Annotated in this window: 50 protein-coding genes and 1 riboswitch (2 of these 51 cut by a window edge); of the genes, 16 read left to right on the top strand and 34 right to left on the bottom strand. The window is 72.4% G+C overall.

The genetic code is table 11. The features are described from left to right. On the bottom strand, window positions 1-1011 hold the start of the coding sequence (locus ACLQ14_RS00270) for a GH92 family glycosyl hydrolase (RefSeq protein WP_425808675.1). Its footprint begins 2235 nt before the window's first position; 1011 of the gene's 3246 nt are visible here — the first part of the coding sequence; it begins with the start codon at window positions 1009-1011; its stop codon lies off the left edge, out of view. Between the two features lie 117 nt (window positions 1012-1128). On the opposite strand from ACLQ14_RS00270, the gene ACLQ14_RS00275 reads away from it, so the two are divergent. The 4 genes from ACLQ14_RS00275 to ACLQ14_RS00290 all read left to right on the top strand — a co-directional run bounded on the left by ACLQ14_RS00275 (window position 1129) and on the right by ACLQ14_RS00290 (window position 6001). Further along, window positions 1129-2163: a LacI family DNA-binding transcriptional regulator gene (locus ACLQ14_RS00275; RefSeq protein ID WP_425808677.1), complete on the top strand. Its 1035-nt coding sequence runs from the start codon at window positions 1129-1131 to the stop codon at window positions 2161-2163. Between the two features lie 92 nt (window positions 2164-2255). Continuing rightward, the gene (locus ACLQ14_RS00280) at window positions 2256-3068 is read left to right on the top strand and encodes a polysaccharide deacetylase family protein (protein WP_425808679.1); all 813 of its coding nucleotides are present in this window, start codon (window positions 2256-2258) and stop codon (window positions 3066-3068) included. Window positions 3069-3205: 137 nt separating this feature from the next. Next, complete coding sequence (locus ACLQ14_RS00285; RefSeq protein WP_425808681.1) at window positions 3206-4456, top strand: DUF1254 domain-containing protein; 1251 nt, start codon at window positions 3206-3208, stop codon at window positions 4454-4456. Window positions 4457-4564: 108 nt separating this feature from the next. Beyond that, complete coding sequence (locus ACLQ14_RS00290) at window positions 4565-6001, top strand: amidohydrolase family protein (RefSeq protein ID WP_425808683.1); 1437 nt, start codon at window positions 4565-4567, stop codon at window positions 5999-6001. 66 nt (window positions 6002-6067) lie between these two features. On the opposite strand, the gene ACLQ14_RS00295 is transcribed toward ACLQ14_RS00290, so the two are convergent. From ACLQ14_RS00295 to ACLQ14_RS00305, 3 genes are all read right to left on the bottom strand, one after another. Next, window positions 6068-6598, bottom strand: a complete 531-nt coding sequence (locus tag ACLQ14_RS00295; RefSeq protein ID WP_425808685.1) for a hypothetical protein — start codon at window positions 6596-6598, stop codon at window positions 6068-6070. A gap of 94 nt (window positions 6599-6692) precedes the next feature. Beyond that, window positions 6693-7214: a hypothetical protein gene (locus tag ACLQ14_RS00300; protein ID WP_425808687.1), complete on the bottom strand. Its 522-nt coding sequence runs from the start codon at window positions 7212-7214 to the stop codon at window positions 6693-6695. 159 nt (window positions 7215-7373) lie between these two features. Further along, window positions 7374-8309: a hypothetical protein gene (locus ACLQ14_RS00305; RefSeq protein WP_425808689.1), complete on the bottom strand. Its 936-nt coding sequence runs from the start codon at window positions 8307-8309 to the stop codon at window positions 7374-7376. Between the two features lie 534 nt (window positions 8310-8843). Between ACLQ14_RS00305 and ACLQ14_RS00310 the strand changes: the two genes are divergently transcribed. Next, window positions 8844-9845, top strand: coding sequence for an AvrD family protein (locus ACLQ14_RS00310; RefSeq protein ID WP_425808691.1), 1002 nt, complete (start codon window positions 8844-8846; stop codon window positions 9843-9845). On the opposite strand, the gene ACLQ14_RS00315 is transcribed toward ACLQ14_RS00310, so the two are convergent. Next, window positions 9824-10513, bottom strand: coding sequence for a ScbR family autoregulator-binding transcription factor (locus ACLQ14_RS00315; protein ID WP_425808693.1), 690 nt, complete (start codon window positions 10511-10513; stop codon window positions 9824-9826). The two genes, ACLQ14_RS00310 and ACLQ14_RS00315, sit on opposite strands and share 22 nt — an antisense overlap. 23 nt (window positions 10514-10536) lie before the next feature. Between ACLQ14_RS00315 and ACLQ14_RS00320 the strand changes: the two genes are divergently transcribed. The 3 genes from ACLQ14_RS00320 to ACLQ14_RS00330 all read left to right on the top strand — a co-directional run bounded on the left by ACLQ14_RS00320 (window position 10537) and on the right by ACLQ14_RS00330 (window position 15204). Next, the gene (locus tag ACLQ14_RS00320; RefSeq protein WP_425808695.1) at window positions 10537-11559 is read left to right on the top strand and encodes an NAD-dependent epimerase/dehydratase family protein; all 1023 of its coding nucleotides are present in this window, start codon (window positions 10537-10539) and stop codon (window positions 11557-11559) included. Between the two features lie 160 nt (window positions 11560-11719). Then, entirely contained in the window at window positions 11720-13114 is a 1395-nt protein-coding gene (locus ACLQ14_RS00325) for a hypothetical protein (RefSeq protein ID WP_425808697.1), read from the top strand. Next, a complete protein-coding gene (locus ACLQ14_RS00330) occupies window positions 13111-15204 on the top strand; it encodes a hypothetical protein (RefSeq protein WP_425808699.1) in 2094 nt (697 codons plus the stop codon). The genes ACLQ14_RS00325 and ACLQ14_RS00330 overlap by 4 nt, the downstream gene beginning before the upstream one ends. Before the next feature lie 29 nt (window positions 15205-15233). Here the strand turns inward: ACLQ14_RS00330 and ACLQ14_RS00335 are convergent, their stop codons facing one another. The 11 genes from ACLQ14_RS00335 to ACLQ14_RS00385 form a co-directional block, all read right to left on the bottom strand. Continuing rightward, window positions 15234-15356 (bottom strand): hypothetical protein, encoded by a 123-nt coding sequence (locus ACLQ14_RS00335; protein ID WP_425808701.1) that lies wholly within the window; start codon window positions 15354-15356, stop codon window positions 15234-15236. 88 nt (window positions 15357-15444) lie between these two features. Then, window positions 15445-17028 (bottom strand): hypothetical protein, encoded by a 1584-nt coding sequence (locus ACLQ14_RS00340; protein WP_425808703.1) that lies wholly within the window; start codon window positions 17026-17028, stop codon window positions 15445-15447. A gap of 37 nt (window positions 17029-17065) precedes the next feature. Further along, window positions 17066-17692, bottom strand: coding sequence for an SGNH/GDSL hydrolase family protein (locus ACLQ14_RS00345; RefSeq protein WP_425808705.1), 627 nt, complete (start codon window positions 17690-17692; stop codon window positions 17066-17068). Then, window positions 17689-18642, bottom strand: a complete 954-nt coding sequence (locus tag ACLQ14_RS00350) for a glycoside hydrolase family 130 protein (protein WP_425808707.1) — start codon at window positions 18640-18642, stop codon at window positions 17689-17691. Before ACLQ14_RS00350 ends, ACLQ14_RS00345 begins: the two co-directional genes overlap by 4 nt. Then, on the bottom strand, window positions 18639-19955 hold the full coding sequence (locus tag ACLQ14_RS00355; RefSeq protein WP_425808709.1) for an ABC transporter substrate-binding protein: 1317 nt from the start codon (window positions 19953-19955) through the stop codon (window positions 18639-18641). The genes ACLQ14_RS00350 and ACLQ14_RS00355 overlap by 4 nt, the downstream gene beginning before the upstream one ends. 50 nt (window positions 19956-20005) lie before the next feature. Continuing rightward, window positions 20006-20923: a carbohydrate ABC transporter permease gene (locus ACLQ14_RS00360; RefSeq protein ID WP_425808710.1), complete on the bottom strand. Its 918-nt coding sequence runs from the start codon at window positions 20921-20923 to the stop codon at window positions 20006-20008. Continuing rightward, window positions 20920-21900, bottom strand: coding sequence for a carbohydrate ABC transporter permease (locus tag ACLQ14_RS00365; RefSeq protein ID WP_425808712.1), 981 nt, complete (start codon window positions 21898-21900; stop codon window positions 20920-20922). Before ACLQ14_RS00365 ends, ACLQ14_RS00360 begins: the two co-directional genes overlap by 4 nt. Next, the gene (locus ACLQ14_RS00370; protein ID WP_425808714.1) at window positions 21897-24983 is read right to left on the bottom strand and encodes an alpha-mannosidase; all 3087 of its coding nucleotides are present in this window, start codon (window positions 24981-24983) and stop codon (window positions 21897-21899) included. The genes ACLQ14_RS00365 and ACLQ14_RS00370 overlap by 4 nt, the downstream gene beginning before the upstream one ends. A 3-nt stretch (window positions 24984-24986) precedes the next feature. After that, window positions 24987-26219 (bottom strand): DUF4185 domain-containing protein, encoded by a 1233-nt coding sequence (locus ACLQ14_RS00375; RefSeq protein ID WP_425808715.1) that lies wholly within the window; start codon window positions 26217-26219, stop codon window positions 24987-24989. A 204-nt stretch (window positions 26220-26423) separates the two neighbouring features. Continuing rightward, window positions 26424-29366: a helix-turn-helix transcriptional regulator gene (locus tag ACLQ14_RS00380; RefSeq protein WP_425808716.1), complete on the bottom strand. Its 2943-nt coding sequence runs from the start codon at window positions 29364-29366 to the stop codon at window positions 26424-26426. 68 nt (window positions 29367-29434) lie between these two features. Further along, entirely contained in the window at window positions 29435-29587 is a 153-nt protein-coding gene (locus ACLQ14_RS00385) for a hypothetical protein (RefSeq protein WP_425808717.1), read from the bottom strand. Between the two features lie 259 nt (window positions 29588-29846). On the opposite strand from ACLQ14_RS00385, the gene ACLQ14_RS00390 reads away from it, so the two are divergent. Further along, window positions 29847-31706, top strand: a complete 1860-nt coding sequence (locus tag ACLQ14_RS00390; protein WP_425808719.1) for an AMP-dependent synthetase/ligase — start codon at window positions 29847-29849, stop codon at window positions 31704-31706. Here the strand turns inward: ACLQ14_RS00390 and ACLQ14_RS00395 are convergent. Beyond that, entirely contained in the window at window positions 31697-32800 is a 1104-nt protein-coding gene (locus ACLQ14_RS00395; RefSeq protein WP_425808721.1) for a hypothetical protein, read from the bottom strand. The two genes, ACLQ14_RS00390 and ACLQ14_RS00395, sit on opposite strands and share 10 nt — an antisense overlap. A 343-nt stretch (window positions 32801-33143) precedes the next feature. On the opposite strand from ACLQ14_RS00395, the gene ACLQ14_RS00400 reads away from it, so the two are divergent. Beyond that, window positions 33144-33833, top strand: coding sequence for a DNA-3-methyladenine glycosylase I (locus tag ACLQ14_RS00400; RefSeq protein WP_425808723.1), 690 nt, complete (start codon window positions 33144-33146; stop codon window positions 33831-33833). A gap of 148 nt (window positions 33834-33981) precedes the next feature. Here ACLQ14_RS00400 and ACLQ14_RS00405 read toward each other — a convergent pair whose 3' ends face one another. From ACLQ14_RS00405 to ACLQ14_RS00440, 8 genes are all read right to left on the bottom strand, one after another. Further along, a complete protein-coding gene (locus ACLQ14_RS00405; RefSeq protein ID WP_425808725.1) occupies window positions 33982-34188 on the bottom strand; it encodes a hypothetical protein in 207 nt (68 codons plus the stop codon). Next, a complete protein-coding gene (locus tag ACLQ14_RS00410; protein ID WP_425808727.1) occupies window positions 34181-35044 on the bottom strand; it encodes a hypothetical protein in 864 nt (287 codons plus the stop codon). Before ACLQ14_RS00410 ends, ACLQ14_RS00405 begins: the two co-directional genes overlap by 8 nt. A 175-nt stretch (window positions 35045-35219) precedes the next feature. Continuing rightward, entirely contained in the window at window positions 35220-35996 is a 777-nt protein-coding gene (locus ACLQ14_RS00415) for an anti-sigma factor family protein (protein WP_425808728.1), read from the bottom strand. Then, window positions 35993-36520 (bottom strand): sigma-70 family RNA polymerase sigma factor, encoded by a 528-nt coding sequence (locus ACLQ14_RS00420; protein ID WP_425808730.1) that lies wholly within the window; start codon window positions 36518-36520, stop codon window positions 35993-35995. The genes ACLQ14_RS00415 and ACLQ14_RS00420 overlap by 4 nt, the downstream gene beginning before the upstream one ends. Further along, window positions 36517-37215 carry a YceI family protein gene (locus ACLQ14_RS00425; protein WP_425808732.1) on the bottom strand — a complete coding sequence of 233 codons (699 nt, stop codon included), beginning with the start codon at window positions 37213-37215 and terminating at the stop codon, window positions 36517-36519. Before ACLQ14_RS00425 ends, ACLQ14_RS00420 begins: the two co-directional genes overlap by 4 nt. 87 nt (window positions 37216-37302) lie before the next feature. Then, window positions 37303-38436, bottom strand: coding sequence for an App1 family protein (locus tag ACLQ14_RS00430; RefSeq protein WP_425808734.1), 1134 nt, complete (start codon window positions 38434-38436; stop codon window positions 37303-37305). A gap of 181 nt (window positions 38437-38617) precedes the next feature. Then, a complete protein-coding gene (locus ACLQ14_RS00435) occupies window positions 38618-39142 on the bottom strand; it encodes a gamma carbonic anhydrase family protein (RefSeq protein ID WP_425808736.1) in 525 nt (174 codons plus the stop codon). Then, entirely contained in the window at window positions 39142-39795 is a 654-nt protein-coding gene (locus ACLQ14_RS00440; RefSeq protein ID WP_425808739.1) for a lysophospholipid acyltransferase family protein, read from the bottom strand. The genes ACLQ14_RS00435 and ACLQ14_RS00440 overlap by 1 nt, the downstream gene beginning before the upstream one ends. Before the next feature lie 172 nt (window positions 39796-39967). Here ACLQ14_RS00440 and ACLQ14_RS00445 point away from each other — a divergent pair, with 172 nt between their 5' ends. Continuing rightward, complete coding sequence (locus tag ACLQ14_RS00445) at window positions 39968-40768, top strand: MBL fold metallo-hydrolase (protein ID WP_425808741.1); 801 nt, start codon at window positions 39968-39970, stop codon at window positions 40766-40768. A 3-nt stretch (window positions 40769-40771) separates the two neighbouring features. Here the strand turns inward: ACLQ14_RS00445 and ACLQ14_RS00450 are convergent, their stop codons facing one another. From ACLQ14_RS00450 to ACLQ14_RS00480, 7 genes are read right to left on the bottom strand one after another with little or no spacing between them, the layout of a single operon-like run. Then, a complete protein-coding gene (locus ACLQ14_RS00450; RefSeq protein WP_425808743.1) occupies window positions 40772-42220 on the bottom strand; it encodes a glycoside hydrolase family 28 protein in 1449 nt (482 codons plus the stop codon). 35 nt (window positions 42221-42255) lie between these two features. Continuing rightward, window positions 42256-44679, bottom strand: coding sequence for a glycoside hydrolase family 28 protein (locus ACLQ14_RS00455; RefSeq protein ID WP_425808745.1), 2424 nt, complete (start codon window positions 44677-44679; stop codon window positions 42256-42258). Between the two features lie 45 nt (window positions 44680-44724). Then, window positions 44725-46320, bottom strand: coding sequence for a family 43 glycosylhydrolase (locus ACLQ14_RS00460; RefSeq protein ID WP_425808747.1), 1596 nt, complete (start codon window positions 46318-46320; stop codon window positions 44725-44727). Window positions 46321-46376: 56 nt separating this feature from the next. After that, a complete protein-coding gene (locus ACLQ14_RS00465) occupies window positions 46377-47696 on the bottom strand; it encodes an ABC transporter substrate-binding protein (RefSeq protein WP_425808749.1) in 1320 nt (439 codons plus the stop codon). 23 nt (window positions 47697-47719) lie between these two features. After that, entirely contained in the window at window positions 47720-48343 is a 624-nt protein-coding gene (locus ACLQ14_RS00470) for a hypothetical protein (RefSeq protein ID WP_425808750.1), read from the bottom strand. Continuing rightward, on the bottom strand, window positions 48340-49239 hold the full coding sequence (locus ACLQ14_RS00475; protein ID WP_425808752.1) for a carbohydrate ABC transporter permease: 900 nt from the start codon (window positions 49237-49239) through the stop codon (window positions 48340-48342). Before ACLQ14_RS00475 ends, ACLQ14_RS00470 begins: the two co-directional genes overlap by 4 nt. Further along, a complete protein-coding gene (locus tag ACLQ14_RS00480) occupies window positions 49239-50201 on the bottom strand; it encodes a carbohydrate ABC transporter permease (RefSeq protein ID WP_425808754.1) in 963 nt (320 codons plus the stop codon). The genes ACLQ14_RS00475 and ACLQ14_RS00480 overlap by 1 nt, the downstream gene beginning before the upstream one ends. A 275-nt stretch (window positions 50202-50476) precedes the next feature. On the opposite strand from ACLQ14_RS00480, the gene ACLQ14_RS00485 reads away from it, so the two are divergent. Further along, window positions 50477-51475, top strand: coding sequence for a LacI family DNA-binding transcriptional regulator (locus ACLQ14_RS00485; RefSeq protein ID WP_425808757.1), 999 nt, complete (start codon window positions 50477-50479; stop codon window positions 51473-51475). Continuing rightward, window positions 51472-52452 carry a LacI family DNA-binding transcriptional regulator gene (locus ACLQ14_RS00490; RefSeq protein ID WP_425808759.1) on the top strand — a complete coding sequence of 327 codons (981 nt, stop codon included), beginning with the start codon at window positions 51472-51474 and terminating at the stop codon, window positions 52450-52452. Before ACLQ14_RS00485 ends, ACLQ14_RS00490 begins: the two co-directional genes overlap by 4 nt. A gap of 147 nt (window positions 52453-52599) precedes the next feature. Here ACLQ14_RS00490 and ACLQ14_RS00495 read toward each other — a convergent pair whose 3' ends face one another. Together ACLQ14_RS00495 and ACLQ14_RS00500 are read right to left on the bottom strand one after the other, a co-directional pair. Then, entirely contained in the window at window positions 52600-53184 is a 585-nt protein-coding gene (locus ACLQ14_RS00495) for an NUDIX hydrolase (RefSeq protein WP_425808760.1), read from the bottom strand. Between the two features lie 9 nt (window positions 53185-53193). Next, entirely contained in the window at window positions 53194-54048 is an 855-nt protein-coding gene (locus ACLQ14_RS00500) for a PHP domain-containing protein (protein WP_425808761.1), read from the bottom strand. Between the two features lie 68 nt (window positions 54049-54116). Between ACLQ14_RS00500 and ACLQ14_RS00505 the strand changes: the two genes are divergently transcribed. The 3 genes from ACLQ14_RS00505 to metE form a co-directional block, all read left to right on the top strand. Beyond that, window positions 54117-54887 carry a MerR family transcriptional regulator gene (locus ACLQ14_RS00505; protein WP_425808762.1) on the top strand — a complete coding sequence of 257 codons (771 nt, stop codon included), beginning with the start codon at window positions 54117-54119 and terminating at the stop codon, window positions 54885-54887. A gap of 60 nt (window positions 54888-54947) precedes the next feature. Further along, window positions 54948-55051: riboswitch (SAM riboswitch) on the top strand. A gap of 39 nt (window positions 55052-55090) precedes the next feature. Next, window positions 55091-56080, top strand: coding sequence for a methylenetetrahydrofolate reductase (locus tag ACLQ14_RS00510; RefSeq protein WP_425808763.1), 990 nt, complete (start codon window positions 55091-55093; stop codon window positions 56078-56080). Then, window positions 56077-57002, top strand: partial view of a 5-methyltetrahydropteroyltriglutamate--homocysteine S-methyltransferase gene (gene metE / locus ACLQ14_RS00515; RefSeq protein ID WP_425808765.1) — the beginning only. 1426 nt of this gene lie beyond the right edge of the window; only the first 926 of its 2352 coding nucleotides appear in the window; its start codon is at window positions 56077-56079; the stop codon falls past the right edge of the window. Before ACLQ14_RS00510 ends, metE begins: the two co-directional genes overlap by 4 nt.

The raw sequence follows: 57002 nt of genomic DNA on the forward strand, positions 1-57002 counted from the left end.
GCCGCGGTCGTCCGGCTGGTCGAGCACCACGCCGCCGCCGTCGGGCACGGTGAAGCGCGCGACCATGACGTGCGCCGTCGCCGTCGCCTCCGCCACGACGCCGCCCGCGAGCGCGACGCGATACCGGTGCGGTCCGGCCAGCTCGTCGTCGTGGCGGAAGGTCAGCTCGCGCGCGGCCCGGTCGACGTCGGGCGCGGACGCGTCGACGAGCGGCATGACCTGCATGACGGACCGGTCGCCGATCCACGGGCTCGGCGCGTGCGACACGGCGATGGCCTGGAGCGGGGTCGACCCGTCGGCGCGGTTGTCCGCGTGGTACCGGTACGGCCAGGTGTAGCTCGACGCGTCCGTGACGGGGATCGCGAAGTTGAAGCCCTGCGGCAGAGCGACGGCGGGGATGGTGTTGCCGCGCGAGTACTCGCCCGACGAGTGCGTCCCGCGCCGGGTGTCGACGAGGTCGACGAGCCGCTCGGGGCCGTCGGGCCCGGGCGCGCGGGGGCCGACGCGGACGTCGCTCAGCCACCCGTGCGGGACGCGGCGACGCAGCCCGTGGCGCGGCCCGACCTCGTCGACCCCGACCGCCCGCAGGTAGGTCGCGACCGCGCGGCGGCCCGCGAGCGCCGACAGGTCGACGGTCCTGAGGTTCCACTGGTCGACGACGAGCGCCTTCGAGCGGTACTGGGCGTCGGCGTCGGCCGGGTAGCCGGCCTGGTCGCGCACGGGCCGGGCGGAGGCCCAGGTGCCGTCGTCGAGCAGGAGGTCGACGGCGACGGCGGTCGCCTCGAACCCCTGCCCGCGCCCCGGCGGCCCGGACCAGGCAGGGAACACGGCGTAGGAGAGCTCGCTCGTCGGGCCGAGCTCGACGTCGCAGCGCTCCAGGAGCGCGTCCTCCACCTGGCCGGGCCGCGCGTCGACGACCCGGTAGAGCCGGCTCGTCGGTTCGGTCAGCCCGACCGACGGCCGGGAGGACGGGGGACGGCGCGGCCCTGCGTCGTCCGTGACTTCCAGCATGGATACTTCCCCTCGTCGGTGGTGCGCCCGCTAGCATGACAACGTTGACCCTGGCGGTCAAGAGACCCGCCGCGCGCCGCAGCGTGCGGACCGACCTGTGAAAGTAGGGTGAGCCCCGTGACCGATCGCGCGGCGGTGGAGCGACCGGCCGAGGTGCCACGGCGACCCCGCCTGCGGGACATCGCGGCCTCGACCGGTCTGAGCATCAAGACCGTCTCGCGCGCCGTCCGCGGGGAACGCGGCGTGGGCGACGAGACCCGGGCGCTCGTGCTCGCCGAGGCGGAGCGGCTCGGGTTCCAGCCCGACGACGTCGCCGCGGGGCTGCGGCGCAAGAACCAGACGACGAACACCGTCGGCGTGACCCTCGGCGACGTGACCAACCCGTTCTTCGCTCCCATGATCCGCGGCATCCACGGCGTGGCGGCCGAGCACCAGCACCTCGTGCTGTCCGCCGACGCCGAGAACGACGCCGACCTGGAGCGGCGCGTCATCCGGTCGCTGCTCGGGCACCGCGTGGCCGGGCTGATCATCGCGCCGATCGGTCAGGACCTGCGGTACCTCGAGCAGGAGGCGTCGTTCGGGACCCCCATCGTCTTCGTGGACTCGCCGCCGCCCGGCCTCGAGGGGCAGATGGACGCCGTCGTCACGACCAACACCGACAGCACCCGCGAGGGCGTGGCCATGCTGCTCGCCCGCGGCCACCGCCGGATCGGCTACCTCGGCCACCCGCGGTCGGGCAGCGGCGCGCTCGAGCGGTGGCGTGGGTACGAGCAGGCGCTCGAGGGCGCCGGCCTCACGGTGGACCCGGCGCTCGTCCGGACCGGGCTCGTCACCGAGGACGACGCCACGCTCGCCGCGCGCGACCTGCTCGCCCAGCCCGACCCGCCGACCGCGGTCTTCACGGACAACAACCGCCTGTGCGTCGGGCTGCTCCTCGTCGAGCGGGTGGCGCAGAGCGACCTGGACATCCTCAGCTTCGACGACGTCCCGCTGGCCGCGCTGTTCGGCGTGAGCGTGATCGACAGCGACCCCCACGAGGTCGGCCGCGTCGGGGCGACGCTGCTGTTCGAGCGCCTGGTCGACCGGGAGCGGCCCGCGCAGCGCGTCGTCGTCCCCGCCCGGCTGCGCGTCCGCGAGCGCGTCCGCCTCTGAGCCTGGGAGCCCGCCGCTCGTCCCCGCCCGGCGGGAGCCACGCCTACGTCGGACGGCGTTCGTCGCGAGGCGGGCGCCCCTAGGATCGCGGGATGACCCCAGCCGCCGGACCCGCCGACCCGACCGGGCGCGCCGCGCGGCAGCCGGTGGTCGTCGTGGGCCGCAAGGCCCTGGACGGCCACGAAGCCGACGCCCCGAGGCTCGGCGGGCGCGCCTGGTGGCGCGCCCGCCGCCCGCGGGCGGTCGCGGCGCTGGGCGCCCACGGCGTCGACGCCACCGAGCGGGTCGTCGCGATCACCTACGACGACGGCCCGCACCCCGAGCACACACCGCGGATCCTCGATGTGCTCGCGCGCCGCGGTGTCCGCGCCACGTTCTTCACGATCGGCGCGTTCGTCCGGGAGCGCCCCGAGCTCGTCCGCCGGATCGTCGCGGAGGGTCACGCGCTCGGCCTGCACGGAGCGGACCACCGGTCGCTCGCCGGCCGCGACCCGCGCGAGGTGGTCGCCACGACGCTCCGCGCGAAGGCCCATCTCGAGGACGTCGCCCAGGTGCCGGTCACGATGTTCCGGCCCCCGTACGGCGTCATGCCGAAGCGTCAGGGCCTCGCGCTCTGGCGTGCTGGGCTCGAGCCGGTGATGTGGTCCGGCGACGCGGCCGACTGGACCGATCGCCCCGTCGACGACGTCGTCGACGACGCTCGCCGGTCCGTGTTCCCCGGCGCGATGCTCCTGCTGCACGACAACAGGGCCGACCCCGAGACACTCGGCCCTGGGGAACGGCTGCCGGCCTTCGACAAGGGCGCCGTGCTCGATCGGCTCCTCGACCTGCTCGAGCGCGACCACTACCGGACGCGGACCGTACCCGAGCTCCTCGCCTCCTACCCCCGGGTCGTCGTCCTCTGACCCGGGCACGATGGTCGAGGAGCCGATCGTGGGAGGCGAGCCGGCCGCGGGAACTTCGTGCGCCCGCCGAGCCGTGCCCGTCCTGAGGTGCTGGGATGGGGACGACCCGTCCGACGAGCACTGGAGCGAGAGCGCACATGACCATCAGTGACGACCTGGCCCGCGACGCCTACCTGTACGGCTACTCGATCGACGAGGCGTACAAGTTCCTCTACGAGACCACGATCGAGCCGGGCCGGCCGACGAACGAGTTCCAGCTCCTGCGTGACCTCGCCGACGACACCTACACCGACCACCCCACGATCAACAACGACACCCTCCACCTGCAGGGCTGGTTCGACGTCGCCGCCGAGCCGGTCGTCGTCACGATCCCCGACCACGACGAGGGCCGGTACTGGATCCTGCACACGATGGACCTGGGGCACTACACCACGGCGATGATCGGGTCGCGGACCCGCGGCACGCACGGCGGCCGGTTCCTGTTCGCCGGCAAGGCGTGGGACGGCGTCGTGCCTGACGGCATCGACGACGTCGTGCGCTCGGACTCGAACCTCATCAAGGTCATGGGCCGGATCATGACGATCGGCGGGGACGACCTCGAGGCCGCCCGCGCCCTCCAGGACCGGTGGACGCTCGAGACCCTGTCGGCGCACCTCGGCGTCCCCGGACCCGACCCCGTCGTCCGGCAGTACCCGGACCCGGCGTCGACGAGCTGGCTGGAGCGCGTGAACGTCGTCCTCGCGGACGGCACCATGGCGCAGACCGACGCCGCGTGGCTCGAGCCGCTCCGCCCGGTCGGCCTCGAGGCCGGGAAGACGACGTTCACCGACGAGCAGCTCGAGGCCGCCGAGCGGGGCGAGCGGTTCGGGATCGCCCGCATCCGCGAGCTGGCGCCCTCCATGACGAACGGCGCAGACCTCCTCGGCACGCGAGCGGACCTTCAGGACGAGCCACGCGAGCTGTTCGCGGAGGGCACGTTCATCGGACAGTGGGGCCTGCCCCCGGTGGAGTCCGTCTACGTCAAGGTGGAAAACGGCTCGGACGGGCTCCCCCTGAACGGGTCCGACGGCAAGCGGTACCGGGCGCGTTTCCTCCCGCCGGACGTGAGCGAGTTCTGGTCCTTCACGGCCTACGCGCTGGACAACCGGCTCATGGCGCACAACGCGCTCAACCGGCACAGCCGCGGGGACCGGACCCTCACGCCCGACGCAGAGGGCTTCTACACGGTCGAGCTCGGCTCCGACGCCGAGGCGAACGCCGACAACCCGAGCTTCCTGCCGATCCCCGCCGAGGACACCTACCTCATCCTGCGCCTGTACGGGCCGAGCCAGGCCGTCCAGGACGGCGACTACGCCGTGCCGACGTTCGACGTCGTCGACGGACCCTGACCGCTGATCGAGAGCGTCACCGTCGAGGCCATCGGAACACGTCGACGTCTAGCGTCGACCGACAGCGACGGGCGACCGGCAACGTCGCCAAGCGAAGAGGGGTATCACGTGTCGCAACAGATCACTCGCAGGGCGCTCCTGGGTGGTGCCGTAGCCGCCGCAGCCGGCGGAGTCCTCCAGGCGAACGCGGAGCACGCGGAACCTGGTACGCATTCCGTTCCCCCGCGTCACAGCGAGTTTGTGCTGCGTGGTGGCTACGTGCTCTCGGTCGATCCGACGATTGGTGATCTGTCGACCGGCGACGTGCACGTGCGCAACGGGGTGATCGTCGCGGTCGGCCCGAACCTCCAGGCGGGGGGCAGTGCCGAGATCGACGCGAAAGACATGATCGTCATGCCGGGCCTGGTCGATACGCACTGGCACCTGTGGAACAGTGCGATGCGGCCCTTCATCCTCGATGGCGACGACCAACGCGGGTACTTCAACGTCACGAACGTCCTCGGACCCTACTTCACACCCGCAGACACCTATCGGGCGACCCGCCTTGGGCTGGTCGAGGGTGTGGCATCGGGGATCACGACCGTTCACGACTGGTCTCACAACGTCCGCTCCCGAGACTTCGCCGACGCCTCGATACGGGCTCTGCTGGATGCGGGGGTCCGTGGCAGGTTCTCCTACGGCTACGCGCAGGGCGGCGCGCTGGACGTCCCGATGGACGTCGCGGGGATCGCGGCGGTGCAACAGCACTGGTTCTCAAAGGCGTCCGCGACGAGAGGCCTGCTTCACCTGGGCGTCGCCTCGCGCAACATCGTCCCCGGCCAGAGCCCCCGCGGGTCGATCAGCATCGAGCTTGCGCACCAGGACTGGGACGCGGCTCGAGAGCTCGGGCTGCCGATCACCCTGCACGCCTCGCCGGTAGGCCTTGTCTCGCTGCTCCACACCGAGGGGCTACTGGGTCCCGACGTGCAACTCGTGCACCCGACACAGACCACGGGGGTCGAGAACGAGATCGCCGCCGATCAGGGCGTCGCCTGGAGCACCGCGCCGCTCGGCGAGACAGGGCGCGAGCCGGCTGAACAGACTCGGTACTTCGAGCTGGAGCAGTCGGGCGCCCGGCTCGGAATCTCGGTCGACAGCTCGGCTGTCGACAGCGCCGACCTCTTCAATGCCATGCGGGTCCTGTACAAGACGACGGTGCACCGGCTGGGCTCGGGCATCGGTCTGACACAGCGCCGCATGGTCGAGCTCGCCACGATCGAGGGCGCGCGCAGCCTCGGGCTCGGGGATGTGGTGGGATCGCTCACCCCGGGAAAACGGGCCGACATCGTCCTGGTCAACCGGCTCTCGCCCAACCTCGCGCCGCCGGGAGACCCCGTCACCCAGCTTGTTTCGCTCGCGCAGCCGTCCAACGTCGACTCGGTCATCGTCGACGGGCGATTCCTGCTCTGGCACGGGAGCCACGTCGGCGTGGAGGTCTCGCACGTGCTGCGAGAAGCGGGAACGTCCGCCGCGCAGGTCGCCGCGCGGGCGGGATGGCCCACATAACCGTGAACCGCTTCCACACGGGCCTGCCCCCCCGACATGTGGCTGGAGCCGGAAGACGCCGTTCCCCTAGAGGATCTGCAAGGCGGCGACGAAGTCGATGTGGGTCACCCCGACCGCAGACAGGCAGTCCAGCACTCCAAGCGTCGGGCCGATGTTCGTCTCGATCACTGAGCTCCCGGCAAACCTGCCCGCCGTGATGGTCCCAGTGAAGGTGGCAACGGTCTGGGACAGGACCCGGGTGGCGGACCGGGTGTACTCGAACCGGCTCGTCGTCCCGTCGTTCCAGTGATAGGTCCTGACTCCCGTACTCGAGCCGAGCAGGGTGTCGCAGCCCACCGTATCGACGAACGAGGACGACGCCGTCGCGGCCGTCACCCCGTCCTCTCCTGTCACGCACGTTGGGTAGTTCTGAAGGGCCGTGACCGTCACGAGCTGGGGAGTCAGCCTGACCCCTGGGCCGTAGTCGACGGACGCAGTGCCCACGCACGTCGCCAAGCTCGGCTCGGCCGATGCGGTGGACGAGGTGGCCGCAATCAAGGCGATCGCGGCGCACAGCGACGCTGCCGCAGCAACCGCTGCACGAATGATCGAACGCATGAAATCCTCCTTGTGGTTGCCGTCTGACGAAGACCGAGAGGCCGCGCTGCCCCGGGAGACCAGGACGCGGTACCGGCCGCCTACGGTCTCTGCGTCAGCTGATCTCCAGCACGGTTGTGTAGGCGACATGGGTGACGCCGCCCGGCGTGAGGCAGTCGAGCAAGCCGATAGACACGCCGACGTTGGTCTCGAGCGCTGAGTCGCCCGCGAACTTCCCGGCGGTGATCGCGCCGGTGAACGTCAGGACGGTCTGAGAGAGCACCCGGGCGCCGGTGCGGGTGTACTCGAATCTGCTCGTGGTCCCGTCGTTCCAGTGATAGACCTTCACGCCGGTCGTGGTGGTCAGCAGCGAGTTGCAGTCGAGGGTGTCGATCACGGAACCCGATGCCGTTGCTGAGGTGATTCCGGCCTGGCCGGTCAGGCAGGCGGTGTAGCTGCTCGTGGCCGTCGCGGTCACCGTCTGGGGCGTCAGGGTGAGGCCAGGGGTGTAGTCGACCGCTACCGACCCGGTGCACGTGGCATCGAGGGGGTTGGCGGACGCGGCGGGCGCGGTACCGGCGACGCCCGCGGTGAGAAGTCCCAGGGCGGTTGCGACGCCGAGGACGAGCTTGCGCATGATGCTTCCCGTTTCGACATGGTGCCGGTCGCGGGCCTGCGGCCGGCGGTGGTGGCGCAGCGAGGGACGAGCGACGATCGCCCGGGCGGCGTCGGGCTGCGACCGGGGAGCCCGGTCCGACGCCCGGTCATGAGCGTCGGACCGGGACTCACGGCGGTGTCAGAGCTCCGTCGCGGGGCAGGAGATGATCAGGCTCGTCAGGGTGGTGCAGGTGATCGACGAGGTGTTGTTCGCGGCGTTCGGGTCGGCCGGCGTGGAGGAGACCAGCGACGCGGTGGCGGGTAGGGACCCCAGGGACAGCAGTCCGAGGTTCGCCTTGAAGGAGACATTCTTTGTCGCGCCGTTCGCGATCGCCCCGGTGGCACAGGTCACCACGTCCGTACTTGAGGCGTACGTGCAACCGGTGGGCAGTCCCGTAACCGAGTACGCCTGGGAGGGCAGTGCCACCTGGACCGTGGACGCCGTCGCCGCGCCCGGTCCACTGTTGTGGACCGACAGCGAGTAGGTGATCTGCGAGGTCAGCAGCGGACCTGCATCCGCAGCGAGAGAGAGGCCGAGATCAGCCGCGGCCGGCGGCTGGACGGTGATGGACAGGGCCGGGCTGAACGACGTCGTGCTATGCGGGTCGACGGTGTCGACGAGGCTCTGCTGGTAGGGGTAGGTCCCCGTCGCCGCGTCGGGCTTGACCGTGAGGTCCACGGTGACCGTCGTGTACTTCGGGGGAAGCGAAGAGAAGCCCACGGAGAGGATGGCCCCGCCGGCAATGACTTCACACGATGTCAAGGTGACACCGGTGGGGAAGGAACAGCCGTCGAGGGTGAAGACGTCCGAGAAGCCCGGGGTCATGTTGCCGAGCGCATAGCTGACCGACTTCGGGTCGCCGTTGTTGTTTTGGAAGGTCAAGGTCAAGGTGACGTGGTCTCCCGGGGAGACCGTGGTGTCGGAGTAGTGGGCACTGACCGCAGTCGTGGACAACGACGCGGTCGAGGTGACGGGATCGGCCGCTGATGCCGGCCCCGCGATCACCGTCAGGCCGGCAACTCCTAGAAGCCCGGCGGTCGCCGCAGCGACCAGCCTTCGTGTCGTTCCGTACATGGAAAGAGCCCTCCGTGGTGTCAGTCGTTGATCCTGTGGATGCGCAGCGCCATGGTGATGACGTCTGCGCGAGGTCGGGCCCTCCGGAGACCGCGCGGCTGCCGGGTGCCTCGAAACGAAGACGGCCCACCCAGGGTTGTTGCTGACACCCAGCCGGGCCTGTAAGCGCACCGTTGCACTGCGCAGGACGACGCCCCACGGCTCGTGGGACGAACCCTGTGACTGCCCTGGTCGGCCGATTGGCACCAACCGGATGCCGGATCAGAGCCTCGTGGGCTGTCAATCGGATGGTAGAACTAGAGCGTTCGCTTTGCTCGACGAATCGTCGACCGTGAGTTGCTGCGACCTGTGCGGCTCTTCGCGGGCTGCAGCCGGTGCGAGGTTGCGCGTCGTGCGATGACGACCAGCGGGTTGCGGTATGCGCCGTTGCCGCGCGACACTTCGAGTGGTTCGTTCGTTCTACTTCTTGCTGGCGTCCTGATCGGCGCTGGCCATCGGGTTCGGCTCCACCTGAGGGGCCGGCTAAGGGGCGATGTGGACGCGGTCGTGGCGGGCGACGTTCCGGCAGGGGGTAGCGCACGTGCGGGGGGTTTCGATGAGGCGCTGGGGGCCTCGTCGGGGCGGTACTTCAGCAGTGGCTATCGCCGGACCCAGTACGTCTTCGCCCCGTTCGACATCGCTGGCGATGCGACCGCTATCACCGGTTCGGTCGATGTCGGCTATCCGGCCGACTGGTCGCTCAAGGCGGGCGAGCCGCGCTCGGCGCACCTGAGCACCATCGACGCGCTGGTCGCGTCCGCCGCCGCGGCCCAGGAGGCTCTCGCCGTCCTGTGCGGACTGAACCCCGAAGAGATCAGCGGCGCCTGGTTCGCCGACCTGTCCATCCGCGCGGGAGCCAGGGCGCTCACCGACCTCGAGGCCGTGCCTATCGCGTGCCGGCTGGTCGAGCGCGGTGCCGAGTCCCAGTGGGGTGTGGCCGCCTTGCACCTCACCGTGGGGACGTTCACCGTCACCGCACGGGTGCACCACCCCTGGACCAACCAGCGACCGCGCACGCGGCGCTCGGGTTCGTTCGAGCCGTCATCGCTCGGACCTTCGCCGTATCTCAGCCTGTTCCGCACGATGGAGCACGACTCGACCATCACCTGCATCGACGTGAACGGGCCCACGATGGACTGCGTGCACAGGGTGATCCATGACCCCCGCGACGACCGGCCGGTGGGCATCGAATCGGCTTATGGGCCGCAGCCGACCCTGATCGACTGCCTCGTGCTCGCCGGTCAGATGCTCCAGGTCCTCGTCCTCGCGACCGCCGGGTCCTCGCGGGAGGGCTCAGGCAACTTGTGGATGCGTCGGATCACGTTCACCAGCACGTCGCCGTCGCGGCCGTCAGCGACACGAGCCCGCCTGACAATCACCGGGCAGCGGGTGATACCGCGCGACCATGTCGTCATGCACGGGGTCGATGCACGCTGTGAAGACCTGTGTGGCGTGACCATGGCAGCGCAGCTCGCCTACACCACGGAGGCCGAGTGAGCCTCGGTCGCAGCCCGCCGCTGTGGGCCGGTGAAGGTCCGAGCCGCCAGCTCGAGCAGTCTCGCCCGGTGGTCGACAGCGACGATCCCGGGAATGATCACATGCCACATGGTCCGCAGGTCGCGGTAGAGATCGGTCCGCGCCGACAGCACCTTGGAGACGACGTGGACACCGGTGAAGTACGGGACGAGGGTCTGCGCGAGGTCCGCAAGAGGCAGCGACGTCGCGAGCTCGCCGGCGTCTCGAGCGTCCTGGAGCGCCGGGACCAGACCATCCATCCAGTCACGGTAGAACTGCGCCGTCGGGCTCGACAACGTGCCCTGTTCGAGGGACAGCCGAATCCCGGCCTGCACCACGACGTCAGTCAGCAGAAGGTCCGCGACGGACTTCGACGTGTGAATGAGCGCCTCGACCCCTCGGTGGGCCGCGCTCACGTCCTGCATGGCCGCGAACGTGCGCCGGTTCTGCTCCTCGATGACCGACAGCGCGATCGATTCCTTGGAGGGGAAGTAGAAGTAGACGGATCCGATGGTCGCTCCGGAGACCTCCCCGATCTGCTTCAGAGACGCCTGCCCGTACCCGTACTGCTCGAAGACGGTGGCGGCACCGGTCAGGACAGCGTCACGTCGGGCGTAGCCGCGGTCTTGCTGGGGCTCTCGCACCTGCATGCCGGTCACCTCCTGGTCGGCTCATGAGTCCGCCCTCGGGACCCTACCCCGTCCACCACGACCCACAGCCGCAACCGGGCCGAGCAGCTCTGACGGGCGCTACCGGCTTCCTCGGCTCGGCCGTCCTCGCCGCTCTGGACGCACGCGGCCACGAGACGGCGGCGCTCACCCGCACGGCGCCCCAGCCAACCCGGCCCAGCCCGCGAACACCCAGCGGTCGCGCCGCGACGCCCTCGAACGCCGCCACGACGCTCGTCGTCGGCGACCTCGCCGACGACCGCGCCCTTGCCGAGCTGTGCTCCGATGCACGCATCCTCGTGCACGCGGCCAGCTACGTCGGCTCCGATCCCGAACGTCAGCGCGAGACCAACGTCCGCGGGACCCGTGCCCTCATGGCCGCGGCCCGTCGTGCCGGCGTCCAACGGATCGTCTACCTCTCGACGGCAGGGGTCTACGGTGGCGCACTCGGTCCCGGCTTGCGCGAGGACGAAGCCGTCGTGCGCCCCCGCTCCTCCCTGTCCGCGAGTAGACGCGACGCGGAGGACGTCGTCCTCGAACAGGGCGGCATCGTCATCCGCCCCCACCTGGTCCACGGCGCCGGTGACCGGTGGTTCCTCAGCCAGGTACTGACCGTCATGTCCGGACTCGGCGCCTGGATCGGCGGACCGGACGTCACGCTGTCCGTCGTCGGCCGTCAGCGGCTCGGGGAGATGGTGGCGGCCGCAGCGCTTCACGCGACGCCCGGGACGATCTACCACGCCGCCGAACGGCCGCCGACCCGGATCCGCGAGCTCGTCGAGCCCGTCTTCGCTCGCGCGCAGGTCCCGCTCCCCCGCCGAACGTTGTCCCCAGCACAGACCGCCGAGCTCCTCAAGCCCAAGGGGATCACGCGCGAACAGGTCGACCTCATCGGTACCGACTCCTGGTTCAGGTGCGACCGCATCTGGGATCTCCTCGACCAGCAGCCTGGCGCGCTCGCCGGCAGACCCCCGACGCCCGAGGACATCAGCTGGTACTCCGACTTCGCCTCCGCTCACACGACCTGAGCGACCCACTCACGACCTCGGCCGCTGGGCGCTCGCTAGCGCGACCTTCCCCCCGCAACGTTCGTCGGAGACGACCTCGGCAGGTTCGTCTGCGTCCGATAGAGCACGGGAGCGGATGACAACGTTGACGTCACATGGTCTCCGGTGCCAGGATCGCCCGGTGACCACCACCGTCGGCGCTTCCTCCCTGCCCTGGCTCGCCGAGCTCTACGCGCTCGCGACCGAGACGCTCGCCCGCAACGTCGTCCGGGACGACGCCGGCACGTTCGTCCGCGCGGGCGGCGGCTACCCGGACCCGTGGACGCGCGACGCGGCGCTCAATGCCTGGGGTGCGGCCAACCTCCTGCGCCCCGACGACGCCCGCGCGACCCTGCTCCGGGTCTGCGACACGCTCGAGGACGGCCGGGCCGTCGTCGCGCAGGACGACCAGTGGTGGGACCAGATCGTCTGGGTGCTCGCGGCATGCGACCTGGCCCACGCCACGTCCGACGACGCGTTCCTGGAGCACGCCTGGCGGGTCGGCACCGCCTCGCTGGAGCTCCTCCACCGCGACCGGTTCCGGCCGCGCTGGGGCCTGTACGCCGGCCCCGCGCTCATGCAGGACGGCATCTCGGGCCTGCCGGTGCCGCCCGCGACGGCGGACGAGCCGACGTCGTTCGTGCTCGACTACCCCGAGGCCCACGAGGTCATGGCGCTGTCGACCAACGTCGTCTACCTGGGCGCCCTCCGCAGGCTCGTCGGGGCTGCGGAGCGCCTCGGCCACGACGCGTCCGACCTCGCCGCCCGGGCGGACGCCCTGGCCGCCGCCGTCGACGAGCACCTGCGCGACGGCGACACCTACGGCTACTTCCTCCACGGCAGCGGCCCGCTGGCGGGCACGCTCGACCGGCACCGCGAGGCGGCCGGGCTCGCGCTCGCCGTCGTCGTCGGCCTCGTGCCGCCGGAGCGGGCGCCCGGGGTGATCGGCTCGATCGGCCGCGGGCCGGCGGGCGTCGTCAACGTCGCCCCGCACTTCGACCGGTACGACGACGACCGCCCGGGCCGCCACAACGTCATGTGCTGGCCCATGGTCATGGGGCTCGCCGGGCTGGCCTCCGCTACGGCGGGCGACCGCGACGGCGTCGTGCGGACGCTCGACGATCTCCGCGCGCTGGTGCGCGCCAGCGGCGGCCGGTTCGACGAGGTGTACGACGCCACGACCGGCCTGCCGCACGGCGGCTGGCAGTGCGGGCACGTCTGGCCGAGCGAGCCCGACCAGACCTGGTCCGCGACGTCGCTGCTCCGGCTCGTGCACCTCGGGCTCGTCGGCCTCGCGCCCTCGCCCGACGGGCTCCGCGTCGCGCCCGTCCCGCTCCTGCCCGACGAGACCGTCGAGCTCCGCGGCCTGCCCTACGGAGCCGCGACGCTCGACCTCACGCTCCGGGGCGGCACCGGGGCCGACGACGTCGTGCTCCTCGACGGTGCGGACGTCACGGCGGGTGCGGTGCACGTCCCGGCCGGCACCGTCGGGCGTCACCGGGTCGACGTGACGGTCCGGGCGGCGGGCGGCCGGTGACCGCCTGGGTCTGGGACGCGTTCTACCGCGAGACGCCGAACCAGCTCGTCCTGCTCCGGCGCGTCGTGGACGCGGACGCCGCGATCGTCGACGGGACGCTCGACGTCGCGGCCCGCGGGTCGTTCCGGGTCTGGGTCGACGGTCGGCTCGTCGCGCACCACGACGTCCAGAGCTCGGAGCCGGGCGCGGCCGTCGTCCGGTGCGACCTCGGCGCGGTCCTCGGCGACGGGCGCGCGAGCACGGCGACCGTCGTCGTGGGCGTGTACCTCCTGGGCGTCGGCACGCACCACCAGCCGCGCGCCCTGGGCGGGCTGTGGGTCGAGGGCGCGCTGCGGTCCGCGGACGGCGCCGTCCACGACGTCTCCTCCGGCTCGGCCTGGTCCACCCACGTGCCTGCGGCGTGGCGGCAGAACACCCCGCAGATGGTCTGGTCGGCGGGGTTCACGGAGTGGTCGGACCTCACGCTCGCACCCGACGGCCTGACCGCCGGCGCAGGCGACGGCTGGGCAGCGGCGGTCGAGTACGACGACCCGCAGCGCCCGCGCCCGCTCGACCGCGACGTCGTCGAGGACGACCTCCCCCTCGGGCCGTTCCTGCGGGAGACCGGGACGGTCCTCGCTCCCCCGCCCGACGGCGCACGGCCGGGTCCCGCCGTCGACCGCGCCGCCGCGGGCGTCGCGCTGGGAGCGAGCCGCGTCGCGGACGAGGGCGGGGACCCGGCGCCCGACGACGCCGCCGGCCGCTACGGGCTCTGGGTCGTCCCGCACCAGCTCGTGGGGTTCCTGACGCTCACGATCGATGCCGCCGAGCCGACCACGATCGACGTCCTCGCAGGCGAGGCCCTCGACGAGCACGGCTGGCCGACGGCGACCCGGCAGGGCATCGCGGCCGTCGACACCGTCGTCGTGCCGGCCGGACGCACGACGCACCGGTTCTGGCACCGGCGGACCTTCCGCGCCCTGGCGTGGGTCGCCCACGGCACGGGAGCCGTCACGGTCGACGCGACCTTCGCGACCGTCACGGCCCGACGCCCCGAGCCGGCGTTCCGCAGCGGCGTCGAGCGCTACGACCGGATGCACGCCGTCAGCGTCGCCACCGCGCGCGTCGGGCGCCAGGACCTCTACGAGGACTGCCCGCTGCGCGAGGGCGGCCACTACGTCGCGGACGCGCGCGTCCAGGCGCTGTTCGACCTCGCGACGACGGGGGTCCCGACGACGTCCCGACGCTCCGTCCTCCAGTTCGCGCGCGCGCAGGACGCCGACGGCATGATCCCTGCGCTGAGCCCGAGCGGCACCCGCCACCGGATCCCCGACTTCGCGCTGCAGTGGCCGTCGTTCGTTGAGGACCACGTCCGGTTCACCGGCGACGCCGCGCTCCTCGAGGAGGTCTACCCGGCGGTCGTCCGGTGCCTCGACTGGGCCGCCGCCCACGTCGACCCCTCGACCGGGCGCCTCGGTCTCGACGAGCCCGGCTGGTGGTCGTTCGTCGACTGGCACGCGTTCACGCCCGACGCGCTCCAGGCCGGCGTCGACGCGCAGCACGCCGTCGCGCTCCGTTCGGCGGTCGCGCTCGCGGAGACGGTCGGGGACGTCGCGGGCGCCGCCGCGTTCCGGTCCCGGCTCGAGGACGTGCTCGCGACCTTCGCGGGCCGGGTGGAGCACCCGCACGCCGCCACGATCCTGCTGTGCGGGCTCGACCCGGCTCTGGCCCGCTCGGTCGTGGCGCCCGGCGCGCTCGACGGGTTCGTCCCCGAGACCGGTTACTTCCTGTTCTGGGTGTGCCGGGCGCACCTGGTCCTCGGCGACACCGCGTCCGCGCGGGAGCTGGTCGACACCTACTGGGGGACGATGCTCGACGCCGGCGCCGGCACCTGGTGGGAGCGGTGGTCGCCGACGCGCGAGGTCGTGGAGTCCACGGGTTCGAGCCTATGCCACCCGTGGTCCGCGGGGCCGCTCGTGCTGCTCCCGATGCTCGCGCTCGGCGTCGACCCGTTCGTCCGCGAGCGCGCCGACTCGCGCTTCGAGCCGGTCGACCTGGGTGGCACGGTGACGGGTGCGCTCCACACGCCGTGGGGCGTCGTCCGCAGCTGAGCGCCGCTCTACCGTCCGCAGGGATCACGTCAGAAGGCGTTGCCCAGCCAGGAGAAGAACCCGCGCACCACCATCTTGGCGAAACCCCACCAACCGGGCTCCCTGTTCGGCGCACCGTGCCTGCCGACCCGCGGCTCCGCTTGGTCCCCCATCCGGCACACGGTAGAGCATCACGTCAGGCCGGTCGCCCACGCCTCGCGGCGCCGCCGGACACGCTGACGGTGCCACGGTGACGGTCGATCAGCCCCCGGCGAGGTCGACGTCCACGCCCCACGGCAGCTCCCAGCGGTAGGTCCGCTCCTCGCTCCCGACGCGCCAGCGACGCGGCGTCGGCGTGCTCTGCCAGTCGAGCGGCTCGACGCCCCCGCTCACACCACCGGCCGCGGCCAGCGCCGCGGCGCGCCGGAGATCCCCGTCCACCTCCGGCGTCAGGGTCGCCGGGTCGACCGACACGAACGTCGCCGTGCCCGACGCCGCGACGAGCTCGAGGAGCTGCCGGTTGAGCTCCCACGGGGTCTGCGGCGTCGAGGGGACGCAGTCGGCGTCGACGGCGAAGAAGCGGTCGTGCTGCGCGAGGCGGAACGCGAGCGCGTTCACCCCCATCCGCCGCGTGCGCTCCCACTGCCGGCCCGACGTGTCGTCGCCCACCCGGTGGACGTGCTCGAGTCCCGCGGCGAGGTGGCCGACCGTGTTACAGCCCAGGACGATCGCGTCGCCGGCGGCGTCCCGGACCGTCCGGTAGAGGTCGACGAGGACCTCCGCCGTCGTCCGGCTCGCGTCGGCGAACCGCCACCGGGTCGGCCCGCACGCCACGTCGGCGCGCCCGTGGAACCGCCCGAAGACGTCGAAGGTCGAGAAGTCGTGCTTGACGAGCTCGTAGCCCCACTCCCGGAAGCCGCGGACGCTCGCCGCGACCAGGTCCAGCGTCTCGGGCCGGCTCGGGTCGAGCGGCCACTCCCCGTCGACGTGCTCGTCCCGAGCACCCGGGACCTGCCGGCGGGACAGCAGGGGCCGGAACCACAGGCCCGGCCGGCACCCCGCGTCGCGGATCGAGCCCGCCACGGACGCCATGTCGGAGAACGACCTCCAGCCGCGGTCCCACGGTCCCCCGGGCGCGGTCCCTCCCTCGCTCCACCCGGCGTCGATGACGCAGAACGGCGCGGGGCCGTCGTCGGGCGCGGCCCGGCGGACCACGTCCGCGTCCCCGAGGACGGCCGCCGCGTCGAACCCGACGCCGTAGGCGTAGTACCAGTTGTTGCTCCCGAAGACGGGCACCGACGGGAGGATCGGGTCCGAGCAGAGCGCCGCGCAGAGGTCCTGCAGCGCCGCGAAGGCCGAGCCCCCCGGCCCGCCCTCCCAGCCGACGACGGTCGCGAGCTCGAGCCGTCGGCTTGCGAGCGCCACCGGCTGCGAGCCGGCGCGCACGTCGAGCCACAGCGTCACGCCCGTCAGGTCCGCCGTCCACCCGCAGAACGCCCCGGGTCGGACACGGACCCCGGCGCCGCGGACGCCGCCGTCGGGCCGGGTGGAGAGCCAGTACCAGGGCAGCACCCGCTCGGGTCGCGGCGGCTCCCAGCGCAGGTCCCCGTAGGCCCGCTCCCAGGCGTCGCCGAGCACGAGCGACCCCTCCGCGAGCGGCTCGTCCCAGCGCAGCGCGAGCAGGCTCAGCGGCCCGTCCGCCTCGACGCTCAGGTCGAGGCCGGACGGGCCTGACGACGCCCTGACCAGCGCGTCGCCGCACTCCCAGCCGTCCGCCGAGAGCCGACCGCGGGCGGGGTCGCCGCCGTCACCCGTCCACGCGAAGACGGCGTCGGGCGGCGGCATCGTGCGCCTCATCGTGGGTCCGACACCCGATCCGTCGTCAGTCGACCAGCCGCAGCCACGCGGCCGCGAGCGCCGCGTGACCCGCGGCGGTCGGGTGGACGCCGTCCGCGGCCCAGTACTCCGGACCGGTGGTGGCGGCGAGCTCCGCGAACAGGCCGTCCGCGGCGAGCAGGTGCGCGCCGAACTTCCGGGCGAGCTCGCGCACGGCCTGGATCTTCGGGTCGAGGTCCTCGCGCTGCTTGCGCTGGTCGTCGCTCAGCGGGAGCAGGAACGGCTCGATCAGGACGAGCTGCGTCCCCGCCTCGGCGAGCGGCGTGAGGAGCCGGTCGTAGCCCGCGGTGTAGTCGTCGACGGGGATGACGTAGCCGTCCTCCGCGTACGTGTGCCAGCCGACGTCGTTGATCCCGACCAGCACGGAGACCACGTCGGGGTGCGCGTCGAGGACGTCGCGCTGCCAGCGGGTCTCGAGGTCCATCACCTTGTTGCCGGCGATCCCGGTGTTGAGCCACGTGACGGGGCGGTCGGGGTGGCGGAAGCCCCACTCCCCGGCGACGCGGAGGGGGTAGCCCCAGCCGAGCGGCTGCTCGATCTCGAGGTGCTGGCAGTCGGTGATCGAGTCGCCCGTGAACATCACGGTGCTGCCGGGCTGCAGGTGGACGGTCATGCGTGCTCCTTGGTGGGGGTGCTCGGGGTGAAGGTCGCGACGCCGATCGTGGTGTCGCTCTGGCCGTAGTAGGCGAACCAGGTGCCGCGGAAGTGGACGAGGCCCTCGACGAACGTGACGTTGTCGACGAGCCCGGAGAGCTCCTCGGCGGTCGCAGGCTCGAGCCACGGCTCGACGAGCTTCGCGACGACGGTGTCCGGGCGGTGCGGGTCGATCAGCACCTGGCCGCACGCGTACCGGACCCCGCCGCCCTCCAGCTCGACCGCGCTGTTGTGCATGAGCAGCACGTGCCCGGTCCGCGTCAGGACGGGCTGCGGGCCCGTCTCGACGAGGTCACCCATGAACGTGCCGGGCTCGGGCCGGAGCACGGGCTCGGGCGACGCGTCCCAGTGCAGCAGGTCGGTCGACGTCGCGAGGTGGACGTTGCCCTCCCCGAACCACATGAGCCACCGCCCGTCGACCTGCTCGGGGAGGATCACCCCACCCTTGCTCCAGTCCGGGCCAGGCGTCTCGCGGACCCCCGCAAACGTGTTGATCCCGGGCACGATCGGGCCGTGCTTGGTCCACGAGCGCAGGTCCGACGACGTCGCGAGGCAGAGCCGGGCGGTGTGCCGGTCCCAGCCCGTGTACGTGCAGTAGTACGTGCCGTCGATGAGCACGACGCGCGGGTCCTCGCACCCGAACCGCTCCCAGTCGTGCTCGGGGACCAGGACGGGCTCGGACTCGGTCTCGAACGTGTAGCCGTCGTCGCTCCAGGCCAGCCCGAGGGACGACACGATGTCGTCCGCGTGGGCCCGGTACACGAGCGCCACCCGGTCGCCCACGACGACGGCCGCGGGGTTGTAGACGTTGGCGGACTCCCAGTCGTGCCGCCCCGGGCGCAGGACGGGGTTCTGCGCCCAGGGCACGAACGGACCGAACGGGTAGTCGACGGGAGGGGTGGTCGTCACTTGCCGATCAGCCCCTCGATCCCGCTGACCGTCTCGTTGATGCCGTCGTCGACCGACTTCTTGCCCTCGAGCATCGGGTTCCACGAGGTCTTCTCGATGTCGGCCTCCTTGGTCGCCCAGGGGTCGAGGAACGACGTGTTGAACTTGTCCGGCGTGGCGAGCTCGTACTTGGCCGTGGCCTCGATGCTCGCGGCCGCGGTACCGCCCTGGGCCTCGAGGCCCTCGTAGTAGCCCTTCGTCCCGGGCGTGTACGCGATCGGGGCCACGGGCACGGTCTTCATGGACTCGTTGAAGCCCGTGGTCTCCAGGTAGACGATCGTCTTCCAGGTCTGGTCCGGGTTCTTGATCGTCGCGGGCGAGCAGACGCCGTTCGTCTCGATGGGCTGGACGTTCTTCGCCGAGCCGACGGGCCACGGCGCATAGCCCCAGTCGAACTTCGGCTTGTTCGGGCTGATCATCTGGTTGAGCCACTGACCGCCGAACATCAGCGGGATGTTCCCGTTGGAGAAGGCCGCCATCGCGTTGGTGGCGTCGTAGTCGGGGTTGGTCATCTGCTTGGCGGCGATCGCGTCGACGAAGCGCTGCGCGCCCTCGTGGACGGTCGCGTCGGCGCTCACCTTCGTGGTGTCGATGAACGAGTCGACGAGCGGCTGGCCGCCGTTCGCGACCGAGTACGCCGAGACACCTTCGGTGGCGTCGAGCAGGGGCCACTGCGTGACGAGCGGCGTCGTCGACGCGTCCTTCTCCTTGAGCTTCTTGATGTCGGCGAAGAGGTCGTCCCAGGTCCAGCCCTCCTTCGGGATCTCGAGCCCGGCCTTCTTGAAGGTCTCCGCGTTGTAGAAGAAGCCGTAGGTGTTGGCGAGGGTCGGGATGCCCGAGAGCTCGCCCTTCGGGGTCTTCCACAGGTCGAGCGAGCCGGGGGAGAACTCGGAGGCCTTGAGGTCGGTGTCCGCGTCCATCTTCTTCGACCAGTCGTACAGCAGCCCCTCGGCCGCGAGGTTCTGCGCCTGGGAGGGCGTGCACCAGAAGAAGTCGGGTGCCTTCTTGGCGAGGATCAGGCTGGCCAGCTTCTGGGCGTAGTCGGCGTTCGGGGCGGCCTCCCGCTTGACGGTGATGCCCGACGAGCCCGAGAACGACTTCATGGTCGCGTCGAACGCGGCGTTCGTCGGGTTCGACTCCCAGGTCATGTACGTGACGGTGCCGCCGGACGACGAGTCGGACCCACCTCCGCCGGACGACGAGCTGCAGGCGGTGAGGCTGACGGCGGCGGCGACGGCCACCGCACCGACAGCGGCGAACTTGGTGCGAGACATGCCACTCTCCTTCGAGTGCGTGAAACGAGGTCGGACGTGGATGGGGTGGGCTACTTCGAGATCGTCCCGAGAGAGCCGATGCCCTCCATGAAGTAGCGCTGGGCGAGGAAGAACAGGATCAGCGGCGGCAGCATGAACAGGACGTTCGTCGCCATGTAGTAGTTGTATTCGGAGCCCGCGGTGTCGCTGAGGAACGACGCCATGCCCAGCGGGAGCGTGAACTTCGACTGGCTCTGCAGGTAGACCAGCGGGTTGAGGTAGTCGTTCCAGGCGAGCTGGGAGGACATGATGGCGACCGTGATCCAGACCGGCTTGGTGATCGGGAGCATGATCCGCGTGAAGATCGTCCAGTGCCCCGCGCCGTCGATCAGGGCGGACTCGTCCAGGTAGCGCGGGATCGACTGGTAGTACTGCCGGGCGAGGAAGATGAAGATCGGGCTCCCGAAGAAGGCCGGGAGGATCAGCGGGACCCAGGTGTCGATGAGCCCGAGGTTGATGTACAGGTGCTGCAGCGGGATCAGCCCGACGATCCCCGGCACGAACAGGCTCCCCGCGATGAGCGCGAACCAGAAGTTGCGGCCCGGGAAGTCGATCCGGGAGATGCCGTAGCCCACGATCATCGAGCTCGCCACCGCCCCGAAGACCGACAGCACCGTGACGATCAGGGTGTTGACGAGCAGCCGGTAGAAGTGGATCTCGGCGGGGCCGTTCTTGAAGTTCGAGAACTGGAACTCGTGGGGGAAGAAGCTCGGCGGGATCTGGTTGATGTCGCCGTTGGACTTGAGCGCGATGCTGAGCATCCAGACGAGCGGCAGGAGCATCGACACGGCGAGGAGCCCGCACAGGACGTACCAGGCGACGCGCGAGAGCGTGCGCGGCACCCGATGGCTCAGGGGGACGTGGCGCTCGGCCGTCCCGGCGGCCTGCGACCCGGGCGAGGTGGGCGGGGCGGTCAGCGTGGCGGTCATGCTTCACCTCCGGCGGAGAAACGGCCCCGGGTGAGCCGCAGCATGACGAGGGTGACGACCATGACGATCGCGAACAGCACCCACACCTCCGCCGTGGCGTAGCCGAGCTGCGGCGCGGCGATGAAGTTCGCGAAGCCGTCGTTGTAGATCTTGTACATGAGCAGGTTGGTGGACGTCCCCGGCCCGCCCTTGGTGAGGATCGCCACCTGGTTGAACGTCTGGAACGCCCCGTTGAGCTGGAGCACGAGCTGCAGCAGCAGGATCGGGCCGATCATCGGCAGCGTGATCTTGAGGAAGCTCCGGAACGCGCCCGCACCATCCACCTTGGCGGCCTCGAGCAGCTCGGTCGGCACGGCCTGGAGGCCCGCGAGGAAGATGATCATCGTCCCGCCGACGCCCCACACCCCGACGAGCAGGATGGCGGGCAGTGCGACATGGGCGTCGCCCAGCCACCCGCTCTCCGGCAGGTGGAGGAACCGGAGCACCTCGTTCGCCAGCCCGTACGTGGGGTCGTAGATGTACTTCCAGAGGGTCAGCACGGCCACCGCGGGGAGGACGACCGGCAGGTAGAAGATCGTCCGGAAGATCTTGACGCCCTTGAGGGCCCGGTTGACCAGGACGGCGAGCGCGAGGCCCGCGACGATCGTCACCGGCACCGAGATCACGACCCAGAGGAACGTGACCGCGATCGACGGCCAGAACGTCGGGTCCTTGGTGAACATCTCGACGTAGTTGTCGAGCCCCACCCAGGTGGCCGGGGTCAGCCCGTTCCAGTCGGTGAACGAGTGGTACAGCGACGTGACCATCGGGTAGCCGACGAACAGGAACAGGCCGATGATCGCCGGCGAGATGAACAGGTAGCCGAGCAACGTGTCGCGACGCCGCTTCGCGGACCTTCGCGTGCGGCCGCGGCGGCGCGCTCCCGCGGCGGAACCGACGAGCGGCTCGGCCACCGCGTCGGCAGACATCCGTGTCATCCGATCTCCTCCTCGAGACCCGAGCCCCGGTGGATCCGGAGCGTGACGATCTGGAACGGCCGGAGCTCGAGCTCCGCGCCGGTCCGCGCGTCGGCGAGCTGCTCGAGCTCGCGCTCGAGCAGGTCGACGACGGACGCCCCCCGCGCCTCGGCGTCCCAGCCGACGCGCGCCCGGGTGCGTGCCCCCAGCGACTCGTACAGCCGGACAACGAGGTCGCCCGAGCGGTCCTCGGCGAGCTTGACGCTCTCGACGACGACGCCGTGCGGGCCGCCGTCCGGCCCGACCCCCGACACCGCGACGAGCGGCGTCACGGGCGCGGCCCCTGCGCGCTCCCGGAGCGGCAGGTTCAGCCGGTAGCCGGCGTCGACGGCGTCCTCGATCGCGGCGCCGCTGACGAGCTGGTAGGAGAAGCGGTGCGTGCCCTGGTCCGCCTCGGGGTCCGGGTAGCGCGGCGCGCGCAGCAGCGAGAGCCGGACCTCCGTGCCCGGGCGTCCGCCGCCGTCGGGGTCGACGCGGTGGATGTCGTGCCCGTACGTGGCGTCGTTGGCCACCGCCACCCCGAAGCCCGGCTCCCCGACGTGCACCCACCGGTGGGCACACGTCTCGAACTTCGCGGCGTCCCAGGTCGTGTTCGCGTGGGTCGGCCGCACGACGTGCCCGAACTGGATCTCCGACGCGGCCGTGTCCGTGAGCACGTCCACGGGGAACGCGACCTTGAGGATCCGCTCGGCCTCGTGCCAGTCGACCTCGGTGTCGTAGTCGAGCGTGGCGGCGCCGGGACGCAGCGTGGTCCGCTGGGTGGCCGTGGAGCTGCCGAAGCTGCGCGTGACGACGACGGTCGCCTCGCCGGCGGCCCCGCGCTCGACCCGCAGCTCGTCGAGGTCGTCGAGGTCGTCGAGCGTGCGCCCGGAGCCCCGGTAGTGCTCGTCGAGGTCCCAGGCGTCGAACGCGTTCGGCAGGTCCTGGTGGAGCACGAGCTCGCCGAGGCGCCGCCCGGGCAGGACGAGCTCGCGCCCGTGCCTCAGGTCGACCACGCTGGGCGCGACGCCTCGGCCGTCGATCGTGACGCGGAGGACGCCGTTGTCGAGGACGGTCGTGCCGCCGTCCTGCGTGACGGTGACCGCCGGGGATGCCGCGGGAGCCGGTGTGCCGGCACCGAGCGCCGGGACCCCGGACGCCGCGGTGGGCGCCGCGTTGAAGGCGATCGGCGTGCTGCCCTCCCCCGCGAGGACGTCGAGCGCGGACCCGATGATCCCCTCGAGCTCTGCCCGGACCTCCTCGTACGCCTCCGCCGCCTCGCGGTGGACCCACGCGATCGACGAGCCCGGGAGGATGTCGTGGAACTGGTGGAGCAGCACCGTCTTCCAGAGCCGGTCGAGCGCCTCGTACGGGTACGGCACCCCGTGCCGGACGGTCGCGACCGCGCTCCACAGCTCGGCCTCGCGCAGGAGGTGCTCGCTGCGGCGGTTGCCGCGCTTGGTGGCGGCCTGCGACGTGTACGTCCCCCGGTGCGCCTCGAGGTAGAGCTCGCCGACCCACGTCGGGGCGTCGGCGTACTCGGCCTCGGCGGTGCGGAAGAACTCCTCCGGCGTCGCGTGCTCGATCGTCGGCGAGCCCTCCAGGTCCGCCTGGCGCCGGGCGCGCTCCATCATGAGGGCGGTGGGGCCGCCACCGCCGTCGCCGTGACCGAACGGGACCATCGAGGTGGTCGCGGCCGGGTGCTCGGCGAAGTTGCTGACGGCATGGTCCAGCTCGGCCGCCGAGAGCTCCGAGAGGTAGGTGTCGACGGGCGGCAGGTGGCTGAACAGCCGCGTGCCGTCGATGCCCTCCCACCAGAACGTGTGGTGCGGGAACTTGTTCTGCGGCGCCCCCCAGGAGAGCTTCTGGGTGACGAACCACCGGTAGCCGGCCAGCTTGGCGATCTGCGGCAGCGCCGCCGTGTAGCCGAACGAGTCCGGGAGCCAGACCTCCTCCGGGTCCACGCCGAAGCGCTCGGCGAAGTACCGCTTGCCGTGGAGGAACTGCCGCACCAGGGCCTCGCCGCCGGGCATGTTGGTGTCCGACTCGACCCACATGCCGCCCGCAGGGATCCACGCGCCGCGGTCGACGGCCTTCGTGATCGACGCGAAGAGGTCGGGCTGCGACTCCTCGATCCACGCGTACTGCTGCGCCTGCGAGCAGGCGAACCGCAGCTCGGGGTAGTCGTCCATGAGCGCGATGACGTTCGAGAACGTGCGGGTGCACTTGCGCACGGTCTCGCGCGTCGGCCACAGCCACGCGGAGTCGATGTGCGCGTGCCCGACGGCGGCCACGCGGTGCGCGCTCGCCTCGGCGGGCTGGGCCAGGACCTCCGCGAGCTCGGCGCGCGCCGCCGCCGCGGTCCCGGCGACGTCGTCGAGGTCGAGGGCATCCAGCGCGCCGGCGAGCGAGGCGAGGATCCTGCCCCGGCGCGGCCGGTCGGCGGGCAGTCGCTCCGCCCAGCCGAGCAGCACGTCGAGGTCGTACGCGAGAGCCTCGACCGCCGGGTCGACCAGCGCGACGTCGGCCCGCTTCAGCCGGTACAGCGGCGGCCCGTCGGGCGCGATCCCGTCACCCAGGTGCGTCGGGCGGAACGCCGCCGCCGCGACGTCGGGGTTGGCCGCGGCCTCGACGAAGAGGTCGACGGACGAGCCGGTGACCGCCACGGCCTTGTTCCGCGGGTGGATGCCCTTGAGGATCTGCCCGTCGGTGTCGAAGACGAGCCCCTCGCACTGGAACCCGGGGCCCGCGTCGGCGTCGAAGCCGATGTCGAGCATCGCCGCCGTGCGCAGCGCCCCGCCCCCGGCGCCCGTCCGGCCTGCCCAGGCCGCGGGTACGTCGCCGCTCACCCGGAACCACGTCGTCGTCCAGGCCGGGCCCCACGGGTCGCCGACCCGCACGGCCGTGAACGGACCGTCGGTGGCGCGGTCGAAGGGCTCGGGCTCGCCGGCCAGCGCCCGGGCCGTGACGGCGAGCGGCGCGGTGGCCACCTCCGCCGCGGGCCAGACGCGCTCGGTGAGGACGCGGCGCGTGCGGTCGACGACGCGCTGAGGATCGAGGTGCATCGGTCAGGACTCCTTGAAGTCGACCTTGACGAGCATCTGCTGCCCGGTCGAGGACGCGTAGTACGTGTAGTAGCGGGTCAGTCCGTGGTGGGTCGTGTACTCGGGGTGGGCGAAGGCGGCGTAGTCGAGGCCGTCCGTGGACTGGGTGGTGAACAGCGTCTGCTGCGAGCTCCAGGGGCCCCAGGGGTGCGGGGCGGTCTGGTAGTAGACGTTCTTGTCGAGGAACGGCGACGGCATGAACGTGTTCGTGTAGCCGTGCGTCGTGGGGTCGTACTGGACGGTCTCGCCGGCGGCGCCGCCCTTCATGACGGCGACCGCGGCGCTCGGGTCGTGCGACCACTGCGCACGGCCGCGGGCGTCGTCGCCGGTGTAGTAGGTCCAGGCGTCGTGGTCCTGGACGTCGCCGAGGCGGACCCGCGCCACGGCGCAGTCGTTCGCGCTCGTGCAGCTCCCGTAGGCGTACAGCTCCTGCCCGACGACGACGGCGCCGCCGTTCCCCCAGTTCTCCGCCGGGGCGAACAGGAGGGTCGGGTCGTGGCCCTCGGGCGACGTCAGCGCGGGGTCCTGGTGCTCGACCTTCAGGCGGGTGATCGCGTGGGTCCGCATGTCGACCGAGACGATGCCGGAGCCGAGGGCCTGGCCGACGAACCCAGAGGCGCACGGGCCGGTGTCGAGGCCGCCGCGGCACAGCTTGCCGTAGAAGACGAGGATCCGGTGGTGGCTGGGGTCGGCGACCGCGGCGCCGGGCCAGAACGCGAACTGCGTCCCGCAGTTCACGTCCGTGGAGCCCGTGCAGTCGTCCGACGCATGCTCCTCCTGAAACGCGGTCTCGGCCGCGGAATAGGGCACGAACTCGGTGGGCGTCGTCGTCTCGGTGCGGTCGAAGACGGTGGTGGAGCGCAGTGTGATGCCGTCCGAGGCGTCGAGGTCGCTCGTCGACGCCGACGTGCTCGAGAGAAAGCCCTCGGGGTCCTGGAGCATCGTGTCGTCGAAGAACCAGTACGACCGGCCCTGGTAGAGCACGCTCTGCCCGTTGTCCCGGCCGACCACGTGCGCGTTCTGGTCCACAGGCCCGAGGACCGTGTAGTCCTTCACCGTCAGCCCTCCGGCCGACGGCGCGGGGCCGGCTCCGTCACCCTGGGCGGGACCGGCGGCCGAAGCCCCGCCGGCCCCCGCGGCGACGGCCAGCACCGCCGCCAGGGACAGTCCTGCGGCCGAGCGTCGAAGCAGTTTCATCCGTCTCACTCCTCGTCGAGCCATCACGCTTCCTCGCGTGCTGCGCGACCAGTAGACAACGTTGACGCATCGATGTCAACGTTGTCGTAGAGACGAGCTCGAAGTCCCCCGACCACCCTCGCGAGGGCATGCGAGCACGCCCGGCGCGCGGGCGGCGGGTCGGGCGGGGTGGGTCGGGCGAGGGGGGCGTCGGGTCCGGCGGGCTCAGCCCGGCCGGCGCGCGCTGGGCGCGTCGAGCAGCCCGCGCTGGTGCGCCACCGACACCGCCTCCGCGCGGGTGGCCGCGCCGAGCTTCGCGAGCACGTTCGACACGTGCACGCTCACGGTCTTGCCCGAGATGAACAACCGCTCGCCGATCTGCCGGTTCGACAGCCCCTGGGCGACCAGGGCCATGACCTCCGCCTCCCGGTCGGTGAGCGTGTCGGTCGACGGCGGCCGGACGCCGCCCACGTCCAGGCGCGCCCGACGGGCGAGGGCGCGGCACGCGTCGGCGAGCGGACGGGCGCCCATCGCGTCGGCGTCCGCCAACGCGGTCGCAAGCTGCTTGCCGCCGGCGTCCCGGTCCCCCGCCGCCACGAGCGCCTCGGCCCAGCGCCACCGGGACCGGGCGACCTCGTAGCGGTAGCCGAAGTCGAACTCGTGCGCCGCCGCGGCCCAGAGCTCGGGGTCGTTCGCGCCCCCACCGCCCGCGGCCTGCAGCCGCGAGTGCTCCGCGTGGACCCGCGCGAGCCAGCCGCGGCCCTCCGGCCCGAGGACCCCGCCGCGCGGGCGCCCCCGCTCGGCCGTGCGGACCGCGGCGTCGAGGAACTCGTCCCCGTGCGCGACGAGCGGCGCGACGTCGCGCCCCAGGAGCGCGTCCCGCTCGGCCTGGTCGGCGAGCGCCGACAGCGCGAGCGCGGAGAGCCAGATCCGGCCGAGGAACGAGTCGGACCACTCGCGACCGAGGAAGACGATGACCTCCTCGGCGAGCGCGACCGCCTCCTCGTCGTCGCCCCGCCAGACGAGCGCGTCGACGGTGCAGCCCCCCGCGACGAGCGCGATCTGCCCGTCCACGGTCCACGCCGGACGCAGGGCGCGCCCCCGTTCGACGGCGTCCGCGTCGCCACGCGCGACGGCCGGGTAGAGCTGCAGCGCCTGGTACCCCGCGGCCCAGCTCTCAGGGACGGGCCCGGGGTCCGCCGCCGCGAGCTCGCCCCTCAGGTAAGCGCCGAGGAGGACGAACATGCGGATCGTCATCCCGTAGACGCTCCAGGTCATGCCGGTGTCCTGGGCGTATTGCGAGGCCTCGTCCGCGAGCCGCGCCGCCTCGTCGAGGTCGCCCGCGTAGTACCGGTTCGCCACGAGGTTCGACATGCACCGGAGCTCGGTCTCGAGGTCGCCCGCGGCGTGCGCGCGCTCCTTGGCCTCGACGAGGAGCTCCGCGGAGCGCTCGGCGTCGTCGACCTCGAGCACGGCCAGGGTGCCGAGCGCGTCCGCCTCGACGTCGGGCGCGTCGACGGCCTGTGCGTCGGCGACGGCGCGGACGGCGTCCTGGCGGGCGACGTCGTCGAGGTCGAGGTTGAGCGCGGCGCGCGCGTGCATCGCGAGGGTCCAGGCGCGGTCGCGCGACGGCGGGTCGACGGGCAGGATCTCGAGCGCGGCCGCGGTGCGGTCGAGCATCTCGTCGAGCTCGTCGGCAGCGAGCAGGTAGCTGGCGAGGACGTGCTGGAGCGAGGCGTGGCGGAGCGGGTCGCCGACGTGAGCGTCGACGACGGCTCGGGCGAGGTGGACGGCCCGCTCGGGAGCGCCCGACCACGAGGCGGCAGAGGCAGCCGCGAGCGCGACCTCGTCGTGCGTCTCGCCGAGGAGGTCGGCGGCCTCGGGTACGGCGTCCCACAGCGCGAGCACCTGCTCGAGGTGGCGCCGTTTCTCCGCGGGCGCGAGGACGCGCGCGGCCTGCCGGGCCGCGTCCCGGCTGGCGACGAGCGTCGTCGGCAGGTCGTGGGCACGGAACGCGTGGAAGGCGCGGACCGCGGCCGAGCCGAGGGTCGGGTCGGCGAGGAGCGCGTCGAGGTAGGCGCGGTGGACGGCCACCTGGTCGCCCGGCAGCAGGTCCCCGTAGACGGCCTCGGCGAGGAGGGCATGGCGGAACACGATGCGGTCGCCCTCGGGGTGCAGGACCTGCTGCGCGACGGCCTCCCGCAGCGCGGCGTCGGTCTCGGCTCCCCGGGTCGGGCCGCCGTCGAGCACGGGACCCGCGGCGACGGCGCGCAGCAGAGGCTCGGAGACCTGGCGGCCGGCCGCCGACGCGACGCGCACGAGCCGCTGCACGTCCGGCGCGAGGCGCTCGAGCCGGGCGTGGAGCACGTCGGCGAGCGTCCAGGGAAGCTCCCCGGGCCGGACCCTCGACTCGACGAGCTCCTCCGCGAAGTAGGCGTTGCCCTCGGAGCGGCGGCTCACCGACTCGAGGGTGGCCGCGTCGAGCGGGCTCCCGGCGATCGCCGTCGTGAACTCGCGCAGCTCGTCGCGCGTGAAGGGCTCGAGCTCGATCCGCTCGACGCGCGGGTGGCGGCCCAGCTCGGCGAGCACAGGACGCAGGGGGTGGCGGCGGTGGAGGTCGTCGGCGCGGTACGACGCGATGACCACGAGGTTCTCGTCACGCAGCCGGGCGACGAGGTAGCGCAGGACGTCGAGCGTCGAGGCATCCGCCCAGTGGATGTCCTCGATCACGAGCACGAGCGGCGACGACGGCGCCCCGGCACCTCCGAGCACGGCGGCCAGGCCGTCGAGGAGCTGCAGGCGGCCGGCGGGCTCGGAGGTGGGAGTCGCTCCCGGGTCGGCGTCGAGGAGGCGCGCCAGCGCGGGACGCTGGGCGGCGACGTCGTCGACGATCGAGCAACGACGCCGCAGGTCGGTGAGCGCCTCGACGAACGGGAGGAACGGAAGCCCGACGGAGCCCAGGTCCACGCAGTGGCTGACGACGACCGACGCGCCGGCGTCCTGGGCGAGCTCGGCCGCGCGGGCGAGCAGCCGGGTCTTGCCGACGCCGGCGTCGCCTCCGACGAGGACGAGCGCCGGCTCGCCCTCGGCGGCGCGCCGGACCGCGCCGGTGAGGAGCTCCAGCTCGGCGGACCGCGCGACGAAGTGCGCGGACGCAGGTGCGGGCATGTCCCCCAGTGTGGCAGCGCCGTCCGACGCGGTCACCGGGAAAGCCCCGGCGGCCTGCGCCGGCACGGTCACGGCCGGGTGGTCTCGCCGCGGTGGGAGTGGCGGCGCAGCCAGTGCAGCAGCGTGCCGTGGTTCTCGTTCGCGTGCCGGAACGACGACGCCGCGCGCTCCTGCAGGTAGGCGACCTGCGCGTCCGCGGCGGGTCCGAACTGCTCGATCATGATGTCCCCTTCGGTCGGTGGCGAGGCCCTCGTGCCCCTCGCGTCGACGTTCACGTTCGTCGTAAGACGGCCCGCCCGGCATCGGGCGGTCGCCCAGTCCTGCGGCCCGGGGGTACCTCAGAAGCCCCTGAGGCGGCCGGGAGCGGTCTGAGGTGGCCCCGACCAGCGCATTCAGGGGATGCCGATACCCGGGGTACCATGTATCACGAGCCCGCGTCGGAGCGGGCGTTCCCATGCAGCGGACGACGAGGTACAACGCATGACTGCACCGGCCACCACCCCCGCGGGCCGACCCGCCACCCACCTGGACCTGAGCGACTCTCCCCTGCGGATCGCGCGCTCGGTCACCGCCCTCTACGACGCGCGGGTGCGCGACCACGCCGACCAGCTGGCCTACCGCTCACCCGACGGCCACGGCGGCTGGGTGGACCACACGTGGCGCGACGTCGACGCGCGGGTCCGTCCGCTCACGGCCGCGTTCGTCGAGCACGGCATCGCGCGGGGCGACCGGATCGCCCTCATGGCGGGCACGAGCTACGACTGGATCGTCGTCGACCAGGCGATCCAGCAGGCGGGCGCCGCGACCACGTCGATCTACCCCATCGCCACGCCCGACGTGCTCGAGTGGATCCTGTCGGACTCGGGGTCGCGGATCGTCGTCGTCGAGAACGCGGAGCTCCTGGAGCAGGTGCGCGCGGTGCGGGACAAGGCCCCCGCGCTCGAGCTCGTCGTCGTGGTCGACGCCTCCGGCGCCACGCTCGAGGACGGCGAGCGCTCGCTCGAGGACCTCGTCGAGTCGGGTCGCGCGTACGACGTCGCCCACCCCACCGCCGCCGACGACGCGCACGCCGACCTCGGCCCCGACGACCTCGCGACCCTCATCTACACGTCGGGGACGACCGGGCTCCCGAAGGGCGTCCGGCTCACGCACTACAACTGGACCGGTGAGGCCGCGGGCATCGACGCGCTCGGCATCCTGTCCGACGAGCACACGCAGCTGCTCTGGCTCCCGCTCGCGCACGTGTTCGCGAAGACGTTCGTCGTGGCGCAGCTCCTCATCGGCTACCCGACGGCCGTCGACGGCTCGATCCCGAACCTCGTCGGGAACCTCGAGACCGCCCGGCCCGTCTTCATGGCCGCCGCTCCCCGCATCTTCGAGAAGGTCCACGCCGGCATCACCGCGCAGGTCGAGGCCAAGGGCGGGATCACGCTCGCACTGTTCCGGTGGGCCGTGCGCACCGGCGAGCAGAAGGTCCGCGCACAGCAGTCCGGCACGACGGCGTCCTGGTGGGTGCGCGCGCAGGCCGCGCTGGGCAGTGCGCTCGTCTTCTCGAAGGTCCGCAAGCGGTTCGGCGGGCAGCTCCAGTACTTCATCTCCGGCTCGGCGCCGCTGTCGCGCGAGATCCTCGAGTTCTTCGAGGCCGCCGGCCTGCCGATCCTCGAGGGCTACGGCCTCACGGAGACGTCCGCCGCGATCACCGTGAACCTCCCGGGCGACTCGCGGTTCGGGACCGTCGGCCCCGTGCTGCCCGGCCACGAGATCAAGCTCGCGTCCGACGGCGAGATCCTCGCGCGGGGCCCCGCCGTCACGCCGGGGTACTTCAACAACCCCGACGCGACCGCCGAGGCCATCGAGGACGGCTGGTTCCACACCGGCGACATCGGCGAGATCGCCGAGGGCCGCTACCTCAAGATCGTCGACCGCAAGAAGGACCTCTTCAAGACGTCCAACGGCAAGTACGTCGCGCCGGGGCTCGTCGAGGTGACGCTGTCGTCGAGCTGCCCGCTCATCGGCCAGGCCGTCGTCGTCGGGGCCGGGAGGTCGTACTGCGTCGCCCTCGTGAGCGTCGACTCCGAAGAGCTCGTCGGCTGGGCCAAGGCGCACGGCCTCACCGGGACCTACGAGGAGCTCATCGCGACGCCGGAGGTCCGCGCGGAGGTGCAGGCCGCCGTCGACCGGACCAACGCCGGGTTCGCACGGTGGGAGCAGATCAAGAAGTTCGCGATCCTCCCGAACGAGATCACCGTCGAGTCCAACGAGCTCACCCCGTCGCTCAAGCTGCGCCGCAAGCCCGTGATCGAGAAGAACGCGGACCTGATCGAGTCGCTCTACGCCTGAGCCCCCGGGTCGGCCGCCGCGGCGATCGGCGGAAGTCCAGGAAGCCCGGGCGGAAGGGGTGCGTCGAGCAGAGCCCGCAACGCCTCGATCACGGCGAGCACGTCGTCGTGCACCTGGCGCGAGAACGCGGCCTCGTCCAGGAGCGCTCGGGGTGCGATGCGAAGCGTCGCTCCTGCTCCGCGGCCGCCGGGCGCCACGCCTGCCGTGGCGTCACCGTCCCGGGCTGCGGGATCGAGCTCGATGCTCAGCCAGATGCGCGGAACGCCCAGGGCGGTGAACCATGCCATCCACTGCGGGTCCGTGCGGATCGCGTCCGAGTAGAGGTCGACCAGCCCGGCGTACAGGCGCGCCGGTTCGTCCTCGACGGGGCCGCAGTCCAGCTCGAGGTAGAGCGCGCCGTCGGCGAGAGGCGTCACGGCGATCGGGCCGGATCGCAGCCCCCCGCCGGGGGCGACGGCCGGGGCAGCGGTGCCCGCGTCGTCGTCGTCAGGGCCCGCGAGCAGTCGGTCGTCCCGCACGTCGAACGCGACCCGCGAGGCGCCGACCTCCATAGCGTCACCGAAGCCACGGATCTGCATGCCACCGGAGACCAACTCGAGCTGGTCGGGCCCCCGCCATCGCAACGACGCCAGCGTTCGTGCCAACCGGCGGGCAGTGGTCGGGCCCCGGGCCGGTGCGGAGACCCGGACCCGCTCGCCCTCGTCGACCTCCGCGACCACCCGCGCGAAGCCGTCGTCAGCGAGCCAGCCGGACAGTCTCGCCCGTCGACGTCGGCCGGGCGCCCATTTCCACGGAGAGCTGCGGCGGTACACGAAGTCGTAGTCCGCTGCCAGGTCCGTCGCCCGCGAGACGAGGTCACGAGCCTCCGGGCCACAGGCGGTCCCGGCCGCCTCCACGAGGGTCCGGGCGACGCTCGCTCGCTGGGCAGGCTTCGGCAGTGCCGCGAAACCACGGGGCAGAAGCACCCTGACCCTTGCTTCGTGCCGATCACGGGTGCCGCACTGCACGGTCACGTCGGGGCCGGGCGAACGACCAGGGACCACGAGCACGACGTTGAGCGGGAGCTCGCCGAGCGCCTTCAGCTCGGCGCCCACGGCCGCCACGACGGTACGGCCGACTCGAAGGAAGGCGTCGGTACTCGCATCGGTCCTGCCCCAGCCGCGGTACCCGCCGCTCCACAGGCCGGTCTCGGGTCCACCGTCTGGATAGATGACCAGATCCCTCGGCAACCGTCTCGCTCCTTCCTGCGGCACTGGCCCATCCAAGATCGCGAGCCCTGATGCTCAACGGAGATACCGGTGCGGGGAGCCGGTCAGGCCCGTCGCGTCGCGACCGAGCCCGTCGAGGCTCGACCACAGACTCCCGCCGAAGGCCGGACATGCACAGCGTAGGTGCGTGCCCGCCCCGCGCGTCGGCGGCGTGGGGCACGCTGGGGCCATGACGACGACACCCGCGGCCGTGGACGACGGCGCACCCCCGACGCCCCGCCCTGCCGGCGCCCGGTGCTTCGGCGACGGCGACCCGCTCTACGAGCGCTACCACGACACCGAGTGGGGAGAGCCGGTGCACGGCGAGGCGGCGCTGCTGGAGCGGCTCGCGCTCGAGGGCTTCCAGTCCGGCCTCTCGTGGTTGACCGTGCTGCGCAAGCGCGAGGCGTTCCGGTCGGCGTTCGCCGGGTTCGACGCCGAGACCGTCGCAGCGTTCGGCCCGGACGACGTCGAGCGCCTGCTCCAGGACGCGTCGATCATCCGCAACCGGCAGAAGATCGAGGCCACGATCACCAACGCCCGCGCGCTCGTCGCCCTGCATGATGCCGGCGGCTCGCTCGACGAGCTCGTGTGGTCGTTCGCGCCCGAGCCCCGCCCGGAGCGCGCGACCAGCTTCGCCGACGTGCCCGGCAAGACCGCCGAGTCGCTCGCGCTGTCGAAGGCGCTCAAGAAGGCCGGGTTCGTGTTCGTCGGACCGACCACCGCCTACGCGATGATGCAGGCCTGCGGGCTCGTCGACGACCACCTCGCGACGTGCCCCGTCGTCCTCGCTCGCACAGCCGAGGCCGGCGCCGTTGACCGGGCGCTTGAGGAGGTCGCAGTCCCCGACGGGCGAACACCCCAAGGACTGCCGTGCTGAACTCGGCGCGCTCGCAGCGCATCGACCTCGAGCGTGAACGGCTCGACCTTGAAAGGCAGCAGCGACAAGGATGATGCGGCTCTCGTGGCAGCAGACATGAGTCCGCCCCGCCATCTAAGAAATTCGTGGTGGCGGGGCAGCCTCGTGTTCACGCGGCAGTGAGCGGTACGTACCCGTTCTCATCGGCGTCGAAGATCCATCGCGCCTCTGCATCTTGCGCGATGGCCCAAGCGACGACCTCGTCACGCGTCCCGTTGACGTCACGGGACTCCTGGCCCCGCTGCCAGGTCGCGGTCCAGAGGTCCTCGTCAAGCTCTATCCAGTTGACGAAGACAGCGGCCTGCGCGTCAGTCACTCGAGTAGCCCGTCGCGCGAGGCTCCGACGGGAGCGATTTCTGGAAGTAGTACGCACCCGACGACTGCCGGTGACCCTTATACGACTTCGCCCACATATACCAGCGTCCCGGATAAGCCGACGAGATGTCTCGCCAGGAGGCCTCATGGACGATCGTGATCCACTGCGTCGTCTTCTCGTAGGTCGTAGCGCCCGGCGAGGGCCATTTGGACGAAATGTCAGCCGACCTCGTGCCGAACACCTTCGGCCCGAACGCGTGGCGAGGCGATTCCTTGTTGCCGCCAGGGTGCGCCGACGAGACGTAGAACCTCTCACCCTCGAGGACGGACTGGCTGGTGCCGCGGGTCGCCTTGAACCAAAACGGGTACGACGTAGTCTTTGCCCCCGAGGCGGTGACCTTGAAGTACATTTGGCCGGAACCAAGGCCCGTCTTGCCATACCCGTAAGCAACGGCACCCGAGTAGGTCGTATGGGCCGTGTCGATCAGCGTCCAACAACCGGAGATGTCGCAGGTCGTACCGGTCGACAGCGGCTTGACCGTCTCCTCCGACGCTTCCGCCTTGCTGATCTTCCCCTCGGCAAGGAGGCTCGAGAGCGCCTCCTTCTCGATGGAGACCGCCTCCGCCGGCGTAGTTTCAGGGCAGGTCCAGGCTCCCACGCGCTCTGCAATGTCGAGGTCGCATTGGTCGCTCTGGCCGGCCTGGCCGCCGTCACCAGGCGCCGCGATGTCCGCGTCGAGGAAGTCGGATGTCGCGAGGGTCGGCTCGTCGCTCGGTGTCACAGCGTCGTCGGCGTGGGCACTCGGTGCGATGAACGCCGCGGCCGCGAGGATGGCCGCCGCGGGAACCGCGAGCAATCTTCTACTCGCACAATCTCCCCTGTCTCTTGACTAATCCGGATTCCTTCCTTGGAAGTCCAACGTGGACCGTAGCAGCGTTGCTTGCGTCACGCCACAGGCGTGGACTGCCCAAAGCGAAAGCTACGGGACACCAGGGGAAGCGTCCGGCCCGCCTGATCCCTAGGGGCTCGCCTCAGGTGTCCGCGCGTGCGACGGCGACGTCGCCGAGCCGGATCTCGACGCTCGCCACGTCCGCGGCCGCGAGCGACGTCGAGGCGTGCAGGCCGCTGGCGCCGATCCCCGTCGCCGCCCACGTGCCGACGGTGGTCGCGTGGCCGGCCCGGTCCACGAGCACCAGCGCGTACGTCGTGCCGCCCGCCGTGCCCCCGTACGGGCCGCCGCTCGCGGGCGCGGAGCCGGCGTCGCTCGGGTACCGGCACGACCACGACACCCGCGTGCCCCACGTCGCCGGGTCGAGGCTGAGCCTCGCCGTCACGCCCGAGCCCGCGACCGGCGCGAGGTCCACGGTGGTCGCGGTTGCGCTCACCGACGTGCCGCCGTCGGGCGCGAGCGCCGACGACACCACCCAGCCGGTCCCGCCGCCCACCACGAGCAGGCCCGCGGCCACCGCGGCCGCGGTCCAGCGGCGCCGCACCTGCCCCCGGCGCAGCCGCGCGGCCACCGCGCCCAGGTCCACGACGTCCGCCGACGCCGCAGCACCCTCCTGCGACCCGCCGCGTGCGTCCGGCTCAACGAGGCCGGGCACCTCCTCGGCGGGGACGAGCCCGAGCAGCGCCGGCATCCCGGCGAGGTCGGCGACGTCCTCGCGGCACCGGTCGCACACGGCGACGTGCCGCTCGTAGGCGCGGCGATCCTCGGCGTCGAGCGCCCCCAGCACGTAGGCGGCATCCCACTCGGCGACGCGCTCGTGCTCGGCGGCGACGTCGTCGGGCGTGCGGGCCTCGGTCATGACGTGACCCCTCTCTCCTGGAGCGCGAGCCGCAGGGCCCGCAGCCCGTAGTGCAGCCGCGACTTCACGGTCCCGGCCGGGATCCCGTGCTCGGCGGCGAGCTCGGCCACGCTGCGTCCGCCGTAGTACGCCCCGACGACGACGGCCCGGTGCTCGGGCGAGAGCGTCGCCAGGGCGTCGCCGACGAGCCAGGCGTCGAGCACGCCCTGCGTGTCGTCCCGGGCGGTCGGCGCGCGGTCGAGGCGTTCGAGCACGCCCGGCTCGCCGACCGCGGACTCGTGCCGGTGCCGGGCGCTGCGCCGGTCGTCGACGACGAGGTGCCGGGCGACGGTGAACAGCCAGGCGCGCACCTGGTCGTCCCCGCGGGCCAGCACCTCCGGGTGCCGCCACGCCCGCACGAGGGTCTCCTGCACGACGTCCTGCGCGAGCCCTTCGTCGCCCGTGAGCCGGAGCGCGAAGCGGTACAGCGCCCCCGCGTGGGCGTCGTGCAGGGCACGCAGCCGCGTGTCGGGGGCGGCGGTCACGACGCGCTCACGAGGTGCAGGTCGAGCTCGATCGCGCCGTGGTCGTCGACGGTGACGAACGGCAGCCGCGGCGCGCTGACCCCGAAGTCCGCCCAGGTGACGGGCAGGCTCGCGACGATCTGCGCGCCCGCCGCACCCGTGGCCACCTGCGCGGGGATACTCACGTCCCGGGTCACGCCGTGCACCGTCAGCCGCCCGGGCAGGCTCACCGATCCGGACGACGCCGGGACCGCGCCCGTCAGGGTGAAGGTCGCCGTCGGGAAGCGCGACGTCTCGAGCGCCGTCGACCGGAAGTAGGAGTCGCGCGGCGGCTCGTCGGTGTGGACGGACGCGACCTGCACCGTGACCGTCCCGGCAGTCACGCGACCGTCCGACGCCGTGACCGTCCCCGACACCTGGTCCGTCCGGCCCGTGACGGTCGCGTCGTGCCCCTGCAGCACCTCGTGGACGCGGTAGCCCGCGAACGAACCCGTCCCGACGGTCCAGCGCCCGTCCGCGAGCGCCCCGGGCGTGCCCACCGCCGTGCTCCCGGCGCTCAGGCTGGGAACAGGGTCGGCGTGCCGGTTCACCAGGCCCGCGTACACCGCGGGCCCCACGAGCGCGGCCGCCACCAGGACGACGACGACGCCGGCGCCCCAGACGACGAGCGTGCGCCGTCGGTGCCTGCGCCGCGGGCGCGCAGCCGGTGCTGCCATGGTCGGACCACCCGTCCAGTCTCGCGCCGGCCCGGACGGGCCGACACCCCTACGACGAGACGGGGGCCGGGAAGGTTCAGCGGCGCGTCAGCCGACGGCGCCCAGCAACGCCCGGCGCAGCGCCTCCCCGTCGGGCCCGCGCACCACGGGGACGGTCCGCGCGTCGCCGGCGTCCTCGCCCGGGACGGGGCTCCCCGCGACGGGGGCGGGGACGTGCCGACCGGTGTGCGCGGCGTGGCTCCACGGCTCCGGGCCGCGCGGCGGCGGAAGCGGGACGGGCAGGCCGTGCGAGAGGACCTGCTGGGTGGGGGTGAGCTGGCGGATCGCGACGGCCGCCACCTGTGCGGGGTGCTCGTGCGCGGCGCGGTCGTAGATCGCCGGGTCGTGCTGGCCGTCGTCGCCCACGAGCAGCCACCGGATCTCCGGCAGCTCCGCGAACAGCCGCTCGAGCTGGCCCTGCTTGTGCGCGACGCCGCTGCGGAACCAGCCGGTGTGGGTGGGTCCCCAGTCGGTGAGCAGGATCGGGCCGGGCGGGAAGCCGTTCACGTCGAGGAACCGCCGCAGCGTCGCCGCGGTGTTCCAGGCGCCCGTGGACAGGTAGACGAAGGGCGCGTCCGGGTATCGGGACTGCAGCCGGGCGTACAGGTCGGCCATGCCGGGCACCGCGCGTCGGGCCCGGGGGTGGAGGACGAACGTGTTCCAGAACGCGATCAGCGGCCGCGGCAGGCGGGTGTCGACGACGGTGTCGTCGATGTCGCTCACGACGCCGAACGTGGCACCGGGCCCGACGACGTACAGGGGGCAGGAGGCGACCCGCCCGTCCTCCGTCGTCACGGAGGCGGCGTGCCAGCCCGGTGCGAGGGGGGCCGGGAGGTCGAGGCGCGTGTCGATGTAGCCGGCGCGGTCGGCGACGAGGACGGCGTGCGCTCCCCCGACCGCGACCCGCAGCACCTCGCCGGGCGCCGGGACGGACAGGTAGCTGCGCCAGCCGCGCCGGTCGTGCGCCGGCGTCGGGTGGGGGTCCGGCGGCGCGAGGACCGCCCGCGCGAGCACGCGCACCCAGGTCTCGCACCCGTACCCGGTGTACGCCTCGACGTGCCGTGTCCAGCCCTTGCGTCGACAGAGCCGGCCTCCGAGCGCCTCGAAGAACCGATCCTCGACGCGGGCCGCGATGTGCGGTCGCGTCGACGCCGGAGCGTTGACGGGGTCGGGCTGGGGCACGAGCGGCTCCTCGGGGGCGTCCTCGGGGTGTCAGCACCCACCCTTGCACACGCGCGCCCCCGCAAGTTGTCAGAACCTGGTGAGGCTCGAGCCTCACGACCTTCTGACAACTCACCGGTTCGCCAGGCGTGTCAGAACCTGGTGAGGCTCGAGCCTCACGACCTTCTGACAGGTCGCGGCGTCAGGGGGCGAGGGGCCGCGCGTCCTCGGCGTGCTGCCGCGTGAGCTCGACGTACGTGGCCGCGTTGTCGCGGACGTGCTGCCGCTCGGCCTCGGTGAGCTCGCGCCGTACCTTGCCCGGCACGCCGACGACGAGCGACCCGGGCGGGATCTGTGCGCCCTCCGGGACGAGCGCGTTCGCGCCGATCAGGCTCCCGGCTCCGACGTGCGCGCCGTTGAGGACGGTGGCGCCCATGCCCACGAGGACGTCGTCGTCGATGGTGCAGCCGTGCAGGACGGCGTTGTGCCCGACCGAGACACCCGTCCCGACGGTCACGGGGAACCCGGGGTCCGTGTGCACGACGACGCCGTCCTGGAGGTTCGACCGGTCGCCGACCGTGATGGGCTGCATGTCGCCGCGGAGCACGGCGCCGTAGAACACGCCGACGTGCTCACCGAGCGTCACGGACCCGACGACCGTGGCGCCGTCGGCGACCCAGGCCGTGCCGGCGACGTCGGGCACGCGCTCGCCCAGGCGGAGGATCATCAGGCCGCGAGCTCCTGGCCGCTCATCGCGTGGATGCTCGTCATCACGCTGTCCGTGAGCTCGCGCCGCGCCTGCGCGGGCCGCTGCGCCGCGGTGAGCTGGTGCGACGGGTCGATGGGACGGCCGAAGTGGATCTCCACCCGGTGCCCGCGCGGGATGCGGACCATCTTCGCGTCGGCGGGCTGGACCTTGTCGGTGTTCACCAGGGCGACGGGGACGATCGGCGCGTGCCCGGAGAGCGCGAGCCACGCCACCCCGGTGTGGCCCTTGTGGAGCTTGCCGTCGCGCGAGCGCGTGCCCTCGGGGTAGATCCCGAACACGTCGCCGCGCTGCAGGACGACGAGCGCATCCTCGAGCGAGCGGATCCCGGCGCGGGGGTCGTCGCGCTCGACGGGGATGTGGCCCATGGTCGTGAAGAACCAGCGGGACATCCTGCCCTTGAGCCCGCGCCCGGTGAAGTACTCGGCCTTGGCCATGAACGTCACGTGCCGCGGCGCGACCAGCGGGATGAGGAGGGAGTCGACGAACGACAGGTGGTTGCTCGCGAGGATCACCGGCCCGGTGCGGGGGATGTTGTTCCGCCCGGTGACCTTGGGTCGCAGGCACACGAAGGCGACCAGCGACAGCGCGAGCCGCAGTACCCGATACGTCATCGCACCATTGTGCAGGCGGACGCGCGGAACGGCTCCGGTGGCGTACAGGTGGCCGGAATCCTTCTGTACGACTTCCGGCGGGCGTCGGCCGAGTGACGACGTGGCGCGATCCTTGCGTTCGGTGTCGTGCGCGCCCCTCGCGCCGCGACCCCGGGCACGTCAGGCTGGGCGCATGACGACCCACCCCGCACCGTCCGGCACGCCCCTCCACGCGACCCTCGTCGGCGGCCCGACGGCGCTCCTCGAGTACGCGGGCCTGCGCATCCTCGTGGACCCCACGTTCGACGAGCCGCGCAGCTACGAGGGCGGCATCACCCTCACCAGGACCGCCCCGCCGGCCGTCCCGGCCGGCGACGTCCTGCCCGCCGACCTCGTCCTCGTCTCCCACGACCAGCACCCCGACAACCTTGACGCGTCAGGGCGCGCGCTCGTCGAGCAGCTCCTCGCCGACGGCGTCCCCGTGCTCTCGACGCCGGCCGCAGCGGGCCGGATCCCCCGCGTGACGGGCCTCGAGCCGTGGGCCTCGATCGACCTCGACGGCGAGCCCGCCGTCACCGTGACGGCGGTCCCCGCGCTCCACGGCCCGGAGGGTGCTGACGCGCCGACCCTCAGCGGGCCCGTCACGGGCTTCGTGCTCGAGGCGCCGGGCGAGCCCACCGTCTACGTCTCGGGCGACAACGCGTCGGTCGCTCTCGTCGGCGAGATCGCCGCGCGGTTCCCCGCGATCGCCGTCGCGGTCCTCAACACGGGCGCCGCCGACGTCGGCCGCTTCCCCGGGCACACCGTGACCCTCCGCGGCACGGACGCCGCCGAGGCTGCACGACTGCTCGGCGACGCCGTCGTCGTGCCGGTGCACGCCGACTCGTGGGCGCACTTCACCGAGTCGGTCGACGCGGTGCGCACCGCCTTCGCCGACGCCGGGCTGGACGCCCGGCTCCGGGTGCTGGAGCCGGGCGTCCGACGGGCGCTGTGACGGTCAGGCGACCGGCGCGGCGACCTCCACCCCGTTGACGACGACGTCCCGGAACGTCACGTCGTCGCAGTTGCGGACGACGCTCGGGTTGGTGGCCTTCTCGACCCGGACGTTCCGCAGGGTGATCCCCGTGATGTGGTCGTCGTCGTACCCGACCGCGTAGACCGGGTACTTGGCGGTCCCGACCGTGACGTCCTCGAGCGTGATGTTGCGGACCACCGGCGGGTAGCCGTGCCCGGCGCCCTCCCCGTAGGTGAAGTCCACGAGGAGCACGGAGTCGGCGACGTTCGTCATCGTGACGTTCTTGACGTGCACGTCCTCGATGAACCCGCCACGCAGGGAGTTGGTCTTGAGCCGCACCCCCTGGTTGAGCTCGGTGCTGTCGATCGTGCAGTCGCGCGCGTACAGGTGGCGCACGCCGCCCGTCATCTCGCTGCCGATGGTGATGCCGCCGTGGCCCATGAGGAACTCGCAGTTCTGGATCACGACGTCCTCGGTGGGCACGTTCACGCGACGCCCGTCGGTGTTCTTGCCGGCCTTGACCGCGATGCAGTCGTCGCCGGTGTCGAACGTGCAGCCCTGGATGAGCACCCGGCGGCACGACTCGGGGTCACAGCCGTCGTTGTTGGGGCCGTGGCTGCTGGCGACGACGCCGTCGACGGTGACGTCCGTGCACAGCACCGGGTGGATCTGCCAGTTCGGGGTCCGGTGCAGCGTCACCCCGGACACCAGCACCCGCTCGCACCCGTTGAGCTCGATGAACGACGGGCGGATGTAGCTCCCGTCGCCCATGACCCGCTGCTCGACGGGGACGCCCGCGTCGGCCATCGCCTCGAGCCGGGCGACGGCGTCGTTCGCGGTCGGCATCCCCGGCGTCCAGCCGAACTGCTTCTTGCCGACCCAGGGCCACCAGTGCTCGTTGCTCGCCTGCCCGTCGAGCACCCCGCCCCCGGTGATCGCGACGTCGTGCTTGCCGTACGCGAAGACGAACGGCGAGTAGTTCATGCACTCGATCCCGCCGTCGCGCGTCGGCACCACCGGCAGGTAGGCGGCCGGGTCGGTCGAGAAGAGGATCGTCGCCCCCTCCTCGACGTGCAGCTCGATCCGGCTCTCGAGGTGGATGGCGCCCGTCAGGTAGGTGCCCGGCGGCACCACGACCCGTCCTCCGCTGCGGGCGGCGAGCCACCCGATGGCGTCGCGGAAGGCCTGCGTGGCGTCCGTGGTGCCGTCCCCGACGGCACCGAAGTCCGTCACGGAGACGGTGTGCGCCGGGATGCGCGGGCGCCTGACGGACCGGACGATCCGGTCCGCGCGGTCCCAGGGGTCATCCGCGCGGCCGGTCGCCAGGCCGTCGAGCGCGTCGCCGAACGCCGGCGACCCCGACAGGGCGACGGCCGCCGCTGCGATCCCGCCGATCGCGAGGAACTGGCGCCGGCTCGGTGGGTTGGTCATCTCTCGTCCTCCCTCGGACGTGGTCGGCACGGCCGTCAGCCCTCGACCGTGAAGGTCGCGGTCGACGTCCCGTTGGTGAAGTCGACGGTGAGCGTGTGGCCGCCGGGCTCGAGGGTGTCGAGCAGCGGGCGGCGCAGCGTCACGACGGTCCCGATGTTCGTGTGCGACCGGGGCGTGATCGAGAGCGCTGCGTCGGACCCGGTGACGAGCGCCATGTCCTCCGTCTTCGGCGCGAAGCTGGGGTAGAGCAGCGGGTCGACCGGGTTCCCGTCGATCCGGACCGTCCCGACCCGCGTGTACACGTCCTCGGGCAGCGTGTCCGTGTAGAGGCGGGTGAACGAGCCCTCGCTCACGACGCGGAGCTCGCCGTGCGCGCCGACGCGCGCCCGGTCCCCCGACGTGACGGCGAACGTCCGGCCGCTCCCGACGACGGCGGCCCCGTCGGCGGTCACGCCGTCGACGTCCGCGACGTTCGTCCACGGGTCGCGGACGGGCACGCCGTCGGCGTCGGCGAACGTGACGTCGTCGAACGTGGAGCTGCGTAGCCCGTCGACGAGCGGGATCCCGGTGCCCCGGAAGTGCACGTCGCTGAAGTGCAGGTTGTTCGTGGGCAGGTAGGTGAGCCCGGCGGCGGCCATCTTGGCGTCGTCGTGGATGCCGTCGACGACGATCCCCGCGGTCCGGCTGCCGTCCACCGACACGTGGGACACGTCCCAGTCGTGGTAGGTCGGCCAGCGCACGGCCTGGTAGTCGCCCGGGTAGTGGGTGGTGAAGATGAAGGGCGCGCCGTCCATCTGGTAGCCGACCGTCAGCGGGTCGACCTTCCCGCCCACGAGGTTCGTGAGGTCCTTCATGGCGATGTTCCGGACGGTCACGAAGCGCACGCCGCCGCCCGAGCCCGGCTTGGACTTCGCGCGGATCCCGTCGCTCGTGCCGACGAACACGTTGTTCTCCACGAGCACGTTGTCGATCCACGACGCGGTGCCGCTGCCGAACGCGACGCCGCCGTGCCCGCGCGCCATGTAGTTGTCGAACACCCAGGCGGACCCCGCGACCGCGGCGGCGCCGTCCTGTTCGTACTCCGACGCGTTCCCCGCGTTCATGACGAGGTTGTCGTCGCCGGAGTTCACGACGTTGTTGAGGGCGGTGAAGCCCTTGAAGCGCGCGACGTTGATCGAGTCACCGTTGTTCGAGTTGAACGACTGGATCGTGACGCCGTTGACGACGTAGTCGGTGACGTACTTGAACCCCGTCACCGTGTTCGCTGGGTTCTGCAGCCGCAGCCCGTCGCCGATGTACATGCGGTCGACGTACTCGCCCTCGACGAGGTTGGGGCGCTTCTTGTAGCAGGCGTCGTCCCCCGTTGGCCCGCCGGCCGCCACGCACGCCCGGTAGACCGCCCCGGCGAGCACGCCGTTCGCCGCGACCGTGCGGAACGTGCTCTCCTCCGACTGCGCGAGCCCGAGCCGGCGCGCGTACTCGACGTCGGGGGCGCCGTCGGTGCGGTACTTCCAGCCCTGCCCGTCGATGACGCCGGTGCCGACGATCCGCACGTCGTGCAGACGCTCGGTCTTGGTCCCCTCGACGTTGACGAGGTTGAGGTACTTCTCCGCGTTCACAGTGGTGAACTTCCCGCCCGGCAGGTACCCGGACAGGTCGAGCGACGCCTTGAGCGTGCCGTCGACGCGTAGCGTGACCCCGCTCGCGAGGTACAGCGCGGTGGACCGCAGCGTCGTCCCGCGCGGCACGACGACCTCGGCGGACCGCCCGGTCCGCGTCGCCGCGTACGCCGCGGCGTCGTCGATGGCGCGCTGCAGGGCGGCCGTCTGGACGGGCGCGCCGTCGTCGGCGGACGAGCGCACCGCGGGCACGTCCGCGTAGCCGCGCGCGGTGACGACGAACGTCCGCGGCGCCTGCGCGGGCGTCGCCAGCGTCGTCGTGTAGGACGACCCGAGCGCCATCTGCCGCCCGTTCGCGAGGACACCCCGGACCTCGAACCGATAGTCCCGGCCGCGGTGGAGGTCGTCGAGGACGAGGTTCTGCGGCGCCACGCGCACCGCGTCGGCGTTGGCGCGGTCGGCGTAGAAGACGTCGAACGCCCGCTGCGCGGGGAGCGAGCGGTCGTCGCCCGCGAGCCCGGCGAGGTGGGCCCGCGCGTACGACCCGTCGGCGGCGCGCTCCGACGCGTAGACGGCGTAGTCGACGAAGCGGTCGGCGCCGGCCGGCAGTCCCCACACGAGGGTCGCCCGGACGCGGTTGCCGGGGTTCGCGCTCACGGCGCCCACCGACTGCGCCAGGACCTGGGCCCCGGCCGGGGCGCGGTCCACGTTGACGGGGGCGGTGGCCTGGGGCTCGTCCTTCTGGGCGGCGACGGCGGCCGGGGCCAGCAGCGTGGTCGCCACCAGCGGGGTCGCGACGAGGGCGGCTGCCCACCGTCGTCGTGTGCGTGCGTCTTTCACGTACTCCTCCTCGAGTTCGGTCTCACACACCTGCGGTCGGCGGAGCTACCGGTCGACGGCGACCAGCTCCTCCGCGGTTTCCCCGGCCGCGCCGGGGAGGTCCTCGTCGTCGAGCCGCACGGTCAGCTCGCCGAACGTCGCGCGCCCGTCGCGCGAGGCCCCCCAGGGAGCCGCGGCGAACAGACCGACACGCGTGCCGGTCCAGTGGCCAGGGCTCAGCGCCGCGGGCTCAGCCGGGCCGGTCCAGGCGACGCCGTCCACCGACCAGGCCGGTTCCGCCGACGTCGTCCCGTCCACCCGCACCCGCAGGCGCAGCTCGCCCTCGACCGGCTCGCCGACGACGACGGGCTGCTCGGAGGCGCCCGCGTCACCGGACGTGCGGATCACGGGCAGGAGCCGGCCGTTCGTCCGCTCGACACCCACCCACACGTACCGCCGCCCCAGAAGCACGAGCCCGGCGCGCGAACCCTCCGCGACCAGGCCCGCGCCGTCGACCCCGACCTCGACCGTCGACGCCTGCCCCGGCGCCCGCTGCGCGAGGACGTGGCCGAGCGTGCGCAGGTCGCCGTCGTCGTCGGGCACGGCGCGCAGGTCGAGCTCGCCGCCCGCGGGGCCCTCGGACCACTCGGGCCGCGGGTTCGCCTGCCAGGCCCACTGGGGTGCGAGCGGGCCGGTGAACGGGTCGTCGGCGTACGGCAGGCGGCGGGCCGGTCCGGGCCTGGTCGCGACCGACGGCACCGGGTGGGTCAGGACCGGCTGCCCGATCACGCCGCCCCGGCCCGCGATCCCGACGCGCGGCCAGCCGTCGTCCGCCCAGCGCATGGGCTGCAGGTGCACGACCCGCCCGATCGGCCCGCGGTCCTGGAAGTGCAGGAACCAGTCCTCGCCGTCGGGGGTGTCGACCCACGCGCCCTGGTGCGGGCCGTTGACGGCGGTGTCGCCCTGCGCGAGCACCACCCGGTGCTCGTACGGGCCGTACGGGTCGCGCGCGCGGAAGACCGTCTGCCAGCCCGTCGCCACCCCGCCGGCCGGCGCGAAGATCCAGTACCAGCCGTCGCGCTCGTAGAACTTGGGCCCCTCGAGCGTGTGGAAACCCTCGATCTCGTCGCCGTCGAGCACGACGCGCGGCGCCCCGACCACCTCGGTCAGGTCGCGCGAGACCTCCACGACGGTGAGCCGGTTCTTGAACCCGGCACGGCTCTTCGCCCAGCCGTGCACCAGGAACGTCCGGCCGTCGGACGCCCACAGCGGGCACGGGTCGATGCGCCCGACGCCGGGCAGGAGCCGGTGCGGAGTCGTCCAGTCCCCTCGGGGATCGGTCGCCGTCGTCACGAAGATCCCGTGGTCGGGGTCCGGGTAGACGACGTGGAACCGTCCGTCGTGGTGACGCAGGCTCGGGGCCCAGACGCCGCCGCCGTGGCGGGGGACGTCGAAGTGGTCACGCGGCGCGAGCGCCGGCAGGACGTTGGTCACGTGCTCCCAGCGGACCAGGTCGTCCGAGCGCAGCAGCGGCAGCCCGGGCGCGAGGTTGAAGCTGGAGGCCACCATCCAGAACTCGTCGCCCACGCGCACGACGTCGGGGTCCGAGTAGTCGGCGTCGATGACGGGGTTGCGGTAGGTCAGGGGGATCCCGACGGGCATGGGTCCTCATTACGTCTGGGCCCGGGGCGGCGCGAGCGCCGCCCCGGGCGCGCGGGTCAGGAGATGTTGGACTGGAACTTCGCGAACATCTCCGCGGCCGCGTCCTTGACGGACTGCTTGCCGAAGATGACGGTGTCGTACGCGTCCTTGAAGTCCGTGAGGCTCTTCGAGCCGCCCTCGGGGGCAACCGGCGGCTTCGCGAGGACGGTCGGCGCCATCTGCTTCTCGAACTCGTAGGTCGCCTTGTCGCCGGCCTGGAAGTCCGCCGAGATCGTGGACAGGACCGCGGTGTTCGCGGGCATGCCGCGCGTGATGCCGAGGATCTTCCCGGCCTCCGGGTCGTTGAGGAAGAAGTCGACGAACTCCGCGGCCTCCTTCGGGTGCTTGCTCGTCTTGGCGACGGTGAGGAGCTGGGTGACGCCGGCGTACTGGCCGGTGCTCTGGGCGCCGGAGTCCGCGGGGACCGGTGCCAGCCCGACCTCGCCGAACGCGTCGAAGTACGCGGCCGCGAGCGACACGTCGTTGAGCTCGCTGAGCGACTTGCCCTTGACGAGCGGCGAGTTGGCGGTGGTGCGGTCGTTCGCCGTCGTGACCGACGCCGGGGTGAGGACGCCCTGCTTCGCGAGGCCCGACGTGAACGTCCAGAACTGCTCGAGGTCGTCCTGCGTGAAGTTCAGCTTGCCGTCGGCCGTGTACACGCTCTTGCCGCGCTGCAGCAGCCAGATCTCGAACCACGCCTGGTCGTTGCCGAAGTCCGACATGACGGCCTTCTTGCCGTCCGTCTTGCTCTTCACGGTCTTGCCGTCGGCGACGAGGTCGTCCCACGTCCAGCCTGCTGCGGGTGCCTCGAGCCCGAGGTCGGACCACGCCTTGGGATCGTAGAAGAAGGCCTGGGTCGAGCTGCCGGTCGGCATCCCGTAGACCTTGCCGTCGATCTTCCCGGCCTCGAGCGCCTTCGGGGCCGTGTCCGCCGTCCGGAGCACGGGGTCGTCGCCCGTGGTGTACGGGGTGAGGTCGGCGATGACGCCGCGCTGCTGGTACTCCTTGAAGTACTCGAGCTTCATCTGGAAGACGTCGGGCGTGTTCCCGCCCGCGACCTGGGTCGCCATCTTCTCCCAGTAGTTCGTGTCGGGCGCGAACGACGTCTCGATCTTCACGTTCGGGTGCTTCTTCTCGTACAGGTCGACGACCTGCTCCGTCGCCTTGGCACGGTCGTCGTTGCCCCACCACTGGAAGGTGAGGGTGACGTCGCCGCCGTCCTTGCCCCCACCGCTCGACGAGCCGCCCACCCCGCACGCCGAGAGCGCGAGCACCGCGGCGACCGTCGCGCCGACGGCAGCCAGCGCGCCCCGTCGCGAGCCGGTTCCTGAAGCCATGACCATCCTCCTTCGTCGCTCCATCACTGGAGACCTGTCCTGCTGGAGCCCGCGCCGCCACGGTGGCGGGCGGAGACTGCTGCGGCCGCGACGCACAGCGGCCCGGTGACGACGACCACGAGCGGGGGGATCCACCGCACGAGCACCGCCACGACGACCACGGCCGCGACGAGCAGACCGGTCCCGACGACGTCGTCGCGCGCGACCTGCAGGCCGGACCGGGCGGCGTCGGGCCAGCGGGTGCCGGGACGCCACTGCACGGCGACGCGGAGGGCGACCGCCGCTCCGACGAGCGTGGCCAGCGCCGCCGCCACGACCGCGGGCGCGCCGAGCCCGGCGCGGACGGCGAACGCGTCGACGAGCAGCAGCACCAGGGCGAGGGTCGGCACGACGACGCCGGACGCGCCCGACCGCAGCGCCGCCACCCAACGGGACGCGTAGGTCCGCACGCCGACGGTCACGTCGCCCTCCTCGCGGGCGCGGGCCAGGTCGGCCCCGGCCGCGAGCGCCACGAACCAGGTGATGACGGGCAGCGAGCCGACGACCACGAGGGCGCCGAGGAGCAGCGCGTCCGTGAACGCCACGAACCGCCCGGAGTAGGTGCGGTGGGCGTCGGGGCGGCGCAGCCACCTCAGGGGTGCGCTCATCCCTTGAGCCCCGACGTCGCGACGCCCTCCACGAGGTAGCGCTGGAAGACGAGGAAGAACAGGAAGATCGGGAGGAGCGCGAGCACCGACATCGCGAACATCGGCCCGTACGCCGAGGTGCTGGACTGGTCGATGAACAGCCGGAGCCCGAGCTGGAGCGTGTACGTGTCGGGCTTGCTGAGGAAGATCATCTGGCCGAAGAAGTCGTTCCAGCTCCAGATGAAGGAGAAGATCGCGGTGGTGATCAGGGCGGGTCGGACGAGCGGCAGGATCACCGAGTAGAACGTCCGGTAGGGCCCGGCGCCGTCGACCAGGGCGGCCTCGTCGAGCTCGCGCGGGATGCCGCGGACGAACTGGATCACGAGGAACACGAAGAAGCCCTCGGTCGCGAGGAACTTCGGCAGCACGAGCGGCAGGAACGTCCCGATCAGGCCGAGCTTCTGGAAGATGATGTACTGCGGGATCAGCACGACGTGCATCGGCAGCATGAGCGTGACGATCGTGAACGCGAAGAACAGGCCGCGCATGCGGAACCGGAGCCGCGCGAGCGCGTAGCCGGCGAGCACGCACGAGAGCACGTTCCCGACGACGGTCAGCGACGACAGGATCAGCGAGTTCGCGAGCAGCTGCCAGAACGTGAGCCCGCCGGCGCCCTCGAGCGCGTCCGACCAGTTGCTCGGCGTGAGCTCCTTCGGCCAGAAGCTCGTGGTGGTGAGGATCTCGCCGCTGGACTTGAACGACGCGGAGACGAGCCAGGCGAGCGGGAAGAGGAGCGCGGCGAGCGCGAGCACCATCATGACGTGCCAGCCGAACCCGCGGGCGCGGCGGCTGCAGGCGGCCGACGCGGCGGCGGGGGACGTGGCTGCCGGCGCGGGGGCGAGACTCTGGGCGGCCATCACTTCTCCTCGGCGGTGTAGAAGACCCAGAAGTTGGCCGTCTTGAAGACGACGAGCGTCGCGATGCCGACGACGGCGAGCAGCACCCAGGCGAGCGCCGACGCGTAGCCCATCTCGAAGTCGGTGAAGCCCTTCTGGTAGAGGTAGAGCGTGTAGAAGAGGGTCGAGTTGGCGGGGCCACCGCGCCCGCCGCTGACGACGAACGCGCCGGTGAACGCCTGGAAGGCGTGGATGATCTCGAGCACGAGGTTGAAGAAGATCACCGGCGAGAGCATCGGGAGCGTGACGCTGCGGAACCGGCGCCACGGCCCGGCGCCGTCGAGCGAGGCGGCCTCGTAGAGCTCGGGCGGGATCTGCTTGAGGCCGGCGAGGAAGATCACCATCGGGGCGCCGAACTGCCACACGGCCAGGAGCACGAGCGTGTAGAGCGCGTACGAGGGGTTGTCGACCCACCCGCCCGTGTGGACGCCGACGGCGTCGAGTCCGCGGTCGACCGTGCCTCCGTCCGAGAACAGCGCCCGCCAGACGAGCGCGACCGACACCGAGGCGCCGAGCAGGCTGGGCGCGTAGAACGCGGACCGGTAGAAGCCGAGGCCCTTGCGCGGGCGGGCGAGCAGGAGCGCGACGCCGAGGGCGAGCGCGAGCTTGAGCGGCGCCGACAGCAGCACGTACCGCACGGTCACCCACGCCGACGCCCAGAACTGCGGGTCGGAGACCATCTCGCGGTAGTTCCCGAGCCCGATCCACGAGGGCGCGCCGAAGAGGTCGTAGTCGGTGAACGACAGGTACAGCGAGTAGAGCATCGGGCCGATGGTCAGGAGCACCGCGCCGAGCATCCACGGCGTCATGAACACGTACGGCGCCGAGCGTCCGGAACCGCGGCCGGTTCGCCTGCCGCGTGAGCCGGCTGCCTGGGCTGCGCCCCGCGCCCGGGCGGGCTGCACGGCGGTGGTCAGTGCCACGAGATCAACTCCCCGTCGAGATGGTGGTCCCGCACCGGGCGGGCCGACTGCGTCGTCGGATGACTGCTTCGTCGATGGGAAGGGTTGCATTGATTCCACCCGAGTGCAACCCCGTCCCTGGAAGTTGCACTCGTCGCTCCGCGCCGCTGGTCCCGGACACCCTGCGAACCGGCACGGCCACCGCTGCTGCCTGCGCCGCCGCGCAGTGAGACGTCGATGGAACCGATGGCATAGAGTGACGCCAGAGCTCGACCCCCGTCCTCGAAGGAGCGCCGATGGCAGTCACGATTCGCGATGTGGCGCGGCGCGCGGGCGTGTCGGCGTCCACCGCGTCGCGGGCGTTCACGCTGTCGGGACCGGTCGATCCGGAGACCCTCGAGCGGGTCCGGCAGGCCGCGGAGGAGCTCGGCTACGCCCGCAACAACTGGGCCAGCAGCCTGCGCGGCGGCAGCACCAAGAAGCTCGCGATGATCGTCCCCGACCTCACGAACCCGTTCTTCGCCGACCTCGTCCGTGGGGCCCAGGCTCGGGCGCACGAGCTCGGCTACCTCGTGCTCGTCGCCGACACCGACGACGACCCGCGGGCCGAGAGCGAGATGCTCGAGTCGTTCGCGGACCGGGTGGACGGCAGCCTGCTGTGCACGCCGCGCACGCCCGAGGACCAGCTCGGCAGCCTCACCTCCCAGGGCCCGACGGTGCTCCTCCACCACACGAGCGACGACGTGCCCTACGTGATCAGCGACGTCGCCCAAGGCGTGGGGCTGCTCGTCGACAATCTCGTCGCGCTCGGCCACCGGGACATCGCCTACCTCGACGGCCCGCAGGAGTCCTGGTCCGCCCAGCTCCGGCGCACCGCGCTCGACGCGCTGGACCTCCCCCCGGGCGTCGCGATCAGGACCGTGGGCCAGGTGCCGGCGCGGTTCGAGGGCGGCGTCGCCGGCGGCGACCTGGTGGTCGCGAGCGGCGCCACCGCGGTCCTCGCGTTCAACGACGTCGTGGCGCTCGGGCTGCTGCACCGGCTCGCCGCACGCGGCGTGCGCGTGCCCGGGGACGTGAGCGTCGTCGGGTTCGACGACGTCCCGGTCGCTGCCATGGCGACGCCCGCGCTGACCACGGTCGCCCAGCCGCTCGTGTCGTCGGCACGCGCGGGGGTGGACATGCTCGTCGACCTGATCGAGGGACGCCCGGTCCCCGACCGCGCCGTCGTCCTGCCGACCCACCTCGTCGTCCGACAGAGCACGCGCGCGGTGGCCGCCCCGGAGCGCGCGGCATGAACGCCCGCAGCGGCCGCGCGACCATCCACGACGTCGCCGCGGACCTCGGCGTCTCCGCCTCGACGGTCTCCCGAGCCCTGACACCCCAGGGGACGGTGAGCGACGCGACCCGACGGCGCGTCGAAGAGGCCGCCGCGCGCCTCGGCTACCGCACCAACAGCGCCGCCCGGAACCTCTCGACGGGTCGGACGAACGCGCTCGGGCTCCTCGTCCCCGACCTGCGCAACCCGTTCTTCGCGGAGATCGCCAAGGGTGCCCAGAACCGGGCGCGCGGGCGCGGGCACGCCGTCTACATCGCCGACACGAACCTGTCCGCCGAGGCGGAGATCGAGGCGATCGAGATGATGCGCCGCGACGTGGACGGGTTCGTGCTGTGCTCCCCGTGGGCCGAGGACGAACGCCTCGTCGCCGCTCTGCAGGGCGTCCCGACCGTGGTCCTGCACCGGGAGGTGCCGGGCCTGCCCAGCGTGACCGCGGACCTGCACGACGGGATGCGGCAGGCCGTCTCGCACCTGCGCGCGCTCGGGCACCCGCGGATCGCGTACGTGTCCGGCCCCGCCGGCTCCTGGAACGCCCGGGCCCGCCTGAGCGCGTACGAGGCGGAGGTCGCCGAGCCGGCGAGGGTCGTGCTGGGGCCGGTCGCCGACCAGTTCGAGGGCGGCGTGTCCGTCGCCGACGCGCTCCTCGCGACCGGCAGCACCGCCGTCATCGCCTACAACGACATCACCGCGCTCGGGCTCGTCTCCCGGCTCACGGCACGCGGCGTCGTCGTGCCGGACCGCATGAGCGTGATCGGCTTCGACGGCCTCGACGTCGCGACCCTCGCGAACCCGCTGACCAGCGTGTCCGTGCCGCGGGCCCGCGGCGCCGAGCTCGCGGTCGACGTCCTGCTGCGGCCCGGGACCGTGCCGACCGCACTACCCACGCAGCTCGTGGTGCGCGAGTCCACCGCCGCACCCCAGCCGACCGTCACCTGATCCGATGCCTCGCACGAGCCGGCGCCATGCTGACCAGGTAGACACGCTTCGATCGACTCGCGCAGGAGATCGCCCGCATTTCTCCCGGGGTCCTCGCCACGGCGCAGGTCGAGGACGACGCGTGGGACGCGCTGGCCGGTGACGGCCTCAGGGCCGGGCGCTGAGCGCCGCCCTCGCTCGCCCCACGCCGTAGGCGACCCGCGAGGGCAGGTTCTCGGGGACCTCGCCCGGAAGCGCGTCGACGTCGAACCACCGGACGTCCTCGCTCTCGTCGCTGACCACCACCGTCTCGGCGGGTGACGCGAACGCCACGTACCCGACGTCCCAGTGCGCACGGCACGCACCGAACGCACCGGCGAGCTCGTGCCGGTTGAGGTCGGCGGGCTCGGTCGTGACGAGGCGGACGTCGACCAGCCCCGACTCCTCGCGGACCTCGCGCAGCGCAGCCTCGGGCAGGGACGCGTCGGTCGGCTCGACGTGCCCGCCGAGCTGCACCCAGAACTGCCCCTTGCGGTGGTAGCAGAGCAGCACGCGCGTCAGGTCCTCGGAGAGCACGAACGTGCTGGCCGTGAGGTGCTCGGGCCCGCCGTCGCGCCGGGCCGCCCCCTCGCCCCGCTCGGCCAAGAACGCGAGGTACGCGTCGCGGAGGGCCGACTGGTCGTCGTCGGGCGCGGGCCAGGTGCGCAGGGTCTGGGACAGATCGGCGGCAGGGAGGGCGGTGGGGACACTCACCGCTCGACCCTAGCGGCGCACCCAGAAGTCCTCGGGCGTGCTCCCGGGCGTGAAGCCGAGGTGTTCGAGCATCGCGGTGGCTTCCGGGAAGTTCCCGGCGAGCGCGTCGGGGGTGTGGGCGTCGCTGCCGAAGGTCACCGTCCTGCCGCCCTCCTCGGCCCACCACTGCGGCATCCACGGCCACAGTCGCCGCGTGTTCATCTCGAGGGCCCGGCCGGACCCGGCGATCGCACGCATCGCCGCCCGGAGCTCGTCCTCGAACGCGCGCGGGTCGAACGGCCCCGCGGAGTCCGTCGGCCACAGCCGGACCGCGTAGTCGAGGTGAGTGACGACCTCGAAGTCGTCGGAGTCCTCGACCATGACCTGGGCCTCGGCGAGGTACGCGGTCATCACGGTCGCCGGGTCGTGCTCCCGGAAGAGCGTGCTGGGCTCGGCCGGTCCGTCGCCGAGGTCGAGAGTGTGGAGAGAGCCGAGGACCCGGTCGACCAGGCTCAGGTCGATGTACCGGCCGACCTGGGCGGCGACCCGGTGGGGCTGCCCCAGCTCGACGCCGGTGTGCACGCGCAGACCGGGGAAGTCGTGCCGCACGCGGTCGACGGCCTCGAGGTAGCCAGCGGCGTCGAGCGGGGCGAAGTCGACGCGACCACCGTCGTCGATGAGGTCCCGCTGATGCGGCATGAGGTCTTGCGGCTCCGCGCGCCAGGTGGCCGGCAGGTCGAGGTGCTCGGTGAAGAAGAGTGCCGGCAGGCCGATCCGCACCGCCCGGACGCACGTGGCACGCATCCGGCCGAACGCGTCCGACGCCGGCCCTCCCGTGTCCCAGGACCACTCGCTGTGGACGTGGCTGTCGGCCGGAAGCTCCATCTCACCGATCCTGCCACCGCGGGCCGTCGCTTGACCTTGACGCGACGTCAACTTCTACGCTCGAACCCATGAGCACGGAACGGTCGATCCAGGAGGTCGCACGCCTCGCGGGCACCACGAGCCGCACGCTGCGTCACTACGACGACGTCGGCCTCCTCCGGCCGAGCCGGATCGGCTCGAACGGGTACCGCTACTACGACGCCGACGCCCTGGTCCGCCTGCAGCGCATCCTGCTGCTGCGGGACCTGGGTCTCGGGCTGCCGCAGATCGCGCGGGCCCTCGAGAGCCAGCCGGACGAGGTCCGTGCCCTGCGCACCCACGCCGCGTGGCTGCGCGCCGAGCAGGAGCGGGTCGCGCGCCAGATCGCCACGGTCGAGCGCACGGTCGCCGCGATCGAGGACGGGGAGGAACCGATGGCCGAGCGCATGTTCGATGGCTTCGACCACACGCAGTACCGCGAGGAGGTCGAGCAGCGCTGGGGCACGGACGCGTACACGCGGAGCGACACGTGGTGGCGCGAGCTGTCCGACGACGAGCGCGCCGCCTGGCACCAGCGCAGCGCGGACCGGATCGCGGCGTGGCGGGAGGCGGCCGAGCGGGGCGTCGACCCGACGTCCGACGAGGCCCAGGAGCTGGCGCGCGAGCACGTGGCGTGGCTCTCCTCGATCCCGGGAACCCCGCGGACGCCCGACGGCGCGGGTGCGCCGGACGCGTACGTCGTGGGGCTGGCGGAGACGTACGTCGCGGACCCGCGGTTCGCGGCGACGTACGGCGGGCCCGACGGCGCGACCCTCGTGCGGGATGCTCTGGCGGCGTTCGTCGAGGCCAGGCGGATGTAGCGGCGTCTCATTTCCCGGACGAACGCTGGTCCGCTGGATGAGCGGCGCGTAGCATCGACGTCACCATCCAGAGCGGTCGAGAGTCCTGGCTCGTCGACACCGCAGCAACCCCCCAACGGAAGCCTCCCGCGGGACGAGGGTGCTAACGCCAGGTCCGATGGAGTGACAGTGTTCGTAGAGGCAATTGTTTTCGGGGTATCCGCATGACGGTCCCCCTGGCGTCCCTGGCGTCGAGCCGCCCGACGGTGAGCTTCGAGCTCATGCCGCCGCGCAACCCGTCGGCCGCGCCCAAGTTCTGGGGCGTGGCCGAGCGGCTCGTCGCCGCGCGCCCCGACTTCATCTCCGTGACCTACGGCGCGGCGGGCACCGACCGGCACACGGCCCGCGAGGTCGTCGCGCGCCTCCTCCGGGAGACGCCGGTCCTGCCGATCGCGCACCTGACCTGCGTCGGGGCGTCGCGGCACAACGTCGCCGAGGTGATCGACGACTTCCTGTCCGACGGCGTCCGGTCCTTCCTGGCGCTGCGCGGCGACCCGCCCGTGAACCACCCGGAGTGGCAGCCCGACCCGGACGGGCTCGCGTCGTCGGACGCCCTGGTCGCCCTGCTGCGCGAGGTCGAGGCCGAGCGCTGCGCCGCCCACCCGGGCAACGCGCTGCGGTCGGCGGCGCGCCCGCTCACGATCGCCGTCGCGACGTTCCCCGCCGGCAACCCCGCGGCCGGCACCACGCCCGCCCAGGAGGCTCGCCGGCTGCTCGAGAAGCAGCAGGCCGGCGCGGACTTCGCGATCACCCAGCTCTTCTACGAAGCCGACCAGTACGTGGCGTTCGTCGACGAGGCGCGCGCCGAGGGCGTGACGATCCCGATCCTCGCCGGCATCCTCCCCATGACCGAGCCGAGGCGGCTGCACCGGGTCGAGGAGCTCACCGGCGTCCCCGTGCCCCGCCACGTGCTCCCCGCGCTCGAGGCCGCGCCCGACGACGCGGCACGCCACGCCATCGGCGTCGCCCGCACGGTCGAGCTCGCCCAGGCGGTGCTCGACGCCGGCGCGCCCGGGCTGCACATCTATACGTACAACAAGCACGAAGCTGCACTGGACCTGCTCGAGGGTGTCCACCTCGGCGGCGGCGCGACCGAAGCGCCGGACCTGGCCAGAGGGCCGCGGGTCAGCGCATCCACCGAGAGAGACGGATGACTGACATGAGTACCGCACTTCCTCCCGGCACGATCCTCGGCTACCCCCGGATCGGCCCGAACCGTGAGCTCAAGAGGGCCGTCGAGTCCTTCTGGGCCGGCCGCACCGACGCCGGCGAGCTCGAGGCCCAGGCCGCCGCGCTCCGCTCCCGCGCACGCGCCCGGCTCGCCGAGCTCGGCCTGTCCCGCACGGGCGGAGCGATCCCGGAGACCTTCTCCTTCTACGACCAGGTGCTCGACGCCGCGGTGACCGTCGGCGCGCTCCCCCGCCGGTTCGACGGGCTGACCGGCCTCGACGCCTACTTCGCCGCGGCCCGTGGGACCTCCGGCGACGCCGGCGAGCGAGCCCCGCTCGAGATGACCAAGTGGTTCGACACGAACTACCACTACCTCGTGCCGGAGATCGGCCCGGGCACGGCGTTCACGCTCGACGCGTCTCGCCTGGTCGCCGAGGTGACCGAGGCCCGGGCCGAGGGCTACGAGACGCGGCCGGTCGTCGTCGGGCCGGTGACCTTCCTCCTGCTCGCCAAGCCCGACGACGACGCCCCCGCCGGGTTCTCGCCGCTGTCCCGCCTGGCCGACCTGCTGCCCGTGTACGCGGGACTGCTGCGCGAGCTGCGCGAGGCGGGCGCGACGTGGGTCCAGCTCGACGAGTCGGGGCTCGTCGCCGACCACCTGACCGACACCGCGGACGTGACGCCCGAGGCCGTGCACGCCGCTGTCGCCGAGGCGTACCGCGCGCTCGCCACGGAGCTCGACGAGACGCAGCGGCCTGCGATCCTGCTCCAGGCGTCGTACGGCGACCTGGGCGCGGCGCTGCCCGCGGTCGCGACGACGGACGTCGAGGCGGTCGCGCTCGACCTGGTGCGCGGCTCGCTCCCCGACGGCCCCGTGGCCGGGCTCGAGTCGAAGACGCTCGTCGC

This window comes from Luteimicrobium sp. DT211 (assembly GCF_049844995.1).
Taxonomy (GTDB): domain Bacteria; phylum Actinomycetota; class Actinomycetes; order Actinomycetales; family Cellulomonadaceae; genus Luteimicrobium.

Excerpts from the sequence above, each read along its gene's own strand:
- ACLQ14_RS00280 (WP_425808679.1), top strand. The coding sequence starts at position 2,256 with ATGACCCCAGCCGCCGGACCCGCCGACCCGACCGGGCGCGCCGCGCGG.
- ACLQ14_RS00285 (WP_425808681.1), top strand. The coding sequence starts at position 3,206 with ATGACCATCAGTGACGACCTGGCCCGCGACGCCTACCTGTACGGCTAC.
- ACLQ14_RS00295 (WP_425808685.1), bottom strand. The coding sequence starts at position 6,598 with ATGCGTTCGATCATTCGTGCAGCGGTTGCTGCGGCAGCGTCGCTGTGC.
- ACLQ14_RS00300 (WP_425808687.1), bottom strand. The coding sequence starts at position 7,214 with ATGCGCAAGCTCGTCCTCGGCGTCGCAACCGCCCTGGGACTTCTCACC.
- ACLQ14_RS00305 (WP_425808689.1), bottom strand. The coding sequence starts at position 8,309 with ATGTACGGAACGACACGAAGGCTGGTCGCTGCGGCGACCGCCGGGCTT.
- ACLQ14_RS00315 (WP_425808693.1), bottom strand. The coding sequence starts at position 10,513 with ATGCAGGTGCGAGAGCCCCAGCAAGACCGCGGCTACGCCCGACGTGAC.
- ACLQ14_RS00320 (WP_425808695.1), top strand. The coding sequence starts at position 10,537 with ATGAGTCCGCCCTCGGGACCCTACCCCGTCCACCACGACCCACAGCCG.
- ACLQ14_RS00335 (WP_425808701.1), bottom strand. The coding sequence starts at position 15,356 with ATGGGGGACCAAGCGGAGCCGCGGGTCGGCAGGCACGGTGCGCCGAAC.
- ACLQ14_RS00340 (WP_425808703.1), bottom strand. The coding sequence starts at position 17,028 with ATGCCGCCGCCCGACGCCGTCTTCGCGTGGACGGGTGACGGCGGCGAC.
- ACLQ14_RS00345 (WP_425808705.1), bottom strand. The coding sequence starts at position 17,692 with ATGACCGTCCACCTGCAGCCCGGCAGCACCGTGATGTTCACGGGCGAC.
- ACLQ14_RS00355 (WP_425808709.1), bottom strand. The coding sequence starts at position 19,955 with ATGTCTCGCACCAAGTTCGCCGCTGTCGGTGCGGTGGCCGTCGCCGCC.
- ACLQ14_RS00360 (WP_425808710.1), bottom strand. The coding sequence starts at position 20,923 with ATGACCGCCACGCTGACCGCCCCGCCCACCTCGCCCGGGTCGCAGGCC.
- ACLQ14_RS00365 (WP_425808712.1), bottom strand. The coding sequence starts at position 21,900 with ATGACACGGATGTCTGCCGACGCGGTGGCCGAGCCGCTCGTCGGTTCC.
- ACLQ14_RS00370 (WP_425808714.1), bottom strand. The coding sequence starts at position 24,983 with ATGCACCTCGATCCTCAGCGCGTCGTCGACCGCACGCGCCGCGTCCTC.
- ACLQ14_RS00375 (WP_425808715.1), bottom strand. The coding sequence starts at position 26,219 with ATGAAACTGCTTCGACGCTCGGCCGCAGGACTGTCCCTGGCGGCGGTG.
- ACLQ14_RS00380 (WP_425808716.1), bottom strand. The coding sequence starts at position 29,366 with ATGCCCGCACCTGCGTCCGCGCACTTCGTCGCGCGGTCCGCCGAGCTG.
- ACLQ14_RS00385 (WP_425808717.1), bottom strand. The coding sequence starts at position 29,587 with ATGATCGAGCAGTTCGGACCCGCCGCGGACGCGCAGGTCGCCTACCTG.
- ACLQ14_RS00390 (WP_425808719.1), top strand. The coding sequence starts at position 29,847 with ATGACTGCACCGGCCACCACCCCCGCGGGCCGACCCGCCACCCACCTG.
- ACLQ14_RS00400 (WP_425808723.1), top strand. The coding sequence starts at position 33,144 with ATGACGACGACACCCGCGGCCGTGGACGACGGCGCACCCCCGACGCCC.
- ACLQ14_RS00415 (WP_425808728.1), bottom strand. The coding sequence starts at position 35,996 with ATGACCGAGGCCCGCACGCCCGACGACGTCGCCGCCGAGCACGAGCGC.
- ACLQ14_RS00425 (WP_425808732.1), bottom strand. The coding sequence starts at position 37,215 with ATGGCAGCACCGGCTGCGCGCCCGCGGCGCAGGCACCGACGGCGCACG.
- ACLQ14_RS00435 (WP_425808736.1), bottom strand. The coding sequence starts at position 39,142 with ATGATCCTCCGCCTGGGCGAGCGCGTGCCCGACGTCGCCGGCACGGCC.
- ACLQ14_RS00440 (WP_425808739.1), bottom strand. The coding sequence starts at position 39,795 with ATGACGTATCGGGTACTGCGGCTCGCGCTGTCGCTGGTCGCCTTCGTG.
- ACLQ14_RS00445 (WP_425808741.1), top strand. The coding sequence starts at position 39,968 with ATGACGACCCACCCCGCACCGTCCGGCACGCCCCTCCACGCGACCCTC.
- ACLQ14_RS00450 (WP_425808743.1), bottom strand. The coding sequence starts at position 42,220 with ATGACCAACCCACCGAGCCGGCGCCAGTTCCTCGCGATCGGCGGGATC.
- ACLQ14_RS00460 (WP_425808747.1), bottom strand. The coding sequence starts at position 46,320 with ATGCCCGTCGGGATCCCCCTGACCTACCGCAACCCCGTCATCGACGCC.
- ACLQ14_RS00465 (WP_425808749.1), bottom strand. The coding sequence starts at position 47,696 with ATGGCTTCAGGAACCGGCTCGCGACGGGGCGCGCTGGCTGCCGTCGGC.
- ACLQ14_RS00470 (WP_425808750.1), bottom strand. The coding sequence starts at position 48,343 with ATGAGCGCACCCCTGAGGTGGCTGCGCCGCCCCGACGCCCACCGCACC.
- ACLQ14_RS00475 (WP_425808752.1), bottom strand. The coding sequence starts at position 49,239 with ATGGCCGCCCAGAGTCTCGCCCCCGCGCCGGCAGCCACGTCCCCCGCC.
- ACLQ14_RS00485 (WP_425808757.1), top strand. The coding sequence starts at position 50,477 with ATGGCAGTCACGATTCGCGATGTGGCGCGGCGCGCGGGCGTGTCGGCG.
- ACLQ14_RS00490 (WP_425808759.1), top strand. The coding sequence starts at position 51,472 with ATGAACGCCCGCAGCGGCCGCGCGACCATCCACGACGTCGCCGCGGAC.
- ACLQ14_RS00500 (WP_425808761.1), bottom strand. The coding sequence starts at position 54,048 with ATGGAGCTTCCGGCCGACAGCCACGTCCACAGCGAGTGGTCCTGGGAC.
- ACLQ14_RS00505 (WP_425808762.1), top strand. The coding sequence starts at position 54,117 with ATGAGCACGGAACGGTCGATCCAGGAGGTCGCACGCCTCGCGGGCACC.
- ACLQ14_RS00510 (WP_425808763.1), top strand. The coding sequence starts at position 55,091 with ATGACGGTCCCCCTGGCGTCCCTGGCGTCGAGCCGCCCGACGGTGAGC.